This is a genomic window from Fulvivirga maritima (assembly GCF_021389955.1).
In the GTDB taxonomy this organism is placed as follows: Bacteria; Bacteroidota; Bacteroidia; order Cytophagales; family Cyclobacteriaceae; genus Fulvivirga; species Fulvivirga maritima.
Window position 1 is genome coordinate 5,451,708 of record NZ_CP089980.1, and the last position, 57,671, is coordinate 5,509,378.

The 57,671-nt window shown below is 37.3% G+C and carries 47 protein-coding genes and 3 pseudogenes (1 of these 50 only partly in view); 8 read left to right on the forward strand and 42 right to left on the reverse strand.

The genetic code is table 11. The features are described from left to right. From LVD15_RS22950 to LVD15_RS22975, 6 genes are all read right to left on the reverse strand, one after another. Nucleotides 1-82, reverse strand: the beginning of a protein-coding gene (locus tag LVD15_RS22950; protein WP_233777526.1) for a hypothetical protein. Its footprint begins 908 nt before the window's first position; only the first 82 of its 990 coding nucleotides appear in the window; its start codon is at nt 80-82; its stop codon lies off the left edge, out of view. A gap of 469 nt (nt 83-551) precedes the next feature. Further along, nucleotides 552-1,019, reverse strand: a complete 468-nt coding sequence (locus LVD15_RS22955) for a hypothetical protein (RefSeq protein WP_233777527.1) — start codon at nt 1,017-1,019, stop codon at nt 552-554. 118 nt (nt 1,020-1,137) lie between these two features. After that, the gene (locus LVD15_RS22960; protein ID WP_233777528.1) at nt 1,138-1,329 is read right to left on the reverse strand and encodes a hypothetical protein; all 192 of its coding nucleotides are present in this window, start codon (nt 1,327-1,329) and stop codon (nt 1,138-1,140) included. A gap of 213 nt (nt 1,330-1,542) precedes the next feature. Next, complete coding sequence (locus LVD15_RS22965; RefSeq protein ID WP_306416979.1) at nt 1,543-2,415, reverse strand: IS3 family transposase; 873 nt, start codon at nt 2,413-2,415, stop codon at nt 1,543-1,545. After that, nucleotides 2,400-2,714: a transposase gene (locus LVD15_RS22970; protein WP_233777529.1), complete on the reverse strand. Its 315-nt coding sequence runs from the start codon at nt 2,712-2,714 to the stop codon at nt 2,400-2,402. Before LVD15_RS22970 ends, LVD15_RS22965 begins: the two co-directional genes overlap by 16 nt. 393 nt (nt 2,715-3,107) lie before the next feature. Next, nucleotides 3,108-3,506, reverse strand: coding sequence for a hypothetical protein (locus LVD15_RS22975; protein WP_233777530.1), 399 nt, complete (start codon nt 3,504-3,506; stop codon nt 3,108-3,110). A gap of 156 nt (nt 3,507-3,662) precedes the next feature. Here LVD15_RS22975 and LVD15_RS22980 point away from each other — a divergent pair. Then, nucleotides 3,663-4,786, forward strand: a pseudogene (locus LVD15_RS22980) (IS3 family transposase). A 280-nt stretch (nt 4,787-5,066) separates the two neighbouring features. On the opposite strand, the gene LVD15_RS22985 reads toward LVD15_RS22980, so the two are convergent. Beyond that, nucleotides 5,067-5,534, reverse strand: a complete 468-nt coding sequence (locus tag LVD15_RS22985; RefSeq protein ID WP_233777531.1) for a DinB family protein — start codon at nt 5,532-5,534, stop codon at nt 5,067-5,069. Nucleotides 5,535-6,170: 636 nt separating this feature from the next. Here LVD15_RS22985 and LVD15_RS26955 point away from each other — a divergent pair. Both LVD15_RS26955 and LVD15_RS26960 read left to right on the forward strand, forming a co-directional pair. Beyond that, nucleotides 6,171-6,746, forward strand: a complete 576-nt coding sequence (locus LVD15_RS26955; protein ID WP_255763323.1) for a reverse transcriptase domain-containing protein — start codon at nt 6,171-6,173, stop codon at nt 6,744-6,746. A 35-nt stretch (nt 6,747-6,781) separates the two neighbouring features. Further along, the gene (locus LVD15_RS26960; RefSeq protein ID WP_255763324.1) at nt 6,782-7,504 is read left to right on the forward strand and encodes a reverse transcriptase domain-containing protein; all 723 of its coding nucleotides are present in this window, start codon (nt 6,782-6,784) and stop codon (nt 7,502-7,504) included. A 91-nt stretch (nt 7,505-7,595) separates the two neighbouring features. On the opposite strand, the gene LVD15_RS23000 is transcribed toward LVD15_RS26960, so the two are convergent. The 9 genes and pseudogenes from LVD15_RS23000 to LVD15_RS23035 all read right to left on the reverse strand — a co-directional run bounded on the left by LVD15_RS23000 (nt 7,596) and on the right by LVD15_RS23035 (nt 18,099). Then, nucleotides 7,596-10,019, reverse strand: coding sequence for an ABC transporter permease (locus LVD15_RS23000; protein ID WP_233777532.1), 2,424 nt, complete (start codon nt 10,017-10,019; stop codon nt 7,596-7,598). 328 nt (nt 10,020-10,347) lie between these two features. After that, nucleotides 10,348-10,605 (reverse strand): annotated as a pseudogene (locus LVD15_RS27350) (transposase); the annotation flags it as partial. A 420-nt stretch (nt 10,606-11,025) separates the two neighbouring features. Continuing rightward, entirely contained in the window at nt 11,026-11,247 is a 222-nt protein-coding gene (locus tag LVD15_RS23005) for a hypothetical protein (protein ID WP_233777533.1), read from the reverse strand. 2,002 nt (nt 11,248-13,249) lie between these two features. Next, complete coding sequence (locus LVD15_RS23010) at nt 13,250-13,981, reverse strand: hypothetical protein (RefSeq protein WP_233777534.1); 732 nt, start codon at nt 13,979-13,981, stop codon at nt 13,250-13,252. Beyond that, a complete protein-coding gene (locus LVD15_RS23015) occupies nt 13,968-14,552 on the reverse strand; it encodes a hypothetical protein (RefSeq protein WP_233777535.1) in 585 nt (194 codons plus the stop codon). Before LVD15_RS23015 ends, LVD15_RS23010 begins: the two co-directional genes overlap by 14 nt. Before the next feature lie 211 nt (nt 14,553-14,763). Then, complete coding sequence (locus tag LVD15_RS23020) at nt 14,764-15,339, reverse strand: hypothetical protein (protein WP_233777536.1); 576 nt, start codon at nt 15,337-15,339, stop codon at nt 14,764-14,766. Continuing rightward, nucleotides 15,336-15,830 (reverse strand): annotated as a pseudogene (locus LVD15_RS23025) (MepB family protein). Before LVD15_RS23025 ends, LVD15_RS23020 begins: the two are co-directional and overlap by 4 nt. After that, nucleotides 15,831-16,862, reverse strand: coding sequence for a serine hydrolase domain-containing protein (locus LVD15_RS23030; RefSeq protein ID WP_233777537.1), 1,032 nt, complete (start codon nt 16,860-16,862; stop codon nt 15,831-15,833). A 238-nt stretch (nt 16,863-17,100) separates the two neighbouring features. Next, nucleotides 17,101-18,099, reverse strand: a complete 999-nt coding sequence (locus LVD15_RS23035; protein ID WP_233777538.1) for a leucine-rich repeat domain-containing protein — start codon at nt 18,097-18,099, stop codon at nt 17,101-17,103. A 304-nt stretch (nt 18,100-18,403) separates the two neighbouring features. On the opposite strand from LVD15_RS23035, the gene LVD15_RS23040 reads away from it, so the two are divergent. Next, on the forward strand, nt 18,404-19,039 hold the full coding sequence (locus tag LVD15_RS23040; protein WP_233777539.1) for an NAD(P)-dependent oxidoreductase: 636 nt from the start codon (nt 18,404-18,406) through the stop codon (nt 19,037-19,039). A 101-nt stretch (nt 19,040-19,140) separates the two neighbouring features. Here the strand turns inward: LVD15_RS23040 and LVD15_RS23045 are convergent, their stop codons facing one another. The 5 genes from LVD15_RS23045 to LVD15_RS23065 are packed head-to-tail and all read right to left on the reverse strand — an operon-like array spanning nt 19,141 to nt 25,178. Beyond that, nucleotides 19,141-20,469 (reverse strand): DUF58 domain-containing protein, encoded by a 1,329-nt coding sequence (locus LVD15_RS23045; protein WP_233777540.1) that lies wholly within the window; start codon nt 20,467-20,469, stop codon nt 19,141-19,143. After that, nucleotides 20,466-21,458 carry an AAA family ATPase gene (locus LVD15_RS23050; RefSeq protein ID WP_233777541.1) on the reverse strand — a complete coding sequence of 331 codons (993 nt, stop codon included), beginning with the start codon at nt 21,456-21,458 and terminating at the stop codon, nt 20,466-20,468. Before LVD15_RS23050 ends, LVD15_RS23045 begins: the two co-directional genes overlap by 4 nt. Beyond that, nucleotides 21,458-22,654, reverse strand: a complete 1,197-nt coding sequence (locus LVD15_RS23055) for a DUF4350 domain-containing protein (RefSeq protein ID WP_233777542.1) — start codon at nt 22,652-22,654, stop codon at nt 21,458-21,460. Before LVD15_RS23055 ends, LVD15_RS23050 begins: the two co-directional genes overlap by 1 nt. Next, nucleotides 22,647-23,363: a hypothetical protein gene (locus tag LVD15_RS23060; protein WP_233777543.1), complete on the reverse strand. Its 717-nt coding sequence runs from the start codon at nt 23,361-23,363 to the stop codon at nt 22,647-22,649. The genes LVD15_RS23055 and LVD15_RS23060 overlap by 8 nt, the downstream gene beginning before the upstream one ends. Before the next feature lie 9 nt (nt 23,364-23,372). Next, nucleotides 23,373-25,178 carry a stage II sporulation protein M gene (locus tag LVD15_RS23065; protein ID WP_233777544.1) on the reverse strand — a complete coding sequence of 602 codons (1,806 nt, stop codon included), beginning with the start codon at nt 25,176-25,178 and terminating at the stop codon, nt 23,373-23,375. Between the two features lie 35 nt (nt 25,179-25,213). Between LVD15_RS23065 and LVD15_RS23070 the strand changes: the two genes are divergently transcribed. Next, nucleotides 25,214-25,942, forward strand: coding sequence for an RDD family protein (locus LVD15_RS23070; protein ID WP_233777545.1), 729 nt, complete (start codon nt 25,214-25,216; stop codon nt 25,940-25,942). A 115-nt stretch (nt 25,943-26,057) separates the two neighbouring features. Here the strand turns inward: LVD15_RS23070 and LVD15_RS23075 are convergent, their stop codons facing one another. The 3 genes from LVD15_RS23075 to LVD15_RS23085 all read right to left on the reverse strand — a co-directional run bounded on the left by LVD15_RS23075 (nt 26,058) and on the right by LVD15_RS23085 (nt 31,510). Continuing rightward, nucleotides 26,058-28,304 carry a S9 family peptidase gene (locus LVD15_RS23075; protein ID WP_233777546.1) on the reverse strand — a complete coding sequence of 749 codons (2,247 nt, stop codon included), beginning with the start codon at nt 28,302-28,304 and terminating at the stop codon, nt 26,058-26,060. A 137-nt stretch (nt 28,305-28,441) separates the two neighbouring features. After that, nucleotides 28,442-30,511, reverse strand: coding sequence for a carboxy terminal-processing peptidase (locus LVD15_RS23080; RefSeq protein ID WP_233777547.1), 2,070 nt, complete (start codon nt 30,509-30,511; stop codon nt 28,442-28,444). A 93-nt stretch (nt 30,512-30,604) separates the two neighbouring features. Next, on the reverse strand, nt 30,605-31,510 hold the full coding sequence (locus tag LVD15_RS23085; protein ID WP_233777548.1) for a hypothetical protein: 906 nt from the start codon (nt 31,508-31,510) through the stop codon (nt 30,605-30,607). 559 nt (nt 31,511-32,069) lie between these two features. Between LVD15_RS23085 and LVD15_RS23090 the strand changes: the two genes are divergently transcribed. Further along, complete coding sequence (locus LVD15_RS23090) at nt 32,070-32,312, forward strand: hypothetical protein (protein ID WP_233777549.1); 243 nt, start codon at nt 32,070-32,072, stop codon at nt 32,310-32,312. Between the two features lie 77 nt (nt 32,313-32,389). After that, nucleotides 32,390-32,992, forward strand: coding sequence for a hypothetical protein (locus LVD15_RS23095; RefSeq protein ID WP_233777550.1), 603 nt, complete (start codon nt 32,390-32,392; stop codon nt 32,990-32,992). Nucleotides 32,993-33,049: 57 nt separating this feature from the next. Here the strand turns inward: LVD15_RS23095 and LVD15_RS23100 are convergent, their stop codons facing one another. Further along, complete coding sequence (locus LVD15_RS23100) at nt 33,050-33,520, reverse strand: pyrophosphohydrolase domain-containing protein (RefSeq protein ID WP_233777551.1); 471 nt, start codon at nt 33,518-33,520, stop codon at nt 33,050-33,052. A 167-nt stretch (nt 33,521-33,687) separates the two neighbouring features. Between LVD15_RS23100 and tyrS the strand changes: the two genes are divergently transcribed. Next, nucleotides 33,688-34,971: a tyrosine--tRNA ligase gene (tyrS, locus tag LVD15_RS23105; protein ID WP_233777552.1), complete on the forward strand. Its 1,284-nt coding sequence runs from the start codon at nt 33,688-33,690 to the stop codon at nt 34,969-34,971. A gap of 60 nt (nt 34,972-35,031) precedes the next feature. On the opposite strand, the gene LVD15_RS23110 is transcribed toward tyrS, so the two are convergent. The 17 genes from LVD15_RS23110 to LVD15_RS23190 form a co-directional block, all read right to left on the reverse strand. Beyond that, complete coding sequence (locus LVD15_RS23110) at nt 35,032-35,568, reverse strand: porin family protein (protein WP_233777553.1); 537 nt, start codon at nt 35,566-35,568, stop codon at nt 35,032-35,034. 166 nt (nt 35,569-35,734) lie between these two features. Continuing rightward, nucleotides 35,735-37,642, reverse strand: coding sequence for a DUF4859 domain-containing protein (locus LVD15_RS23115; RefSeq protein ID WP_233777554.1), 1,908 nt, complete (start codon nt 37,640-37,642; stop codon nt 35,735-35,737). A 163-nt stretch (nt 37,643-37,805) separates the two neighbouring features. Further along, a complete protein-coding gene (locus LVD15_RS23120; RefSeq protein ID WP_233777555.1) occupies nt 37,806-39,401 on the reverse strand; it encodes a RagB/SusD family nutrient uptake outer membrane protein in 1,596 nt (531 codons plus the stop codon). 10 nt (nt 39,402-39,411) lie between these two features. Further along, nucleotides 39,412-42,471, reverse strand: coding sequence for a SusC/RagA family TonB-linked outer membrane protein (locus LVD15_RS23125; RefSeq protein ID WP_233777556.1), 3,060 nt, complete (start codon nt 42,469-42,471; stop codon nt 39,412-39,414). Between the two features lie 332 nt (nt 42,472-42,803). Further along, nucleotides 42,804-44,498: a DUF4859 domain-containing protein gene (locus LVD15_RS23130; protein ID WP_233777557.1), complete on the reverse strand. Its 1,695-nt coding sequence runs from the start codon at nt 44,496-44,498 to the stop codon at nt 42,804-42,806. Between the two features lie 24 nt (nt 44,499-44,522). After that, nucleotides 44,523-45,500, reverse strand: a complete 978-nt coding sequence (locus LVD15_RS23135; RefSeq protein WP_233777558.1) for a hypothetical protein — start codon at nt 45,498-45,500, stop codon at nt 44,523-44,525. Nucleotides 45,501-45,515: 15 nt separating this feature from the next. Continuing rightward, entirely contained in the window at nt 45,516-46,166 is a 651-nt protein-coding gene (locus tag LVD15_RS23140) for a fasciclin domain-containing protein (RefSeq protein WP_233777559.1), read from the reverse strand. Nucleotides 46,167-46,188: 22 nt separating this feature from the next. Continuing rightward, on the reverse strand, nt 46,189-47,691 hold the full coding sequence (locus LVD15_RS23145; RefSeq protein WP_233777560.1) for a RagB/SusD family nutrient uptake outer membrane protein: 1,503 nt from the start codon (nt 47,689-47,691) through the stop codon (nt 46,189-46,191). 19 nt (nt 47,692-47,710) lie between these two features. Then, a complete protein-coding gene (locus LVD15_RS23150; protein ID WP_233777561.1) occupies nt 47,711-50,923 on the reverse strand; it encodes a SusC/RagA family TonB-linked outer membrane protein in 3,213 nt (1,070 codons plus the stop codon). Between the two features lie 230 nt (nt 50,924-51,153). Then, complete coding sequence (locus tag LVD15_RS23155) at nt 51,154-52,218, reverse strand: hypothetical protein (RefSeq protein ID WP_233777562.1); 1,065 nt, start codon at nt 52,216-52,218, stop codon at nt 51,154-51,156. A gap of 166 nt (nt 52,219-52,384) precedes the next feature. Beyond that, nucleotides 52,385-52,741, reverse strand: a complete 357-nt coding sequence (locus LVD15_RS23160; protein ID WP_233777563.1) for a hypothetical protein — start codon at nt 52,739-52,741, stop codon at nt 52,385-52,387. 90 nt (nt 52,742-52,831) lie between these two features. Then, a complete protein-coding gene (locus LVD15_RS23165; protein WP_233777564.1) occupies nt 52,832-53,227 on the reverse strand; it encodes a hypothetical protein in 396 nt (131 codons plus the stop codon). Between the two features lie 194 nt (nt 53,228-53,421). Then, a complete protein-coding gene (locus LVD15_RS23170) occupies nt 53,422-53,649 on the reverse strand; it encodes a hypothetical protein (RefSeq protein WP_233777565.1) in 228 nt (75 codons plus the stop codon). An 806-nt stretch (nt 53,650-54,455) separates the two neighbouring features. Next, on the reverse strand, nt 54,456-55,013 hold the full coding sequence (locus LVD15_RS23175; RefSeq protein ID WP_233777566.1) for a hypothetical protein: 558 nt from the start codon (nt 55,011-55,013) through the stop codon (nt 54,456-54,458). Next, nucleotides 55,003-55,584: a hypothetical protein gene (locus tag LVD15_RS23180; RefSeq protein WP_233777567.1), complete on the reverse strand. Its 582-nt coding sequence runs from the start codon at nt 55,582-55,584 to the stop codon at nt 55,003-55,005. Before LVD15_RS23180 ends, LVD15_RS23175 begins: the two co-directional genes overlap by 11 nt. A 281-nt stretch (nt 55,585-55,865) precedes the next feature. After that, the gene (locus tag LVD15_RS23185; protein WP_233777568.1) at nt 55,866-56,198 is read right to left on the reverse strand and encodes a hypothetical protein; all 333 of its coding nucleotides are present in this window, start codon (nt 56,196-56,198) and stop codon (nt 55,866-55,868) included. 328 nt (nt 56,199-56,526) lie between these two features. Then, complete coding sequence (locus LVD15_RS23190) at nt 56,527-56,856, reverse strand: hypothetical protein (RefSeq protein WP_233777569.1); 330 nt, start codon at nt 56,854-56,856, stop codon at nt 56,527-56,529. Nucleotides 56,857-57,671 lie beyond the last annotated feature (815 nt).

Consider the following 57,671-nt stretch of genomic DNA (forward strand, 5'->3'; position numbering starts at 1 on the left):
CATCGGGCAGATTCAAACCTGGTCTAATGTTGTTGTTTTCAAGTCTGATAAATAGGTCGTCTAAATATTCTTCGTGAGTCATTGTTGATTGTGTAATTGCATAGAATATCCGTGTAAGGGAAACACATTCCCTTATTTTTATTATGGGGATCAATCTAAAGGATTTCTGATTAATTTCATAGAGGTGTTAGCTATATGTGTGTATACCTCTGTGGTCTTAGTGGAGTTGTGCCCAAGAAGCAACTGTATTTGACATAATCTTCCAATAAGTGAGTAACCAGTCTAATATAAACATATGCGGAACAACAAGGACTTTGATCATCAATAATTTTCATCATTCCTTCCCTGATTAGCCGACTAGATGGCACGCGCCATAAACAGCGCGCCAACGGCTCTGGACATACGCGGAACAACAGGGCACATACGCGGACGAACGGGAAGGTCGTAGGATCACTGCGCTTAACCTACGACCAGTTGGGGCCTGTTATTCATAGTAAATGGCATAAGTGGACACTTGCGCCAGGTTTAAAACCTTAGACCAGATTGAGGTTTTATTCCTTTAACTTTATTCTCAACTCCTTACCTACCCCTATATCAGTTATGGGAATAGATATTGAATAATGAAGAATAAGTTCATTAGTTAAGCTGTCAACTCTTCTAAAATGAGGTTTTTTAAGTACTCCATATTTTTTCAACTCCTCAGATAATTGAAAGTCCTGCTTAGAAGCAGTTTGTTTCACTAAAGTATCTAGCAGATTAGTAACTACAATATCAGTAACATAATTATGAGTGATAAATTGCTGAAGACTGTCACTACCCCATATGTACTTATTAGGTAACACCACTGCACTATCAAATAGACAGTAATGCTTAAGAGTAATCATTACTTCCTTTCCACTCACATTAGCAACGGTATCCGTTTCAATTGTATTAGAATAACTGGTAACGTAATCTTCTCTCATTCTTTCAAATGGATTATTATCCACAATTTCCTCCTTATTTGGTTCTATTTCTTTCATTTTTGAGGAAACAACCTCCGATTCACTTGATTTCAAAGCACTTATGTTTTTAACTCTGTTTCCTGGTTCACAGGCACAAAATGTTAAAGCAACCGCTATGACACACGTATAAAAATTATTACTGACCATTATTTTTCCTTTCATTTTCTTGATCCGATAACCCTAGATCATTTCCTGTAAATATAAAATATATATGAGCTCCTATTATATTATTTTTCGCCCAACCTGCTGCACTATATGTTGCAGGTTCAACCTCTTTTGCTTCAGTTTTTTTTTGCAATTTAGGTTTATCAGGTTTAGTATGCCACATATAAAAACCTTCTATTCTTGCGCCCCAGTAATCCTTTTCATAGATTGTAATCCCATCTTGATTTTGTCTAGGCCCTTCACTACCGCCAGAATCAATAAATTCAAGTTTTTTTATCTACATATTCTTTCGATTTAGCTAAAGCATTTGCTCGTTGTGTTGAGTCTGCTCCTAAAATATCAATATTGGATTTGCAACAAAAAACTGGACAATAAGTTAAGCGCATTTTGAATAGTTATGGTTATTAAATTGTTCAGGCGTCTTATATCCTAAGTACGAATGTTTTCTTTTTCTATTATACCATATTTCTATAAATTCGAACAGGTCATTCTTGGCCTGAAGAATACTATAGAAATTGGTATGTTTGACCAGTTCTGACTTCAGTATCTTAAAGAAGTTTTCTGCCACAGCATTATCCCAGCAATTACCTTTTCTACTCATGCTTTGTTGTATACCCTTACTTTTGAGGTGATCTGAAAAAGAATAGGTGGTATACTGCACTCCCCGGTCGGAATGAAATATTAATTGGTTTGTTATTGGCCTATTAATTAAAGCCATTCTCCAGGCTGGCCATATTGTATCATGGCACGCCATAGACCTGCTCAATGACCATCCTATAATCTTTCGATCGTACAAATCCATAATGATGGTTAAATACATCCAACCTTGACCAGTGGGGATGTATGTAATATCAGAGACCCATTTATGCCCCGGAAGGTTTGCCTGAAAATCTCTGTTTAATAGGTTTTTAGCTACTGGATAGTTGTGTCTTGATTGGGTGGTAGTTCCTCTGAACTTTCTGCAAATAATACTTCTAATGCCCTGGTTACGCATGATCCTGGCCACTCTGGGGCGAGAGATACGCCAACCCAGGTCTCGTAACTCCTCGGTGATCTTCGGGCTACCATACCTTCCTCTGCTATTGCTGTGTATAGTCCTGATATATGCGGATACCTTTTCATTCTCCAACTTTCTCATTGATGGCCTTCTGTTGCTCCAATTATAGAAACCACTTCTACTGACTTTAAGTACTTTACACATCCTCTCAACACCAAATCTGTGGTTGTATTCCTTTATGAACCGGAATATTTGTTGTCTCCCTTGGAGAAGATGCTTACTGCCTTTTTTAAAATATCCCTTTCTAGTTGGGCTTCACGCAGTTCTCGTTTTAAACGGGCTATCTCCTTTTGTTCTGAGGTTAAATTCTGATTACCATGACCTGAAAAACTACCTTCTTTGTACTCATTGTATTCACGTTTCCATCGGGTAACCAGCTCAGTCCTTAAACCAAGCTCATCAGCTACTTCTCTTGTACTTTTTCCTGACAGGCACAGGTTCACTGCCATCTGTTTAAACTCCTTGTCAAACTCTCTTCTTACTCTTTTCATATTTAGTAAATTTAACTCAAATGCGCTTAACTTACTGTCCAATCAAATGTAGCAGGTCCAATATAGAAAGGAAATTATTAGTATTCCACGCATATGGTGATTCATGATATTTAATTACCGGATCCGGACTTACCCCGCTGGCGCGCGTTTTCAAAACGCATGACCAGTTTGATATAAACATATGCGGAACAACAAGGACTTTGATCATCAATAATTTTCATCATTTCTTCCCTGATTAGCGCACTAGATGGCACGCCTTGAAAACAGCACACCAACGGCTCCGGACATACGCGGACGAACGGGAGAACCGTACGCCGGGTAGTGTGTGAGGCGCACCGAGAGCTTATCGCTCACGGCCATCTACACGATTATGCACCCTATATTAATAAGTATTTATAATTCTTTAGCTGTTTCATTTTTTTGCTGAATATTAAGGACCAATTCGGCATTCAAATTAGAAGCTAATTCCTTCGCATATTTGACTGCCTTATCCTCATTTGAAGATACAAATGAAAGCACAGCTACAGAGGGTTTTGAATAGATAAGTATTTTGAACTCCGTTACTTTTCCTGACAAAGTTGGGCTTATTCCATTTGGAGTATTACTGCTTATGTAGCTATTTGAAATTACTTTGACTTTTATAATTTCTGGGAGAGAAGTCCATTCACCAAATTTATAACCAACTACCGATTGATATTCTTTAAATCTATTTTGGGTAAAATCAATCAGAGTACCACCATAAGAAGTTATGATTAAAAGACCTATTATTATAGCACCTATTCCTACAGCCAAGACCCTTTCCATTGAACTTCCACTTTCTAAGAATGTTGGACTTACTAAAGCAAATAAACCTGCAATTATCAGGAGAGCGTTCCAAGTAGTGTAAGGCCCCCTAAAAATAGGACAGTTTAAAAGTAGAAAAATTTAATTAAATTTAAACTGTTCACTATGAAACGAAAGAAATTTTCACCCCAACAGATTGCCAGCATCTTGAAGGAATTTGATGCAGGTAAGACCGCGGCTGAGATCAGCCGTGAGCATGGTGTTAGTCAGGCAGCCTTCTACAAGTGGCGCCAGCGATTTGGAGGCATGGATGCTTCAGAGTTACGGAAGCTAAAAGAACTTGAAGAGGAAAATCGCAGGCTTAAACACATGTATGCGGAATTAGCCCTTGATCTTAAGCTTGCTAAAGAGATCATCGAAAAAAAGCTTTAAAGCCCTGCCAGAAAAAGCAGCTAGTTACGGAAATAAAAAGGGAATTTAATTACGCGATCAGCATCAGCAGGGCGTGCCGGGTTTTAAATCTTGCCAAATCCGTCTATTATTATTCATCTATTAAAAATGATGAGCCTATTATGGCTGCTTTAAAAGAAAAAGCAGAGCAGTTTCCCAGAGAAGGTTTTTGGAAAGCTTTCAGGCGACTTCGCAATTAGGGGCATCAATGGAATCATAAGAAAGTGCATAGAGTCTATAAATCCATGGGATTAAGTATGCGTAGAAAGACAAAAAAAAGACTGCCCGCAAGAGTGAAAGAGCCTTTGGAGATACCGCCTGTAATCAATCATACCTGGTCTATTGACTTTATGAGTGATGCTCTATTGAACGGCAGAAAGTTTCGATCTTTCAATGTAATGGATGATTTTAACAGGGAAGCGCTACATATAGAGATTGACTATTCTCTTAAGAGCAATAAAATAGTATGGGTTTTAAACCATTTAATTAAACGTCGAGGCAAACCTGAGCGGATCAGGATGGATAATGGCCCTGAATTTATTGCAACATTAACTAAGGAATGGAGCCAAATGCACGAAATCGACTTCATTTATATACAACCAGGTAAGCCCACTCAAAATGCCTACATAGAAAGGCTGAATGGCACCTTCAGAAGAAATGTATTGGATGTGTATCTTTTTGATGATATAAATGAAGTGCGTGAAGCTACTGAAAAGTGGATGAATGACTATAACTTTTTCAGGCCTCATGAAAGTCTGAATGACTTGAGTCCGGTGCTGTATGCACAGAGGGCGTTAACAGTGGATAACTCTATCGAGTTACCCACAATTAACACCTGATTTCAATAATAATAATTGTTAGAAATCTATACATTTACACAGTCCTAATTTTGGGGTGCTTACAGTAGGTGTGGCCCTGATGTGAAATTTCGATTTTTAAAGTTAAGACTATTCATAGGTTGTTCAGCTTATCTTGGTGCATAACGGTCTCGTATAACCGTCAGTTACGGATTAAAATTAATGATTTCGGCTAAGCACTGACGTTAGCAATTCCGAGTGGATTCGGACGTAGTCGAATCCGCCGTAATTGCGGTTATACATTGTAGGCTGTAGTGTTTTTTCAATCCCATATTTTTGGTCTATCAATTTTCATTGATCTTAAATACGACAAAAATTGTCCTGCGTGAACTGATTCGTGATATCCAATCCGCAATAAATATTTTTCAAGTATTTTCTTTTCTCCGTTCCCTGGATGAATGATTTCGGTTTCGTTTAATTCCGTATCTGAAAATTGCCGTACACTTTCTATAAATGTTTTTCTATAAGGTTCGGCAAATTCGAGTTCATCAGCGACGCTAATGAATGGTCGGTTTTCCCAAGGTGTTTTATAATTTGTCATATCTCCTTGATTAATAATAAGATTCCATCCATAATCAGCCTCCAAAACGTGTCTTATCATTTCTGATGCACTCATTGCTTTTTCATCAGGTTTCCAATTATAATATTTCTCAGGTAGTCCATTCCAAAGTTTTATACTTCTTCTCCTTATTTCTGTAAAATTTAAAATTATGATTTCAGATTGGGTCATTTCTTTGTTTTCGTGAATGTCGATTACATTACAGCCAACGACCAGCTAAAATCCGTAGGCTGTACATCTGTAAATATCGGTAAAGATTTTAACGTACAATTGCCTGAAAGTAACTCAGATAACCTATGGATTTTTAGCGTCTGTGTGTGCCCTGCATGGGCATCAGGTATCGAAGATACCAAATTATTCCAGAGGGTGAAAGTCCCTTATGCGCGGGAGTCGTGTCCCGAAGCATTAGCAAGTCGCAAGGTGGTTTGTCGTGAGGCATGCACTGAAGGAAGCGAGACTGCAAATCCCGGTTCCAACGAACAGGAACTGGATACTGAGGCTGCATGAGTCGGATGAGGTAGCACATCATACTGACGTCCAAAAGTGGTTATCCACTCAGCACCTATGCAGTAGATCCGGTGGATATTGGGAGAAGGAATATGCCCTTACCTGGGGAGGTCTTCCGCCATCGAGAATGATGGAAGAAGTCAGCAGAGGTCATAGTAGTTATTGGTAACGAGCCTTGAAAACAAGGAGGTCTCATCAGGTAATGAAGGACCAAACATTGAATCGTGTCCTAATTCGATTAGGAATACTGGGCTTTGAGCCAGTATAGCCTATTCTTAAGCAGACAGAAGGAAAAAGTAAATGATAGCAGAAATTCTACAACCCAAAAATCTCTACAAAGCACACCGAAAGGTGGTGCTTAATAAAGGAGCTGCAGGTGTGGATAACATGACTGTTAATGAACTGAAGAAATATCTTAAGGCTCACCAAACAGACATTCTCATGAGCATTCTACAGGGGAAATATGTACCTAATGCTATCAAAGGGGTAACAATACCCAAAGGAAATGGTAAAACCAGAATGCTGGGGATACCTACCGTAACAGACCGATGGCTGCAACAAGCAGTTAGCCAACAATTAGCCAAAAGGTTTGAACTTCAGTTTGAACCCTACAGCTATGGATTTAGGCCGAAGAAAAACCTGCAACAAGCCGTACTACAAGCCAGAAAATACATCAACCATGGATATCAGGATATTGTAGATATCGACTTGAAAGCATTTTTCGATGAAGTAAGCCATCATAAACTCTTACAACTTATCTACCACAAAGTTAAATGCCCTACTACCCTATGGCTGATCCGCAAATGGCTACGTGCACCGATCCTTATTAAGGGAAAGTTGTATAAGCGCAGAAATGGAGCGAAGCGGAATTCATGAACACCATATAAAATGAATACGTGTGAATAAAAGGAATGCCACAAGGTAGCCCTTTAAGTCCTCTACTGTCTAATATTATGTTGGATGTACTGGACAAATACCTGAAGAAAAGAGGACTGAAATACGTTCGATACGCCGATGACTTTAGTATTTATACCACGTCAAAAACGGAAGCTCGAAAAGCAGGTAATATAGTGTATATGTTCTTAAAATATAAGCTAGCATTACCTATAAACCGAGAAAAGAGTAGCATATGCAGGCCTCATAACTTCAAGATTTTAGGGTATGCCTTTGTGCCTACCTACAAAAAGGGAGAGAAAGGTAAGTACCAAATGGTAGTCAATAAGTCAGGGTGGGAAACCCTGAAACGTAAGCTCAAGGCTTGTTCCAAAAAGACCAAACCTTACAGCTTAGCTGAAAGATTAGTCCAAATAAAGCAAGTATTCACCGGATGGCTACAACACTACCGGTTGGCTAGTATACAAGCCAAGGTGAAGGAACTTGACGAATGGCTTCGCAACAGGCTGAGATACTGTATTTGGCACGACTGGAAAAAGCTGGAGCGGAAACGCAAAAACCTCATCCGATTAGGAGTGAAACAGGGACAAGCTTACGCTTGGAGTAGAACCAGAATGGGTGGATGGGCAGTAGCTCAAAGCCCCATATTGAGGACTACTATCACCATATCACGACTAAGAAAGAAAGGTTATGAAAGCATGCTGGATTATTACCTAAAACTTCAACCAGAGATTCAATGAACCGCCCGGTACGAGAACCGTACGCCGGGTGGTGTGTGAGGCGCACCGTGAGCTTATGGCTCACGGCCGTCTACACGATTATGTCCTTTCATCATTCTGTCCTTAGCATATCTGCTGGATTGACGTTATTACCTTTGATCAAACTTACACAGATGCCTGAAATTGTAACCAGGCCAACGATCAGTATTGACGTAGTAGAAATAAACCAACCAATATCAATTCTATATGCGAATTGATCTAGCCATACATTTCCCAACTGCCAAGCGAAAGGCGTAGCTACAGTAAACGATGCCAGCACTAGAAATAAGAATTCCTTACCAAGGAGTATTGTTATTGAACTTGTTCCAGCGCCAAGGATTTTTCTGATACCTATTTCTTTTGCTCTTTGTTCTAAAGTCAAGCTTGAGATAGAATATAGTCCAATACCAGCCAAAAGGACGGAAATCAAACAAAAAAGATTAGTCATCTTTCCAATCGTTCTTTCTTGATAAAAAAGTTGGGCGAACTGTTCGTCCATAAATTTGTAATCAAAACTAGTATTTGGATTCAAATCTGAAAATTGAGCTTGAACGGCAGCTAAGCCTTCGACTTCGTTCAATTTTACTAACACTCTTTTTGCATCATATCCGAATTGGCTATTATTAGAGATGACAAGCGGCTCAATACTCTTTTGTATTCCTGCAAAATGAAAATTCTTAACTATTCCTATTATCTCATACTTATCATCAAAAGCATATAATAATTTACCCAATGCCATTTGTGGAGATTTGAATCCAATACTATATATAAATGATTCATTTACCAGAACCTGTTCATTACCTTTAATTTTTTCGGTTGATTGGGCGAAATCAGTACCCTCCAAAAATTTAAGGTCGAGTAATGTGGCGAAGTCGTTGTCAGCTTCGAAAAAATTGAAATTCGCTTCAATTTTTTCAGCATTTTGAAAGACCCAACCCAACTGATAATTAGTATTCAGATTGCCAGGATCTGAATTTGCCGATGCAATAGAAACATTTTTGATTGAACTATTCTGCTCGAGTTGGTCTTTGAAAACGGTCATTTTGGAGTCGGCCATTGACCCTTCAGGAACATCGATCACCAATACTTTGCTGCTGTTAAAACCCAAATTTTTATTCTCTAGAAACTGTATTTGATAATACACTGTCAAAGAGAAAAACACTAATAGCGTGGTACATAAAAATTGAACCCCCAATAAACTCCTTCTGAATGTAGCACTCCCTTTAGGAGTAATTGTTCCAGTCATCATATGCAGTGTTTTATTGCCAACTAAAAAAGTGACTGGATATAAAATGGCAATTGATGTTGTGCCTAATATAATTACTGAAATGAACATCAATATTCGGGTGTTAAACAAAGAGGTTAACCCAATAGCATTATTTGTCAACTCATTTACAACGGGAACAAAGTAGGTAAATAGAACTATAGACATCATCAAAACGGCGAGTGATAAGAATAGCATTTCACTAACTATTTTTTTGAGAATCACTTTTTTACTTGCTCCGAAATGCTTTCTGATACTGATTTCTCTTATTCTTTCTGTATAATATGAGGCTGTATAATTCCCGTAATTAAAAACGACTATAAGGAAAATAATAACCCCTACAATTATCAAAATATTGATATAAACGATATTGCCTTTTGGTGTGTCTGAAAGTATAGGTTTCTCGAAATGAATACCAGATAACACTTGAGGGTACATGTGAACTTCACTTTTCAAATCGTAGTCGGACATCATAAAATTTTCCGTCTTAGCCTTCACGACCTTGTTTAGCTTAGATTGAAAATCTTTAATATCCGAATCTTCTCTTAGCAATACATATGTATAGGCCGCTGGATTTCCCCAATCTGAATTTCCATTGGAAAAGGAGAATCCTTCTGAAAAATCGAAAGAGGTCAATGCCTCATAATATAAGTCTGACTCCTTTGGTAGGTCTCTTATAACTCCTGTTACTTTGTAGGTTAGGTTATCAAGGATGAGCACTTTATTAAGAGGGAAGACATCACCAAAATACTTACGAGCCAATGATTCTGTAATGACAATTGATTGAGGGGTACTCAGAGCTTTTGATGGATTACCTTGAATGAAATGATGGTCGAAAACACTAAATATTTCTTGTTCTGTTCTAAATATATGGTTGCCTTTGTATTGCTTAATGTCTCCAGATTTGTATTTTACTCCTACATCCCCTTTGAATGGAAAAATCCTTGCCGCTTGCTCAACTTCAGGGAAATCATTTTTCAAAGTATGAGCTAAACCAATAAAGTTATCTGCAGTTCGCAAATCACTTCCTGAATTGGTTTTCACCTGCAAGATCATTCTGTAGGTTCTATCCTTGTTAGGTTGGTGTTGATCAAAACTTAATTCATGATTCAGATAGACAGCTATTAATAATATACAGGCGATTCCAGCACTTAATCCAGCCAAATTTATAGCACTATTGAACCCTCTTTTTTTTAAGCTTCGCAAGAAAATTTTAAAATCAATTTTCGACATAAGATTAGGTTTTATTGGACATAACAAAATAGTATTTTATATAATGTTTGCATAAAAATAATGAATGAATAAGTGACATCCTATCCGGCAAATATTATATAAAATTCAGTTGGACTACGCCTCCCCCTCAGGCTATGGGCATGCCAGTGCGCTTGGTTAGCTCTGGGAAGTGATTCTGGAGTTCGATAATAGGGTATTTGGGTTCTTTGAGATACATCATTCGATAATATTTATAATTTACAATGTAGACTAGACATAGTTTTCCCTGCCAATACATTAGCCATTAGCTCATAAAACAACAAGTCAAAGAACATGCACTATGCCCAGGCTATACAGGGTCCAGAATGGTTTTTGGCTCCATGATACCCTTTCTACATTCAGTACATTTATTGAGATCTTTCCCCTGTAATATTTCCCAAACTGTGCTGGCAGATAATCCCCTAAACAAAGCCGTATGTAATGACTTTCCGATCAGTGAATAGCATTTCTCCAGCTTCTCTTTATTCACCGAGGCCAACAAACCATAATATCGTATATTGTAAACCCCACTTGGTAACACATGATGCATAAACCTGTTAATAAAATCATCGGCTTCTAGTTATCCTTAGTCCTACCGAAGGGTGACTAAGGATTTATTAATGACAAGGAGTGTCTCTGAAACGGCAAATATGCCCTTTGCAAGTAATTATGTAAGCCGATTATTGGGCCTAGCCCCTGTTACCTTCTTTTACACTATGATATCTTAATCACAAATTTGTATTCATGAATACTACTTGTGCATTGTAGCCTCATACATCCACTTATTTTATTCCGAGCAAAAGCTCTTGCTCATGGTAGGTCGTAGGACCGCTGCGCTTAACCTACGACCAGAGGATTTTAGGACGTAGGATCGGTTCGCTTAACCTACGACCAGTGAGGTTATTCATGAGCATCTTTACCTAACCCGCCAGAGGCCTCGGAAATAGTCGTCACACGGCAAGAGCCGAGCGACTGTTGAGAGGCAAAATTAACCTGCTAACCGTTCAATTATATCCAATAAGAACATAATTAAGAACATGAGACCAAGACCACTCACTCCAATTATCCTGATTATGACACTTCTAAGGTGAATTTCATCTATCTTTTCTCCTTCATCAAAATTATTTTTATAATCCTCATAATGACGTAATAAACCAATTACACTAACAATAGTTATTATAACAGCTAAAAACGGAGCAATTACCCACATAAAATTACTTTTCTTCTATTGACCCTATTAATTCACCTGCTCCCTTGGAAACAGCGTGTCCAGTGACATTACTTCCTAAATCTGACAATTCTTCGCTTACCCACTGTGAAACTAATTTAGAGGATATTTTCGGTAAGGTAACAATAGTAATTGCAGAAGTTGAGACCTTCAACCCAGCCCGAACAAACTTTCAAACAATCGCTTGGCTCCAGCCGAGTGATTATTATGCTTTACGCCTTTGGCCGATATTGCACTGACCGTTCAAAACATAAGATGGAATGTGCAAAGTCTGACTTAACCTAATTGTTAGCCTTTATAATGCAAATGCATCTTTACCTAACCGGCCAGAGGCCTCAGTAATTGTCGTTACGTGGCTGAGGAGAGCGACAGTTGGAAAAGCTTCTACCAAATAAATACATCAATGTCTCCTTTCGTACCAATGACAGTATAAGCAAATAGTACATAATATGTAAAGGTCAAAACAATTGAGATCTATTTAAATCATGAATCCGTACCGATCGTCTACACTTCGACACGGCTCAGTGTGACTTTGTAGGTAGGGAGCCACACCTTCCCTATCTGGTAATTACGAGGAAGATATGACGAAGTAATCTTGAAGCTATGAAATACTTCATTTCGACTGACTGAAAAAGCAACTTCGAGATTGCTTCACTACACTTCGTTTCGATCGCTATGACCATTATAAGTACAATCATCATTTATCGTCATCCCGGCCGCAACGAAGTGAAGAGCCGGGATCTCGCTGTTCGGATAACACTATCTGATCAGTAAGATTCCTGATATCATTGCGCTATGCTCCATGATTCAGGAATGACGGCTTTTATTTGCTAATTCGCGTATCTGAAAGCCTGCTTTTCACAATTGGTCGTAGCATCCGTTACGATCCATATATTGCTTGAGCATCCGCTCCAATTCCTTTCTTTAAGCGGAAACTTCTATTCATGAAATACTGCCTGTGCATTGTAGCCTCATACATCCACTTATTTTATTCAAAGCCAATACTCTTGATTATGTTAGGTCGTAGGACCGCTGCGCTTAACCTACGACCAGAGGGATATGTAAAGGTCAAAACAATTGAGATCTATTTAAATCATGAATCAGTACCGATCGTCTACACTTCGACGCGGCTCAGTGTGACTTTGTAGGTGGGGAGCCACTCCTTCCCTATCTGGTAATTACGAGGAAGATATGAGGAAGTAATCTTGAAATTATAGAAGAAGGACTGCTCTGGTCTACAGAGGCAAGGTCGAGATTGCTTCACTACACTTCGTTTCGATCTCAATGACCATTATTAAGTACTATCATCATTTATCGTCATCCCGGCCGCAACGAAGTGAAGAGCCGGGATCTCGCTGTTCAGATAACACTATCTGATCAGTGAGATTCCTGATATCATTGCGCTATGCTCCATGATTCAGGAATGACGGCTTTTATTTGCTAATTCGCGTATCTGAAAGTCTGCTTTTCACAATTGGTCGTAGCATCCGTTACGATCCATATATTGCTTGAGCATCCGCTCAAATTCCTAAATGGCACAAGTGCACACTTGAGCCAGAGTTTTATAATCTTAGGCCAGAGTGAGATCGCTATGCTTAACCTACGACCAGTGGAAGAATTTCTCACAATCAGTTTAAGTACCATTTTACTTGTCTTCAATAAATAAATCAACTGTTATTCTTGTCATATCTACAGTTGTTCTTCCATCTCCAATTACCTCTACTGGCATAATTGCATAATCAAAGTATGGTCATAGCATTCGTAAAAACTTCCCCCACCCCTTTCACTAACATTTATGAAATCCTAATTCAGCATTGTCGGTTTAGACGCTCAATTATCTTATTCAGAGCAAATGCTCTTGTTCATAATAGATCGTGGTTCAGCTCCGCTTACCTAAGAATAGTTGAGGAAGGTTGAAAGCGATCGAATAAAATGAAGGACTTTTATAATGGATAAGACAAAAATTTACAGCTATTACATCCATTTAAGAGGTCAAGGATATTAATTTTTTTAGTGAACGCTTCACTCTGTCTGAGGCACTCTTTTCCAACATTAATTCCGCCTTTTGATGCATTCCTTTATAATTTGCATTAGGATGAGCTTCAATTAACTCAGGAAAATATATATCTATTCCTTCAGCCAACTTATCAAGGCCCTCTTTAGTAAATGCATTTTCATAATTTATGAGAGATAGATAAATGGTATAATTATTTACAAGGCTGCCTACATTCGTTTTTAGACTGTTCTTTACCTCTGCAGATGATGGATCGTCTGCGGTTTCCAATATGAGCTCATTACCTAAGTTAAAGTAACGGAGTTGGAGTCCTAATCCAAATTGATAAACTGCCAACATTTCCTCCTCATACATATAATGATCTTTCCTATCGAGTTGATCATAAATATCAGCCATATCTCTCCACTGATTGAAAAACTTCTCTCCTACTTCATTTCTGTGCTTGAGACCTAACTCTTCATCATCTAATATTACCTTGAAATTACCTTCATCAGTAAGCTTTTCAACAATAATCCTAGTATCCGGATCATCTAATGTAGGAAGCTTTTCATCTTCCTCATAGCCATAATTAAGGTCAAGTACCACCTTATTATAATCTTCTAAAGTCCAGTACCTTTTATCAAGGGGATAATCATGTTTTTCACTACAATTGGTGAGGGCAAAACAAATTGATATAAATAATAAGTACTTAATTTTTCTCATTAAAATAAATTTTAGGCTTCTTAAACTCGGCTAGCAAATCTAGTAAACTATCCACTCTTTCCTCATACCTCTTCTGCTCACTTAAAACATAACTATGAAAAGTTTCATAATCATATTCGTCTTGAAACTTTTGCTCATCAAGATCACATTCTCTTATGATTGATCTTATTTTATCAGATTCAATATCAAGAAGTTCAGACACTTTCTCCTTTGCTTTCCTTACAAATAATTCAGTTATTTTTATATGATATTTTTCATGAGTCAGCAACTCTTGGCTATTAGAATTCTTTTTATATACAAATGATCGAGACGGATGAAATAAAGATTGAATACGAACAAAGTTGTCCTGGATTTCATAATCTATTGAAGTATATACATAGGCAAACCTTTCGCTACCATATAAAGACTTTTTGAAAAATTCTAACCCTCTGAAGTTTTTAAATGTGATTTCATCATACTTGTCGAAGGTCATTGGCCCTTCATAATCCAAATAATTTGTATGACTCAAAATCCCTACTCCCGAAATCAAAATAACAGCAAATATCACATTATACTTTAAAAAACGTCTCAAACTCTTAAATGAGACTTTATGGCCTTTCCTATATTCTTTAATTAATATGACTATTAACTCAATAAGGGGAATGGAATACAGACATATTCCCAATAAAAAAATTAAACCAACATTCATAGAATCTAAAAAATCAAATAAAGCAGCACTATTTTAGTAAAACCACTTATAACCAGCCTCTAAACTACAATTCTTATTACTAGTATTAAATAAATCACTTCACCAAATCAACTATCAAAGCTATAGCAAAGAGCCAACCGGTGTATAATAAGGTATATCCCAAACTATTTAATACTGAGGCTGACAAGTCTCCTTTAGTAGCAACAGACTTTTTTACTGCCAATTTAAGGGCTCGAATAAATATCCAGTATAGGGAAGCAAATATGAGAAATAGAGATATCCAAAATATGGCTTCAAAAACAATGAGAAGGACTACCATTACTATAGACATAACAATCCAACTCAGGATGGAAAACAAGCATCCACCAATTCCTTCATCGATATCAATATCCCCTACTTCCGGAATATTTGAGTCGCTAAACCACATGCCTGGTTGAAAATTCTTAAACTTTGGGTAATCATTAACGAGTTGGGTGCCTTTATACAGTGCTATACTCAGAAAGGTAAATATGACTGCGGAAATCACACTCAGAGAAATATACAGATTAGCCGAAAGTGATCTATTATAGTTAATGCCAGAAGAATAAACCGTTAAAATGGTAAGCCCTATGATAACAAGGGTAGCTATAAAAACTGTTTTTCCTTTAAGCACTAACATGTCTTTATTCATTGATTTCCATATAAAAGCCGCACTTTTTCTAAGTCAGTGGACTCGGTGATCTCATAAAAGTAATTCAGCTGCCATTTTTGACTGCGTTCTGCTTGTTTATTCAATACCGTATCCCACACCGGATACACCCGAAAAGCTCTCTTACCCTCCTTTGACTCTGTAGAAATAATGCCTTTGTTCATTAACACTGAGCCAGGAAAAACGAACTGGCCCCGTTGTTTTCCATGAGTTACATTGACCACATAAAAGTCAATATCATCAGATTGGTTCAATGGCTCTATAATACCCTAACTATTTCGCTTCCAAAAAGTAACGAACTGTCCTGCCTTTTTGGGGGTAATTTTGGCCGCTCTACAAACTATATTATGATCATTTAACTTAAAACGGCAGGCTTCATAATCTTTACTCTCTAATTCTTCATTATAGTGGCTAATCTTATAATCAAGTTCATCATAAATTTCTGATTTAAAAAAAGAAATGGTCGGATACATCTAACGCTTACTAATAATTTTAACAATTCTATTGTACACTATCTCTGACAAATTCCAGGTGTAGCCATCAAAATTAGTAGTATTTACAAATTGAACCACCACCAAATCAAGGCCTTTATGATATTCTGCTATACTCTGATAGCCGGGTATCAAACCGGTGTGATTATACTTATATAATGAAGAGTAAATCTCCTGCTCTCCGTCCTTAAATACAGTACCATCATTTAAAGCCCTTAAGAACGTTCCTACATCCTCAGCAGTGGCCAGCATAGATCCATAATCAGTAGCCTTAATATCTTCTTCCACCCCTACATAATATCCACTCATTACCTCTTCCAGCTCAACCTGATGTATAGATTCATAAGTATTTTTCAACCCCAGTGGAGTTAAAATGGATTTCTTTATATATTGAAATTTACTAAGCCCCGTCACTTTTTCAATGAGCATGGTGAGCAACAAATAGTTGGTGTTGCAATACTCGTAATCAGTATTGGGTTCAAAATTGGCAGGCAAATCGAGTATTCTAGCTAATGTTTCCTCTTTGCTTTTAGGTGGGTTAACCCAAAAATCAGGAGTATTAGTATAGTTAGGTATTCCACTTCGGTGCTGTACCAACATGCTCAAAGTGATTTTATCGGCATACTCAATTCTATCAGCCAGGTCAGGAAAGTAGTCAGCTACAGTTTTATCTAAATCCAGAAGATCCTCATGCACCAATTTGGTGATAGACACGGCATCATATAGTTTGCCTATACTGGCCATTTTAAATAAAGCATCCGGGCGAGCGAGAATTTTTTCGGCTCGGTTATGCCAACCTGCGGCATAAAATTCAGGCTCCTTTCCTGTCTGGTCTACATAAACTATAATGCCGTCAAAACCATGATCAAGAGCCTCGTTTAATTGATCTGGAATAGTAGGAGGCAATGGTAATACCCATGCCCAAACCAGTGGCCAGGGTACAAAAAACAAAGAAATGACTGTTCCGACCGGTAAAATTATCCTTAGTAAGCGTTGTAACTGTTTTTTATTCATTAGAATTTAGAGTAGCATCGTTTCCACCTTCTAAAATCTATATAAAAAACATATAATCAAATAATTAAAACATCACATTATAGTTTCCTGGATTAAAAGGCTCTCTCCTCAAAGCATACAGTTTTTTGGGATATCTATATTAACTAATAAACAGATCCTTCCTTTCGTTCTATTGCCATTTCATTCTTATTTGTGCGATTGAAACATATTTTAGGTCTCACAATGAATACTTAGCTAATCAGATGTAATAATCACCAGCCAAACTTTCTTTCCAATTCGGGCCTCGGAAATCTTCAGATACCAATTCGGCAAGTGGTGCCAATTCAGTTAGTGCTATCCTTTTATTCCCACCTAAAAACAGTAGCTTAAGATTTTTCAATTGCTGAAGGTTAGATACACTTTCAATATCATTATCAGCCAGTCCCAATTCTTCAAGTTTACTCAAATTTTCCATTCCTGCTACAGATCGAAGCCCTACGTGCCATAGATACAGTATTCGTAGTTCTTTTAATGGTGTTATATTATGAATCCCTTCAATAGGATTTTCTGAAACTACAAGCGTTTTCAAATGTGGAGCGTCCTTCAAAAAACCAAGTTCCTGAAGTTGATTTCCGGTTAAAACCAAAGAACTTAAGTGAGGAAGCACTTTGTCTATTTGTATTTCATTAATACCATTTTTAGCAAGATTTAAGCTTCTTAGATGGGGCATAAAACTAATTTGCACCTTGCCTGCTATCTCATTATCAGACGCATCTACATTGCGTAAGCGGCTATGATTTGTCAGCTTGTTAAGTTCAGCAATACTATTTCCGCTAACATTGAGGTCTGTAAGGTAATCACAAAGTGCTATTTCACTGACATCATCAAGAGTATTAGAAGAGAGATTTAACCAGGTAATTTTATGATGACTGGTGAAAACACCTTTTATGGAGGAAATTCGATTAAAACTAAGGTCTAACGCAGGCAATTGTTTCAACTGATTTATAGCAGCGGCATCTTTTATCTGATTCCTTTCCAAAAATAAGCCTGTCAGTTTCTTCAGGGCAGCTAAAGGTGTAATATCTTCGATTTTGTTCCTACCCAAATGAAGCTTTCTTAGATTAGATAACTGCTCTATTCCTTTTAGAGACTTGATATTATTGTTTCTGGCGTTCAATTCAATGATATCCTTCAGATCATTTTTCTGTGTTTTTTCAATAGCATTACGTAAGTTTTCATCTTCTATATTTTGCAGCATAAGTAATTTCTTGTTTTAATCTTATCTAAAGTCATACAAACCAGCCGTCCATTTGTTTTTATGCCGGTGCTCAAAGAATCAAAACTTAAGGCGCACAAACAATCCGTTTCTTGCTCAGTTTGGCATAATACCTAAAACAGCATCATATATTTGCTCAATACAATCATTTCTCATATATTCAAACCATTAGAATCTCTCAATAAATATTGACTCCATAGCCAATCCTATATAGGTATTGGCCCTTTCAAAAAGACTCTTTATAAAGAGTCCCTCCTAATTATATGTCAAATTTTAATTGAGAATTATGAACAATCATAAAATAGCCATCCTCGGCGGAACCGGTAAATCAGGGAAATATCTAGTCAAAAAGCTCATCAGCGAAAATTACCATGTCAAATTATTGGTAAGAGCACATCATGATCGGTCAGAACTACCTTCAACTGCAGAGATCGTTTATGGTGATGCCCGTAATTATGCCACAGTCTTATCATGGGTTGCCGATTGCTCGGTTGTAATAAGCACCTTAGGTCAACCCAAAGGAGAAAGTCCTATATTCAGTCAAGCTACCGAAAACATCATTAAAGCCATTCAAGCTAGTGGCATCTCCAGGTATATAGTTACCACCGGTTTAAATGTGAATACGCCATACGATGACAAAAGTCCGAAAGTGAAAGCGGCTACTGAATGGATGTATGAGCATTATGGGGAAACCACCAGAGATAAGCAAAAGGAGTATGAACTATTGAGCTCCAGCAATATTGACTGGACTTTGGTGCGACTGCCTTTAATCATGCAGACTGACGAACGTTATACTACGGAAACCAGCCTAACCAATTGCGAAGGTGATAAAATAAGTGCTAATGATTTGGTTGAGTTTTTAATAACTCAAATAGATGATTCAGCATTTATCAAAAAAAGCCCTTTTATATATAATATATAAGCTGGCAGAGGCAGTCTCAAAAGTAACTTTTAAGTCTTACTGACCTATCAGTCCCCTACTTTTGAGATCGCCTCTTTTATACAAGAGCCTGATTTTTGAAATTAAATCATTCCCCTACTCTTGAGCTCCAGGTATTTATTAATAGCATTGATAGATAGGTTTTCTGGCCTGGTAAAGATGTGCTGAATACCGTAATGTCTCAGTTCACTCACTATCATTTCTCGCTCATTGGCTATTTTATGAGCTATGGTCTTATAATATACATCTTTCAGGTTCTCCTTATCCTGCTGATAGTAGTCTCTCAGCTCTTTATTTTCAAAAACAATCACCACCAAAAGATGTGATTTATTGAGTTTTCTAAGCACCGGCAAAACACGCTGTAGAGAATGTAAACTCTCAAAATTGGTAAACAAAAAGATGAGACTTCTACCCCGGATAGTCTTTTTCACAGAGCTATAGAGGTACTCATAGTTAGAGTCTAGCCTGCTTTCCTTTTCTTTATAGAGGGTTTCTAAAATCAATTTAAGCTGATTTCGGCTTCGGTCTGCCCTGATCACGCTCTCCACTTTATCAGAAAAAGTGATCAAGCCTGCCTTATCCTGCTTTTGTAAAGAGGTATTGGCAATAATAAGACTCGAATTAATAGAATAATCCAGCAAACTCAAGCCATTAAAAGGCATTTTCATATATCGGCCTTTATCAATCAGACAATACACTTGCTGTGACTTTTCATCAGTGTAATTATTGACCATAAGCTTATTACTTCTGGAAGTAGCCTTCCAGTTCATACTCTTATAATCATCACCAATGGTATATTCCTTTATTTGCTCAAACTCATAGCTATGACCTATCCGCCTGATCTTCTTAATGCCAAAGTTAATGGTTGTACTCATGGCTGATTTCAACTCATATTTCTTCATATCCATCACCGATGGATAAACGGCCACCTCTTCATTTACAGGAAAGCTCACCTTTCTCTGCACCAAGCCTAATTTTGAAGTAACGAATAAATGAATGGCACCGAAATCATACTTTCCACGCACCAAAGGCCTGACTTTATATACCAGCCTTTTCTTTTCCATTCCTTTTAAATGAAGGCTCTCACCAAAGTCTCTAATCTGCAACTGGTAAGGAAGTTCATCTATCAATAAAATATCAAAAGGTCTGGAAGACAGGTTGGCTACAGTGATTTTCACTTCATTTTCATTCCCTAAAGAAAGTAGCCGGGCGGTGCTTCTCACCACATTAAACCGTATTCCCTTATTGAAAAGCTGAATAAGATCTAGTGTAACTAACACCAAAAAGGCTACAAGCACAGTCTGTGCCAGTGGAAAGAAAAAGTAGAACGGAAACCCAAGGATAAAAAGGACAAAAATAACCCCAAGGCCTCCGAAAAATCGGAAAGGTAGATATAAGTTTTTAATTTTCAACGAGGTACTTCTGTTTTCTTGATTATTTCTTCTATCACGTCTTCAGGCTCCATTCCTTCCAGCTCTCTGTCAGGATTAAGTATAATTCTATGATTAAGCACTGGTTTAGCCACAAACTTCACATCGTCAGGAATAACAAAGTCTCTTCCGTTGATTACTGCCACTGCCTTAGCGGCTCTCATAAGTGCCAAAGAAGCCCTTGGAGAAGCTCCTAAAAACAGGTCGCCATTGTTTCTGGTATCATAGATAATGTTAGCGATATAATCGAGAATCTCATCTTTGATATGCACCTTCTCTACATAATCAGCTCCATCTTTAATATCACTGGCTGTGAGCACCGCATTTACCGTTTTCATCAGCTCTTGAGAAAAATCAGATCTGAATCTTCTCAAAATGATCTTTTCCTCTTCAAGGTTAGGGTAATCCAGCTTTATTTTAAACAAGAATCTATCGAGCTGCGCCTCAGGAAGCTTATAGGTTCCCTCCTGCTCTATAGGGTTTTGAGTAGCGATGATCATAAACGGATATTCCATAGGATAGGTTTTTCCATCTACTGTTACCTGCCTCTCTTCCATCACCTCAAATAAAGCGGCCTGTGTTTTTGCAGGAGCACGGTTAATCTCATCTATGAGCACTATATTAGAAAACACCGGCCCTGAGCTAAACCTAAATTCTGATTCCTTCATGTTGAATACCGAAGTACCCACCACATCAGAAGGCATGAGGTCAGGAGTGAATTGTATACGGCTATAATTTACAGAAAGTGATTTAGCAAAGAGCTTTGCTCCCATGGTTTTGGCTAAACCGGGTACACCTTCAAGCAATATATGTCCTTGAGTAAACAATGATACCATCATGAGGTCTATCAACTCATTTTGGCCTATCAACAGCTTTTTAATCTCCTGCCTAACAGCAGAAAGATTGTTTTTGAATTTCAATAAATTATCATCAGGCTGCTGGGGCTGATCCTGAAAAACGTTTTCTTCCATTATTTACTGTTTTTATAAAATAATTCTATCTGATTATGAAATGCCATAAGATCTTCGGCACTAATCTCAACTTTAAAATCAAGCCGATCATAGTGTTTGGCTATAGCTTCTATCTCTTGCACTGAAACCTGAGATTTAAGGCTTATTTTCTTTATGGTCTCTTCGTCTATTTTCTGTACTTGTATATAATACTTATTTCTGATGTAAGAAAGAAACAGCTGCCAGGCATGGTCTGCTATCCGCTTATGGTTTTGCTCTTCAAAATAAAGATAGCCCATGGTCTCAGCGAACTGTATAGTAGTGTTTTTATTCTCTTCCAGCACAGGTATAATCCTTTGCCTTCTCTTGGCATAGAATATAAAGTATATTATTACGGCTGCTAATAAAAGATACCAGGCCCACTGCAAAGGCGGCTGTGATAATATATATTTTAGCGGGCTTTCCTGATTATTATTTCTTCCGAAAGGAATTTTGCTATACTCATCCCAATATAAATACTTGCCCTCTGTATGCTCAAAAATCTCTTCTACATAAGTCAATAACTCTTCTCTTTTCAGATACAGGTTAGTAAACACTAGCGGCGAAGTATAGAAATATATCTTTCCTGAACCATGCTCTATCTCCAAAAAGTTAGGTTTATCTCCATTCAAATAGCCGAGAACTTTACCACCGGAACATTCTATGCTGTCCATGTACATCCAGTAATAATCAAAGAGCTCTTGATCCTGAATATATTCATAAGCAAACTGGCTCTCATTATCAGTCAGGCTCATGTTTATTTTAGAATCAGTATAGTACCTTTTAGAGCCACAGTCTTCATCTATTAGCATGTTAGCCAAATCAAATGGGAATGAAGAAGTAGAAATAAAAACTTCATTTCCTGCATTTACAAAAGCCAATAAACTGTCAACATCCTCAGAGGTATAATATGAGCCCTGGCCAACAAGCATGTAAAGTGCATCCTTATTCTCAGAGGTTATACTATCTCTGAGAGGGTTATTTAGCACTCTAAAATTATTACCATAAGTTCGTTTTAGCAGCTCATGGTAAATGTAAGTACCATAGGGCTGCTGACTCTCCACCTTATAATTTTCTGACCAGTTAAAGTGCTTTTTACGGTCATTAGTAAAATAGAAAAAAACAAAAACAACTATCAGGACTGCACCTATAATAATCAGGAAACTGTTTCTATTCATGTGCCTCCCCTTTGTTTAAATATTGAAAATAAGCTTTGAACTTATGACTCATTTTTATCAAATACTCATCGCCCACGTGCTTATCTCCATACCATACTAATTGATAAATACCTGTTAATTCTTCGAACTGGCTATGCGTGCTATGGTCCCGCATTTCCATCAGGTATTCTAAATTGGTCTTTTCCTTTTTCCAGCTGATAAGGCCATTTTGAGAAAGCTCCTTTATAATCATGAGATAATAGATACGAAGGGCGAGCTTATAATTCTTTTCACTTACCGCTTTTTTAAGCCATTTCATCAAGTCAGATTCCATTAGCTTCTCTTCCAAATCCTCGATAGTTACCGCCTCACCGTTACCCTTTTTATTTTTAGGATTGCTCAGGCCTAGCTGACTCCCCAACAGCTTGTATATGATAAAGGCTATTATAGCTACAAAGGCTATAATCATTATAAACTGAAATATTTGCCCTCCAAACGAGGGTAAACTCCAATTACTGGGAGCCGATTCTTGATATTCAGTGGCTCTTTCACGCTCCAAACCTTCATTACCTCTGCCTTTCTTAGTGCGAGTATTCTCGCTATCAGCATCAGTATAATCTATATCCTTGGTAATATCAGCCCACGTTTCACGATCGAAAGTGGCTGACTCCTGTGCATAAGTGCGAGGAGCAAAAAATATTATCGCTAGAAAAATATATAAATATTTCAAATTCATTATTTATTTGGCAAATGCCCTTATCTGTGCCAATAAATGATCAGCTGAGCTAATTTCCCTCAAAGTAAAGTATTGAAGATATACTCCTATAGCAAAAAGAGGAAATATCAGTCCTATTCCTACAATGAGCATGCAGAAATTTAAAGCCATAACAACATAATACGTCAGATCGCCTTCAAAACTAAAGTTTGATTCTACAAAATCAAGATAAAAACTCATAAAAGGAGAATCTATCAAAAACAAAAACACCACTGTAATAAAAGATAGCAGCGCTAATAGCCCTAAAATACGTCCTGCACATAAACTAAAAAACTTACGAAAAGATGACATGGCAGCCACGAAGCTTACCTCTTCGTGTAAGTAAATAATCATAGAATACAGTGCTAGCGGCACCATGATTAATAAAAATAGAAACGATAAAAACTCGTTTACGAAAAAAGATAAGTTAATCATGATAGCTCCTGTAATACTGGCTACTAATAGTCTTCTTCTATCTACTTTGTTATTGAAATACCTGCAAACATAAAACAGTATTAAAAAGGTAAGACCCGAAACAAATATTGAGTTGATGAAAAACAGCAACGGAAAATCCTGATAAGCCAGCAACTGACTTAGCTTATTAAAAACAAATGAATTTACCTGCACAAAACCCGCTTGCACCACAGATTTTAAAGTATAAGCATAGGCTGCCAAAATCACCAAAGTGATTCCCAATAATGGTAAAAAGTAGCTTTTAAATATTTTTAGGTAAACCACTACAGCATGACGAAACACCTCATTGACTTTATAAATCTCACCTTTCATGTCTGTAGGTGAATAATCATCAATCTTAGAACTGGTATCTCTTATAGGTTTAATAGTTCCATTTTTATACTTCTTATAAGGCAGCCATACAAAGTAGAAGAGCATAAAGGCTAATGAAGCCACAATCAATGCTAATTTTATAATAGCCGGAGCATCAGTATATCTAGTAAGAAATGATTCAATAATAGCCGCAGAAACAATGATAGGCACCACTCCTATCAGCAGCTTCAATCCAAGCCTGGCGGATTGCTGGAAAGCCCGTAATCTTGAATGTGTTCCCGGAAAAACAAAGCCTTTGCCTAACACTATGCCAGCACCGCCAGCAATTACAATGGAGGAGATCTCTAAGGTACCATGAAGCCAAATCGTGAGCATTGACTCGGCCACCAGTCCACGTTCTAAAAAGAAATACTGAAATGAGCCTACCATAATACCATTAAACATGAGGATTATAATGGAGCCCAATGAAAAGAATATACCTGTGATAAAGGTTCTGAAAGCCACCAACACATTATTAAAAGAAATACCAAGAAACATATCTACCTCATTGGCATTCTTATAAATGGCCATAGGGTCATCATTCTCGATATTGGTCAGTGTAGTTTCTACATATGAGTCACCCAGTATGGTTCTCACAAACTCAGCATCATTAGCTGAAGACACTACTCCTATAGCTAGAGACAGGAAAAACACTAAAAAAGCTAATAGCAACTCCCTCCGGCAGTGGTAGGTGATGCTCGGTAACTCTTCCGCCCAAAAGCGTACCAGTCTGTTTTTACCTTCTTTCTTATTCTTATATATATTATAAAACAGCTGCTGAGCCAGATTATTCAAATAAACCCTGATGGATCGGTTAGGGTAATTAGTTCTGGCATAAGACAAATCATCAGTAATTTGGATAAATAAATCACCTAATTGATCCGGGTCTCTTTTTTTCAAGCGTAGTAATTGCTCAAACTTCAACCATTTTTCCTTATTTTGCTCAATAAATTTTGTTTCCTTCATTACGAAAGGTAAAATAATACATTTGAGCTGGCAATATGCAAAAAATTGAAATTAACACCACACAAAATGTAAGCATTGAATTTGAAATTGCTTCGCTTAGGGAGAGGATTATTGGATTTGTTATAGACTTTCTAGTAATCGTAGTTAGTGACCTTATTATAATGTTTGGTGTAGCTATGCTTACCAATGGAGTTGGCATGCAGTACATTTATTATTTAGCCTTAGCTCCAGTCTTTCTATTTTACTCCATACTGATGGAGGTCTTAAACAACGGCCAGTCTTTAGGTAAAAAGGCTATGGATCTTAAGGTGGTGAAAATCAATGGTGGTGAGCCTCGCTCTAGTGACTATATACTCAGATGGGTATTTAGAATGATAGACATTTATTTTTCTCTTGGCGCACTCGCCTCAATATTTGTGAGCAGCTCTAATAAAGGTCAGCGCTTGGGTGATATGGCCGCAGAAACCACTGTAATTAAAATAAGGCCTTCTCAAAAACTTCAATTTAGTGATATCATAAGAATCAATTCCATTGATAACTATGAGCCCAAATTTCCTGATGTAAGGAGATTTTCTGAAGAGAACATGCTGCTGATTAAAAATGTAATAGACAGACATAAGAAGTTTCCTAACCCAGCTCACCGAAAGGCGCTGCAAGAAATGGCTAAAAGTGCTAAAGAAAGATTATATGTAGATCATGTGATGATGAGCGATGCGGAATTTCTCAAAACTCTGATCAATGATTATGTGGTGCTTACCAGATAAGCCTTGATTCTAATACTCAAAGACTTAACCCTTTTCAGCAAGTAAAAAAGGAAGACTGTCTCAAAAACAATAATGCGACTTAACAGTAGCTTTGAGACAGCCTCCATTTAGTAAATTAGTTTACTGAAGATCTCACCTCAGAGGTATCGAAATCTCCTTTTAAGTTCTCATTTAAATAATCTACATATTGAGAATATAGCAGTATATAGCTCATAGTATTATAAGCTACTCCGTGTGCTCCCGGAGGATAGATTCTTAAATCGGCATCTTTTCCATTGTCAATCAGTGCTTTCACTAACTGCATAGTGTTCTGAAAATGCACGTTCTCATCCATAGTAGAGTGAGCTATAAACATCTTGCCCTCTAACCCAGCCGCAGCGGCAGAAGACGCACTAGAGATATAACCGTCTTTGTTATCATTAAGTAAGTCCATATAACGCTCCGTGTAAATACTATCATATAGCCTCCAGTCAGTTACTGGTGCACCTACTAATGACACTTTGAATACACCAGGGTGATTCAACATAGTATAGCTAGACATATAACCTCCATAGCTGTGACCTCTTATGGCCATTTTGTCTCCGTCAACCCAAGGGTTGGTTGCTAAATATTTTACCGTAGCCACGAAATCGGCACTCTCCTGCTCTCCCAAATTACGGTAGACCACCTTTTCAAAAGCACTTCCATAACCACCAGAACCTCTATTATTAACACTTGCTATGATATAACCTTCCTGAGCCAGATACTGCTCCCAGGCGTTAGATGCATACTCATTATAAACAGACTGAGCTCCCGGTCCTCCATAAATATTAAGAAGCAGTGGATACTTTTTATTAGGATCAAAATCTTTGGGTTTGATAAGATAACCATCTAACTTCTGACCATCTTCCGTGGTGAAACTAAATAGTTCCTTGGGTGCATAAAAATGCTCTTTAGCATAAGCAGATACACTTTCATTTTTCTCAAAGCTCTCAATCAACTTACCTTTAGAAGACCATAGCTCTACCTGTTTGGGAGTGGATATATTGCTATAGTTATCAATGTAATACTTGCCGCTAGGAGCTACATTCAAATGATGGTGTCCTTCAGTACGAGTAAGCTTCTTTTTACTTTTACCATTAAATTTAACAGTATAAAGGTGTCTTTCTAAAGGAGAAGCCTCAGTGCTGGTATAATAAATAGTATTGCTTTTTGCATCTACAGCTTCTAGTCTTGTTACTTCCCAGTTGCCTTTTGTTACTTGATTAATGAGCTTACCACTATAGTCATAACGGTAAATATGACTCCAACCATCTCTGTCAGAAATCCAGAAGAACTCCTTTTCATCCTGTGGGAAGAAAAACAAATGATTGATGCCTGCAAAGAAATCAAACACGTCAATCCATTGCTCAGACTTCTCTTCCAGAATAACTTTTCCTTTGCCTGAGGTCACATCATTAAAATACAGTTTCAAATGATTTTGCTTTCTGTTCATTTGAACTACAGCCAGCTTGCCTGCTTCGGCAGTCCAGTATATTCTAGGTATATACCCACCTGCAAGCGGCACATCCATCCACACATTCTTCTTAGTGCTGATATCCAGCACTCCTATTTTAACATCAGGATTAGTGTCTCCTACTTTCGGGTAAGGTACATTCACATATTCTGAATGCTGACCAGCATAGTCAGTCATTTGAAATATAGGCACCTCTCTCTCATCAGATTGCCAGAAAGCGATATATTTACTATCTGGAGACCATGACCAAGCTTGAGCCAAGCCAAACTCCTCTTCATATACCCAACCAAATCGGCCATTGTAAAAATATTCTTCCGCATCAAAAGTAAGCTGTGTTTCCTTTTGGGTACTAAAATCAAACACGAAAAGGTTTCCTCCTCTTTCGAAACCTACTTTAGAGCCATCAGGAGATATCTCAGCAGTCTGCGCATCTTTAGCTACTAGTTTCAAGGATTTATCCGCTACCGAATAAAAGTAGAAATCTGAAATACCTGATCTTCTCCATACCGGACGAAAATTAGTCTGGAAAAGGATGTACTTTGAATCCTCAGACCATTGGAATGACTCATAAGAAAAGGCCTCTTCGCTTCCAGGAAATTTCACTCCTTCAGCTTTAAAGATCATTTCTTCTTTTCCTGTTTTAGGATCAAAAGATTTAATCTGGGGTTGCCCGTCGTCACTGGTATCAATAAAAGAAAAAAGGTCTCCTCCTTCTATCCAGTTTACACTTTGGGGTCCATTTCCGCCAGCAAGTCGGCCACCAGAAAATAAGGCATCTTTAAGATTGGAATACTCCTGCTGAGCCTCTGCTATAGAAGCGGCTAATAGCATGAACAACATGCATACAGAGTACTTATACTTTCTCATATAATACTGTTTTTATAATTAGATGAAAATTAAATAATTGCACAAAAAAAGTGGTTGTGCCAAGTTACCCGTATTTCTGCAAGTTTAATAGCAGAAGGATAAAATGATACAACCACTTGTTATATTCTAGAGTGATTTTAGCCTATGTCTGAAATAAGATCTGTAAGTATGATTACTCCTTCTTTTAGATATTGATCGTCTAAATCAATTTCATCTTCAGGAGTCTTCTTGCCTTCTTTATCAATTTTAGTTCCGTTCATAGATACTCGATTTGCTTTACGCTTTTCGGCCTCTTCCATTTCCTCTTTACGTTTCTCTTCATTAAGAGAAATTCTAGTACGAGCCAAGCTTTCTTTAAGCTCTTTGGTATCTTCAACAAGCTCTTTCAGATCCACGTCGGTTTTCATTCGCTTATTATAATCATTATTAAGCTTACTCACCATTTGAGATGACACCTTGTTGGTAGTGCTAAAGTTAGCACTGCTGATTTGATCCCAAGGTAGCGCACTTTTGTTAGCGCTTTCGCCAAACTCTTTAGCATCAAAAGCAGAAGGAAGGTTAACATCAGGACTCACCCCCATATGCTGGGTGCTGCTACCGGTTACTCTGTAAAACTTCTGCAACGTCAGTTTTAGTTGCCCCACTTTTTCACCATCAGGCACATTCATATACCTAGCTAAGTCAATCATGCTTTGTACAGTACCTTTACCAAAAGTCTGCTCACCTACTACCACGCCTCTGTGATAATCCTGAATGGCCGCAGCAAAAATTTCTGAGGCTGATGCACTGAATCTATTGATCATAACCGCCATTGGTCCATCATAGATTACATCAGGATCTTCATCTTCTCCTACTTCAATTTTATTAGAAGAGCTTCTCACCTGCACTACCGGACCATCTTTTATAAACAGACCTGTAAGATCAATAGCTTCTGCCAATGAACCTCCACCGTTATTTCTAAGGTCCATCATAAGTCCATCTATGCCTTTAGCTTCAAGCTCCTTAACCAGTCTTTTTACATCTCTGGTAGTACTGTTATAGTTAGGATCACCTTTTTGATAAGCCTCGAAATCCATATAGAAACTAGGCAGGGTTATAACTCCAATATTGTACTCCTTACCGTCTTTATTAAAAGGAACTACTTTGGCCTTAGCCTCCATATCTTCCAACTTAATCTTCTCTCTTACTAAAGTAATCTCTTTAGACGGGCCATTTACACCTGTTTCTGCAGGCAATAGTTCTAGTTTTACGGTAGTGCCTTTTGGTCCTTTTATAAGTTCTACTACGTCATCAATTCTCCAGCCTACTACATCTACTATCTCTCCTTCTTCTCCCTGACCTACTCCAATAATTCTATCATTCTCATGCACCAAGTTACTCTTAGCTGCAGGTCCTCCTGGTATCACTTGTATTACCTTAGTATAATCTGCTTCCGTTTGCAAGCGAGCGCCAATTCCTTCTAAAGACAAACTCATGTTTTGTTTAAATCTATCAGAAGTTCTAGGTGAGAAATAGTTAGTATGCGGGTCGAACGCTTCAGCTAAAGTATTCATGTAAAGTTCAAAAACGTCTTCACTTTTATATTGCTGAATGGCTTTATCAAAACGATCATACCTTTTGGTGATCATGTCGGTAATCTCCTCTTGCGTCTTTCCTGTTAGCTTAAGAGAAAGGGCCTGGCTTTTCACCATTTTTCTCCACAAGTTATTAAGCTCTTCAGTATTATTAGACCATCCTTCTTTTGAACGGTCAGTATCATAATATTCGTCTTTAGTATAATCAAACTCATATTTAAGCAAGTGATCTTTCACATAAGCCATTCTATTATCGAATCGCTCTTTAAAAACCTCGTAGATTTCATACGCTGGGCTAACATCTCCTGCTTTTGTAAGATCATCAAGCTGAGTTCTGTATTTTTCGAAACTATCTATATCTGATTGCAAGAAATAAGAATGATTATTATCTAATGTCTCAATATAATCATCTAACACAATCGAAGAGATCGAATCATTGAGTCTGATTTTTTTATAATGATATGTATCTAATATTTGAGTGATTAATTTGGCTTCGTCTCCGTAATAAGGCTTTGGCCGTAAAGTAGTACTGTCATTTGGGTCGTAGCTCAGGTGACTTAAAGAACCTGAACTGTAGGTTATAAAACTTAGCAAAACCAAAACTGGCGCTAATACAAATGTTATCTTCTTCATACGTCTTCTGCTTACTCTAATTATTTCTTCTACGTGTATTATAACGAAATGGGTGTTAGATGTTTTATTAAAGTGTTAAAATATTGTTTTTCATTAGCTCACTTCTTCAGCATTATATTCCCTCAAGAATTTCTGAGCCTGTATAACTGATTGGAAATTATAAGTCCTTTTATGTCCGTCAGCACTAATAATTTCTATGTTTACCAGTTCTACTTCTGCATTACTTCCTGTCTTAGTCAACATTTTCTGCAAGTCTTCTGTTCCTGAAGTAACCTTGGCAATGTTAAACTGAGTAGCTCTTACAGAACCACAATATTGACATTCATAATGCTTTATTAGTTCCCCCTCAGTCGTTTCTGTAGGGGGTATTACAATCTGCTCACGGATCACCTTCATGGTATAAAATCCGCAGTTGTTACACTGTAAAGCTACCAGATGTCCCGGATATTTCTCTATTTTTATCTCTTTAGTCTGATCATCTACCCACACATCATAATCAACTGAAAATACGTTCTCTTCAGCCTGCATACCTTCATCTAAGTGTACATCTTCCTCATCTTCAGAGAGTAACCTCATCTTATTACCTGTAGATGAGTTGATACGTGGCATATACCTCCACTTTCTAAGCTTTTTGTTCAATCTGGTTGGGTAATAGTACTTCAACACAAGCGCTATAACGTAACCAATTAACGTGCCACCAGCTATTCCCATAAACAGCCTTACGGAAAACCATATCCAATCGAAAGAGATAGAGCCTCTGCCATAAGTGTTAATAAGGCAGCCTACAGCAATTCCTAAACTAATAAAACAGAGCTGATAAGTACGTATTTCATACTTGCGCAAATAATCATATTTATCCTTAAACCCCTTTATTCCCGATACTCTTACCTTGTGATAAATATAGATGATTATGGCAATTACGGTGAAGAGAATAGTGCCTATAAACATGGCCTGATGCCATGTACTTAAAAAGGCTTCTCCAGTAGATGATTCTTGCATTACGATTTGTTCGGTTTAGTGGTTCAATCGTTAAATATAACCAAATTGTGTGTGAAATGATTGTTAATAAACAAATAAAATACCTTCAAAAAACGCTACTTGTTAGTCTTTTTTTACACTAAAGTTCACCAGCAGTTAATAACCTATATCTTACTGATTTACAACTACATATAAACTACTAAGAAAGGTTATAGTTTCAACAATATTGTGCAATATTACACAGTCAAACACGTGTAATAATTTGTATTTTTTAATTTATTGGTTATTATTGCATATATTCTTGTGCGGAATTACACAACCATGAATCTTTACCAACAAAAGAAAATTGATCAAGAGTTTATAGTTTTTACGAAAAGGCATTTTGTTAAACCCTCTAAATGTGGAAATCTGGAGCAGATACAATTTTACATCAGTGAACTTACATGTAAGATCGATGAGCTAAGAGCAAGCTTTAATTACGTGCCCGATCAGGCGCACAAGCTTTTATCTCAGTACCAAGAAGCTTTGGATCAAATATTATTATTGGATTTCAAGAATTCTTATTAAAATCAGACGCGATATGGCTTTAATGAACGGTATGCGTTTTATTCCCTCCCCTATTCCGCTTAGGTATAGCCTGGTATACACGGCTACCGCTAATGCGTCAGGAAGGATGCAATACCATAAAATTAAACCCGAAGAATATAAAGAAAGGATCAGCCGGACAGAATTTATAGAGGTATTTAACACAGCTGATATATTAGCCATGCGCCCTATACCGCAAAAATCATCTCCGGTTTTTCAATTGGAATTTTATATTTGAACGCCATCCTACTATTTCTATATAAGGAATTTTTATATATTCGCCTTTAAAATATAATTTTTAATTGAAATAGTAATATGAATTTCAAAATGGGCCTTTTGGGCATAATCACCTTAATCTCCACTCACCTTTCAGCCCAAACACTTAAAGTTGAAGGAGATTTAAGTAAAGTAAAAGGAGTTTCATCAATAGACATACAATTTGACTACTCAAATATGTCAGTGGGCAAATTTGACAAAGAAGAAGATTATCTCACCAAACGAGTAAATGAAAGAAATGAAAAGAAACCTGGTGATGGTGATCAATGGAGAGAAGCTTGGTTTGCTGATAGGGAAAATCGTTTCGAACCCAGCTTTGAGGAAGTTTTAGGTAACTCACTAAAAAAACATGACATTAAAGTAGCTAAAAACCTTAACGATGCGCCAGTAACCATTAAGGTTCATACTTATTTTACAGAGCCAGGCTTCAATGTTGGTGTATGGAAAAAACCTGCTTATATAAATGCAGATGTCATTTTTATAGATAACTCCGATGGCACAGTTTTAGGCACAATGAAGTTCACAAAAGTTAACAGTCGTAACACCAATGCGGATTATGATGCAGGCTTTAGAATAGAGCTCGCTTACATAACCTTATCCAAGCTGGTAGGAAGTCACCTAAGACGAAAAGTATTGAAATGACATAATAAAAATAGGCTGCTTTTAGACAGCCTATTTTTATTTGCTTTGAAATATATTTTACTTCTCTATTATATCCTTCAAACTAGCTGGCGAATAATTAATAGATTTAAGCGTTTTATCATCGGAAGTTCTAAACACTAAGAATTTACCATCTATTTCTTTATAGTAGCACTCTGTTTCTCGCTCCTTTGTGTAATACTCCACAGTAGCCTGAGCCTCCTCTTCCGTTTTACAAGCTTTACTCATGTTAGAGCGCTGTACTTCATCAAAAAGCTCCTTGAACTTATCTCCAAGTCCAAACTCCAGAATAGCTCCTGACAGCACGTATTGAATATCACATAAAGCGTCTGCTACCTCCACCAGATCATTATCTTTAATAGCATCTTCCAGCTCCTTCACCTCTTCTGCTAATAAAGAAACCCTTAAAGCGCACCTTTTTTCATCAGGAATAGTTGGCTCTGTAAGCACAGGGTGTTTAAATGTTTTATGGAATTCTGCTACCTGGTTAAGAGAATCTGGTTGTTTCATAATCTATCTTCAATGTTAAACTCAACCGCAATTTTAATCAATATGCGGTAGGCATGAAAGAATAAATGAATAAATGGTTTTACAGCTAGTAACGACTAAAAGATCTGTGGTGTTTTTCTATATTTGTACCTTATTGAAAAACATCATCAAACAAGACATAAGCGTTCATGATAGATTTTGTAGCTGAATTACAATGGAGAGGTATGATCCACGATATTATGCCTGGCACCGAAGAGCAGCTAAAAAAAGAAATGACTACTGGGTACATCGGTTTTGACCCTACAGCTGATTCTCTGCATATAGGCCACCTTACTCAGATAATGACTTTAGTTCACTTTCAGAAAGCAGGGCACAGACCTTTAGCTTTAGTGGGTGGCGCTACTGGCATGGTGGGTGACCCGTCAGGAAAATCTGCTGAAAGAAACTTATTATCAGAAGAAATTCTAAACCACAACCTGAGTTGTGTAAAAGGCCAACTGCAAAAGTTTTTAGACTTCGACTGTGGAGATAATTCTGCCGAAATGGTCAATAACTATGACTGGTTCAAAGAGTTCAGCTTCCTGGATTTTATTAGAGATGTAGGCAAGCACATTACCGTTAATTATATGATGGCCAAAGACTCTGTAAAGAAAAGGCTGGAAAGCGGAATGTCATTCACAGAGTTTAGCTACCAACTGGTACAAGGCTATGATTTCTATTGGTTAAACCAAAACAAAAACTGTAAGCTACAGCTTGGAGGCTCTGATCAGTGGGGTAATATTGTTACTGGTACAGAATTGATAAGAAGAAAGGCTCAGGGTGAAGCATTTGCCATGACCACTCCTCTTATTAAAAAGGCGGATGGTACTAAGTTTGGAAAAACAGAGGCCGGAGCTGTATGGTTAGATAGAAAGAAGACTTCTCCTTACAAATTTTACCAATACTGGTTAAATGCCTCTGATGAAGATGCAGCCAACTACATAAGAATTTTCACACTTCTAAGCAAAGAGGAAATTGAAAGCGTTGAAAAAGAGCATCTGGAAGCTCCTCATTTAAGAAAACTTCAGCAAGTATTGGCTAAAGACATCACTATAAGAGTGCACTCTGAAGAAGATTATGAAATGGCAGTAAAGGCCTCTCAGATCCTTTTCGGTAAGTCTACTACAGAAGATTTAGTTACTCTGGATGAAGATACATTGCTTTCTGTTTTTGAAGGAGTACCTCAAACACAAATAAGCAAAGCTACATTAGCAGAAACAGCTAATGTTACTGACTTACTCTCTGAAGTAACTGATGGCCTTGTGTTCCCTTCTAAAGGTGAAGCTCGTAAAATGATTAAAGGAGGTGGAGTAAGTATCAATAAAACTAAGATTGCAGATGCCAACCAGCCATGTGATTTTAAACTACTCCAAGATAAATACATATTGGCCCAAAAGGGTAAGAAAAATTACTACTTGATTATAGTAGAATAACAAAAAAGGCCTCAATTGAGGCCTTTTTTGTTATTATTTCTTATTCTTATGGAAGTTAGATTAGAATAATTTCCAACCTACATAAATTTGCATTACTCTGTTTTTAGTGTCGGCAGCATACACGCCATCATCAATGTCAGATACTCCCAGGTTATATCTTACACCACCTACAAGCCCAAGAGGGAGATCTACTCCTGCTCCTAGAGCTAAACTCACATCGGCAGATTTCAATCTATCCTTTACGTCTTCACCATCATCTTCTGCATTGGTTAAAATACCAAATTGAGGACCAGCATGAACGTTAAGAACTTTGAGGAATTTTAATTTTAAAAGTACAGGTATGGTTAAATAATCTAAATCAAAGTCATCAGCACCTTGAGCAGAATACAGCACTTCAGGTTGAATACTGATATTATCATTCAATCCTAAATCTAAAAAAGCTCCAAAGTGATAGCCTGTTTTATTATCGGTATCAATACTACCAACATCAACGTTTGCGAAGTTAGCTCCAGCTTTTATACCCAATCCGATACCTTGAGCATGCAAACCAACAACAGACATTAAGCAAAATAAGCCCAGTAAAGTAATTTTTTTCATGATTTTAAAAAATTTTGTTTTTCAACTTTTGATAAGTTTTTGACATTTAACGTCCACAAAATTTAAATTGTTATTACTTATAAAGCTTATTTTTCATTCTATAAAACAAAAAGGCCATTTCAAATGAAACGACCTCTTCGTAAACTTAAAAAAACAACTATCTTTATTACTCTACTGTCACATTAAACACAAAAGTAGCCTGCACCGTAGCTCCTCCTGAATAGTTATATACCAAAGCTTGTTTAATGGTATACTCATCACCAGAATTAGAATGACCGGGATACTGACCTATGGTAAATGAAAAACCAGATTCATTGAATTCAGAATACACTTTAGCATCTCCGCCCCAGCCTATTACATCGCCATCGGCATCAAACCAATTACCATAGCCGTTAGCTGTAGTCTGAGCATTTAGTGTTCCATTGCTTTCTACTCCATAAAAAGTAATATCACCACCTAAAGCAGCTGCAATATCACTTGGTTGTAATACAAAAGCATAAGCCAGATCTACAAGGTCATTACCCAAGCCTACCGTAGTAGAAGTATAATCACTGCTACTGTTAGGCACAGTAATATTATAAGTAAGCGTGATATCTTCTTCTGTTTCAGTTCCATCAAATGAAATATTTCCATATAAGTCAGTATTAGTAAACTTCACTTTATATGGCCATTGATCGTCATTAGACACATCTTCATCCCAAGGGTGGGGAGCATATGTGTTAGGAGCTCCTGTAACCACAAACCATAGATTTTCAGTATTTTCTGGTACTGTAAAAGTTACAGTGTTGGTAGTACCCTGATTCATGCTTCCGTACTGACGGGTTCCATCAGACAACAAAGCTACATAACCGTACCTCCATCCTGCTCTGGAAGGATTGGCCACCTGATTAAAACCAGATTCGTTAACCAAACCAGTGAACTCAGCAGACACTTGCGTACCTCCATCAGGTACATTTAGTGGAATTACGTTATACCCGGTAGTTCCAGGGCAACGATCATAACTTACTCGATAGCTACCATCATTAAGGGCGGTAGAATTGAAAGTTTGCTGACCGATATAGTCTTCACCTCTTTCTCGCAGAGAATCTAAATCCCAAGTAACGAATTTAGTAGCTGCATCATAGATCTCATCATTAAACTGCTCTGTAGTTATACCAGTTATCCTCATATAAGCCTGAGCCGGGTCTTCAGGATTTTGGGCTTCTCTCCATAATTTACCGATGAAGTCAATGCCATGCTTGTCAGTCCAATAATAATGGATAAAATAACTAGCATATCTATAATGCTCATGGCAAATATGTCTGTGATAATTTTCAGTATAAACCGAGAAGTTGTACGAAGTAAAAGGTTCGTCTGGGTAGCTTTGGAAAGACTGCCACTGAGCCGTCTGCTCCCAAAAAGTATTACCGCCATTACCACCGAATCCATACCTGAAACCTGCTCCTCCTCGTAAATCAGAGAACACCTGATACTGAAAGCTGTGTCCTATTTCATGACCTATAGTAGAGCCTACCGGGTGACAAGTGGCAGGGTTTATCCATAATGCACCAATGGTATCATCATAACCTGAGCCTGTAGCCATCCATTCATCTTGATAATATATGAATATCATCATTTTGTACTCATCCAGCTTAGACTCTCCTACCCCTTTTCGGGCAAACTTTAAAGTATTAATGTTTAATTCATAAAACTCTTCAGCTTTCTCTAATAGATCATCAATATCTACCCTCATGGCTGCGGGAATCGCTTGAGAATTAGGGTCATTATCTTCATACTCTGTATCCCAGAAAACAACAAAGTGCTCAGACTCTCTGCTTCTACCATAATACCATTGGCTGGAACTAGAGTTAAAATCATTATTTCTTAATTCATTAGGAATATATATTTCCAATGAATCTTGTTCTTGTAAGTCAGCCAACTGAGCGTCAGCAGACATCTTTCCTTTCTCATCTTGCGCCAGATCATCATCTGACTGACAGCCCATAGAGAAGAATGAAAAAATTGAAAAAAGCAAAACTATCATTTTTAGACTCAGCCGTTCTGGCTGATAATTTTTGTGATGTTTAAAATTCATAATTTGAGGTTTAGGTTTATAAAAATGAGTCAATCAAAAGTAAGTTACTATATTAATAAATGTCAGATTGAAGCCCTTGATATATCTTTCTATTATAAATAATAAAGATTTAAAGAGACCTCAATCTGACTTAAAAATTACTTTATAATTGCTATAACATGGATTAATTATACCCAGGGTTCTGTACTAAATTTGGATTAGAATTTCTTTGAACTTCTGGTATAGGAAATACGATACGAAATGGATCACTAGGCTTTTTCTGTAACCAGGATTTTGTAGTATATACTCCGAAGCGGATTAAATCCTGTTTTCTATGATGCTCACCTACAAATTCCCATGCTAACTCATCAAGAAATCTTCCATATTGAATATCGTCTCCTCCTTCATAATCAACAATTTGCCCTTCTATATACTCACCGTACTCATATGTACTACCTCCCTGAAGCTCTGCTCCGGTAACTGTAGCTTTTGCAGGGTTGCTTCTAAAATTTCTTTCTCTAATTTGAGTAACTATCTGAGCAGCTTCATCCGCATTACCTGTTCTAAGCAAGCATTCTGCTTTTATCATTAATGCATCCGCAAATCGGAAAAAAGGAATATCATTTCCAGGAGCAACAGTCCAACCTACAGGAATTTCATATTTCACAAACCTGTATCCTTCCCAGTAATAAGCAGAGTCTGCACTGGTAAGGTAATTAGTATATTCAAACTGATGATCACCATCCATCAGTGGTTCATCAGAAGAAGTATATTGTAGACCTCCCAACCATGAATCTTGCAAACGACTATCATCTTCATCATAGGTATCAATAAACTGCGGAATAGCACAACTCCCTCCCCAAGGCTCAGGCATATCATAAGTCTGGGCACTTAATTGATAAAGTGTTTTTTGAGGATAATGTGTATTTACACTAGAGTATTGACTATCAAACGGAATAGAGAAAATCTCCTCCTGATTATTTTCGTTCTCCACAGCAAAGTTCTCAGCATAAGTTCCTAGCAATGAAAAATTTCCGCTTTCAATAATATCATCCACCTGCTCCATGGCATCTCCCCATCTTTCTTGTCCTAAATAAATTTCTGAATTGAGGTATAATTTAGCCAAGGTCATTTTTGCTGCCCAAACAGTAAATCTGCCATAAGTTTCTATAGTATTCTCTTCTCTCAAATAAGGCATAGCTTCCAACAATTCCGTTTCTATAAATGTATACACAGCATCACCTTCTGCCTGCTCAGGCAAAAAGCCATCAGGAACATCATATTCTGTAACAATAGGCACATTTCTGAAATTGTCGTACAATAAGTAATAATAAAATGCCCGTAAAGCACGCAACTCATTTATTTCAGCATCTACATTACCTGCATCTTCTAAATTCTCTATAATGTAAATGGATTTATTACACTCATTTATACCTGCATAAACCCTCTGCCACAGATTATTTCCATGATTAATTGTAGGCCCATAAGTATGTTTGTGCATTGTTAAATATAAATCACCCCATCCTATTCCAACTCTAGCTGGCGTAACTATTAAGTCTGATGACTCCTCATATAAATCTAATATACCTTCCCATTGCCAATACACATTTCTCATCTGAATATATCCAGGGGCAATAATTGTTGGTAAATCATCTACAGTAAAGTGTGTATCATTTGCAGATACCTCATCATATATTTTTTCATCCATATCAGTACAGGATGAAAAAATTATGGTTAAGATGAGGGTAACCATCCAACCTTTTATTCTTATTAATTTCATGATTTTCATTTTAGAAGTTTACATTAACACCTAAAGTATAGGTTCTGACAGATGGGAACTTATCCCTATTATCTATACCTTGTATTAAAAGATCATTTCTAGGCACTTCAGGATCAGACCCTTTGTAATCTGTAATAATGGCTAAATTTGATCCTGATAAATAAAATCTTAGAGAATTGATAAATTTCACTTTGGACATATTCACTGAATACCCTAAGGTGGCATTTTCCACTTTTACATAGTCTGCATCTTCAATATAATAACTAACATAGGTCTGGCTTAAATACCCTAACCTTCTCTTTCCATAGACATCATCCATGGCCGATTTCAATACATTGTAATTAATGTTAGGGTTTTCATAGAACATCCTTTGCTGGTTCATAAGTTGGAATCCAAAAGCACCATTTAAAACCACACTTAAATCAAAATTTTTATACTTGAAAGCATTAGTCCACCCTGCTCTATATTTTGGAATACCATTTCCTAAGTACTGTTTATTTTCGTCTATAGAAAAGGCATTATCCTCCATTACTTGTCTTTCACCATTAGGCAATTCAATTACCCATAACCCATCTTCGTTAATATCTACAGACTTAAGCCCCCAGAAATTCCCCACGGCTTTACCTGGCTCCAACCTGTGTGAAGCCATTGAAATAGGATCTCCAATGCCATAAGTATTAACAAAGTCTCCTTCTATCTCATACAAATCATTAGACAAAGAAATTAGCTCATTTTTATTATGAGAAAAGGTGAGAGTAGTATTCCATTGAAAATCATTCGACCTAACAGGTATAGCTTCTAATAATATTTCTATCCCTTTATTTTGCATCTCGCCCACATTTGCTAATGTCTCAGAGTATACATTTGGTGGCTGGGGTACTGGGTACCTCCATAATAAGTCTTTAGTTTTCTTATTGTAGAAATCAATGCTACCACTAATTCTACCATCTAATAATCCAAAATCCACTCCTATATTAACCTCTCCTGATCGCTCCCACTTCAAATTTGGATTCGGATTGCTTATTGCCTCTAAGGCATTTATCCAAGTACCTCCATTAAAGAAATAATCCCCATAGTAAGAAAGTAATGGCTGAGACAAACCAGATTCTGATGGAATTACTCCAGTAACACCATAACCAGCTCGTAGCTTCAAAAAGCTAACTGAGCCAAGACCATCCATGAATGACTCATTACTTATGGTCCAACCTGCTGATACTGAAGGAAATGTTCCCCATTTATAATTATCACCAAATTTAGAAGAAGCCTCTCTCCTTACACTAGCTAACAAATCGAACCTGCCATCAAAACCGTATTTTACCCTTCCAAAAAATCCAACAAGGGTATTATCATTTTTATAACTATCCATTCTTGCCTCTCCACGTAATAGGGCTCTTCCTGCTGTTATATTATGATAACTATATGTATCTGTAGGGAAATCAAAGTTATTAACCCATCCGCCTTCGTTTATATTATATTGATAACTATACCCTGCTAGAAAACTAATATTATGTTTTCCAAAACTTTGAGAATATTTTGAAGTTAACTCCATATAATCTGTACGGAGTTGATCATCAGCTCTGGAGGCAAAGCCAGCCCTATTTGAACTAGTAACTGAATTATAGTGTTTGCTAGTCTCATAATAGCCCCTAAAATTGTTACTTCTGTCAGTAGACAACATTAAATTAGTTTCCCAATTATCAAGTAAAAACAGGGATATATTAGAGGTAAATCTTGTCCAATTGTTAGTGAGTTCCCCTTCAGTCTCTTCTAACATTCCTACCGGATTAATGTATTGCAGACGTGAGGTTTCTATCCAATCATCATTATCATCTTTAATTTTCAGTAATGGATTACGCATTAAAGCATTCCTATATATTAAAGAATTAAAAGATTGCCCATCACCTAAGGATCCTGTTTTTTGAGTTCCTCTTAAAAAATTGACACTTATTTTTAATTTATCATCAAAAAAGAATTGACTTAAATTCAAGTTAACTCTTAACTCCTCATTATCAGACCCTTTAAATACTCCATCCTGATCCATATAATTAACACTGGCAGAATAGGTAGAAGATTCAGTACCTCCTTGAATCATCAGGTTATGATTCTGAATATAGCCTGTTCTACTTATTTCATCAAGCCAATCTGTATCCGATATTTCACCACCATAAGTTTCTGCCTCCTCTATAAAGTTATTTCGGAAATTAAACTCTTCAGCGTACTCTAAATATTCACTAGCAGTCAAGAAATCAGGTTGATTAAATTGTTTCGAAATAGCTGAATAATGAGAGTAAGTAATAGTGGCAGGAGTATCTCTTTTTCCTCCTTTTGTAGTAATTAGAATTACCCCATTAGCACCTCTAGTACCATAAATAGCTGCGGCAGAAGCATCTTTAAGCACGTCAATAGAGACAATATCTGCCGGTGCAACTGTATTAAAGCTACCTGGCACACCGTCTATTAATACCAACGGAGCCGTAGAACCCTCAAGCGTAGACACACCACGTAGCGATATATTAGCCGAGGCTGATGGATCTCCTGATCCATTAGTAATGTTAAGCCCAGCCACTTTGCCTTTAATTAACTCTGAGGCATCCCTCATAGCTCCGGTAGTAAAATCTTCAGACTTTACACTAGCAACGGCACTGGTTACTTCAGACTTCTTCTGAGTACCATACCCCACCACTACTACTTCATCTAGCTGGTTGATGTCTTCTTCCAAGCTAATATCTATGGTGCTGCGGCCGTTTACTGTTACTTCTTGTGTTTTATAGCCTATAAAGGAGAATACCAAAACTGTATTCTCATTCTTTACATTTACAGAATACTTTCCGTCGCCATCTGTAATTACACCGGTACTAGTACCTTTTACTAATACCGAAACTCCCGGCATACCCATTTGATCTGTACCAGAAACTACAGTACCAGATACCACATTTTGTGCCTGAGAAACCTGCGCAAAAAACATCATTGTTAAAATGATCAGCAAAGGCTTAATCAAAGCTTGCACCTTACCATCATGGTAAGATGAAGCCTCCGTTGCCTTCACCGGTTTAAGTAAGTTTTGTTTCATTCTTGGTTTAATTTAATCGTTAAATTTTATTCATATAGCCTTAACAAAGGTTGCATATATGAGCCATTTGCTAGCGCACAAATGTTTAATCTCTCATCACTATTGTTTCAAAAACCTTTATTTATTTGGCTTTTTCAGCTAAAACAAGAATTTATTCCGTCAAAACACATAAAAACCATTATTTGAATTGCACCAACACTTCCGCCTCAAAATAATAGGAAAGTGATAGGTAGAAGAGCCAATGAAGCTGCCATTTTGCATAGGGTTAAAAGCAAAAACACCAGACCGAAATCGGCCTGGTGCAACATTTAAGAAAAACAACTAATTAATCTTTATTCTTCTATATTGAGGGTGAAGTTAAATCTTGCCATTTGCTGCTCATAGCGCAAGAGTATGGAGACATTAAATGAATCGCCAAGGTCATTACCCGACTCAAACTGTCCTATAGTAAACAAACCGTCTTCTCCGGTGGAATACTCCACAAACAATGAACAGCCTTCCGTTCCATAATTAACTACCTCACCATTGTCAGCATACCAAAAGCCATTATTAGCAGTCTGCACATCTGTAAAATATCCTGCTTCGCTTAAGCTATACAATGTATATCCAGCCCTGAGCTCATCTTCTGTAGTACCAAAGTGACTGGCCAATTCAGCAAAGTCAAAATTAATCGCCGTGGTCTCATAACCGGTTTGAACTGGCTGATCTACCGAAAAATCATAAGTTGCTACAAAATCAGGCAAAATGGTTAAATTGAAATTGTAGCGTACATATCGCCCCTCATAGCTAAGTGCCAAATAGGCATGGTATTCATCTAAATCACTAGCAGCATCAGGAAATTGGCCAATATTAAATACTTCATTATCCTCTATATACTCTACATACAACGCACTGCCCTCTTCTCCATAGCTTATTATCTCACCTTCACCGGTATACCAAAAACCATTACTTGCAGTATAATCACCAGAATACAACCCTCCTTCAGGAGTAATACCGACTACTGTTAAGTTTCCTTCTAAGTCATCTACAGATACTCCAAGGGCAGTAGCTACCTCTTCAATATTTAATTCTATTGGTAATGCTGTATATTCATTATCGGCTGGCTGAGCTACAGAAAATTCATAAGTCGCTACAAAATCAAGAGCAGACTGATTTATAGTAACCAGGAAATAAGTATAATCAGTATCCATATCAACTTCATACTCATCAGATGAAAAACTGACAGGTAATAAGTAGGTTCCAAGGCTTAAACCTGTTGCATTCAGATCAAAATCAAAACTTATAGACTGTTCTTCTTGATTTACAGATACTGAATTGAAGCTATAGTTAGCAACTGGTAATATAGGGTATTCGGTACCTTGAGCATTATTATAAACATCTACATTTTCTTCAGAAATTTCCCAGCTCATCTCTTCAACATCAATTTCTGACATATTATAATACCCCGTAATACTCATACTTGCCAGCTCAGTAGTATCATAAGCAGCTACTCGATACTCATAGGTAGTAAAGGACACCGTTGGCACTTCTAACCCAACATGAATCAATAATTGTGTCATCTGGTCATTTACTTGCAAGTCTCCATTATCCTGAGCTATGAGTTTTATGGGCAGTACCAAATTGCTCGCTTCTTCTATGCCTAAATCCTCCATAAGAGCAGAAGATTGAAAGACAATTTCCAAATCGGTTTCTTCTTGCTCAAGATTTACGGATGCTGGTAATGAATAATACTCAGGAGAGAGCACCTGATATTCAGTTCCGTATAAGGCATTATAACTATTTAACAGGGAACTGTCTACCGCTATCTGCACTGTTAGAGCTGATTCTTCTGCGTATTTAATGACTGTATTATAGCTTTGTGCCTCTTCAGTAGTTATTAACTTTGCCGTTTGAAAACCATAGTGGTCAAAGGCCAAATCAGTTTCCTCAGGCATTTCTGAAGCTGCTTCATCCACTTCTAGCTCTTCATTACAACTCGCCATAAACAGCACCAGAAGTGCTAAAAAGTAATATTTTATATTTTTCATTTCCATTCGTTTATGGTAGTACAATTAATTTGAGGCTCTGGTATACGTATGCATCTGGGTAGTGATGATAAATGTACCGGTAGCCAGATACTGAAATGAAATCAATCCACCCAGGTCTTGATCAAGCTCCTCGATATATTCTTCAGGAATCTTAAAATCATATCTGGCAGAAACATCAGACCACAGATCTCCTTCTATTACCAAATCATTGAAATAAGGAAATTCTATGCCTTGGTAGTGCGGCATTTGATGCACGAAGGCAGTATCAGTTCTTATGAGTGGATACCATGGTGCCCAATTATCAAAAAACGGATATGAAGATGATCGACGGCCTACCTCTCCTTCAGCAGGATTAAAGGCATCTCCATTTCTATCTAAAAAACGATATATACAAACCGTACTGTCACCACCACCTATATATTCAACATCTACCGTAATGTGTGCGTCATCAGTATAATTAACACCATCATCTATCAAGGTTACTCGCTTGTAATTCATTCGATAAGCCTCTTCTACTTCAGTCAATTGTATTTCACAGGCATTTTCAATTATATATTCACCTTTCTGGTTTCCTACTTTTACATCTATATAATAGGTACCTGTAGCCAAATAGCCAGTCGCGGCACTAAACTCCAGTCTACCTCCTATTGGGTTAACCGCAAAGGGCATTACCAAACTATCCTGTACCTTTGCGGCCAGCATTTCTACTGTACTATCCTGGTATGTGATAGTACCAGTGAAAGTGACAATATTGCCTGGTGTAGTGAATGATTCTGTAACATCATTACCATCGGCATCTCGCACGCTAACCAGCTCGGCTTGCAAAGGTGAAGTAGAGCCGTTAGCCACTATGGGTGAAGAAAAAGTGGTAACACCTACAGGAGCTTCAAAAGGATTTACATTATAAAATATATGATCACTGAGATAGCCTACCTCAGGTTTTTCGCAAGCAATAACACCGAGGATAATGATTGCTATAGATAGTATTATATTTCTATTCATATTACTTCCTTTATTTTAATCTTCAGACTCTTCTGAGAACAGCCCAAAGACATGTTGATAATTTAAAGTATGCAGTATAACTCCGTTACCATTTTGAGTCCTTACCCCTGTAGTCTGACAGCGCTCTTCTTCCATCCCCTCTTTACAGTAATACAAGAAATAAACAGGAGAATCTGAGTATACATAGTATTGATCCTCTGTGGTCATAATTCTTTTAATGGTAATCTCCGTGCCACCTTCTGTAGTATATAAATCACCAGAGGTGCTGGCTGCTTCTAACGTAATAGGTTCATTAAACACATACTGAAGAAGCTCTTCAGGCTGAATTTCATCCAGCATATTATTAAGTGTAAAAACGGTATCTTCTACATTAGTTTGGTCTCTTAAAGTATCCGTTCTGGAGGTAAGATACCGCTCTATACTATAGTCAGTAGGGGCGAAAAATGTCCCTGCATTATTTATTTCATCTTGCAGTTCTAACCGGTCAATGATTTGAATTAAAGTATCAAACATTTGATATTGATTCTGCTGCAAGCACTCATAGGCCGTAAGCTCGGTCTCTGCCGTAGCAGTGCCTCCATCTGTGAGGTAATCATCATAACAAGCCAGGAATGACATGCTAAAAAGCATCAAGACCAATAGATATAGTTTATTTGTTAATTTCATTTGTCTTAGTTAAAGGTTCATGTTATTCCATTTCTGATCTCCAGTACTCTGTTTGTACCAAGAGTGGATTCACCTCCATAATAGAAGGCTGTACAGGCCAGTAATACTTACCTTCCTGAAATTCTGCTTCACTAATTTTGTCAGAATCGCTAGAACCAAACTTAAAGATGTTCTTTTCTCGGGCTAGCCGCACCAGATCATAAAATCTATGACCTTCCATAAACAGCTCCCTACCTCGCTCATCTATTATGGCTTCAAACAGTTCACTATCAGGAGCTTCTGATGGCTCAATACCTGCCAGGCCTCGTATATAATCCAGCGTTTGACGTGCTTGTGCATATTTTTGCTGAGCAGCTTGTGCCTCTGCTTGCAATAGAGCTATACCCGCCAATCTGAAAATGACGATATTATTAAAACCCAAAGCATAGGTATCTGTAGAATAATCTATGTTAGCATATTTGAGAAGCACAGGATAGTCATCATCAAACTGCCAAAAGCCTTCCGTTCTGCGCAAGTCATTCTCATCATTAAACAAGGTCTGCCTAAGCGTAAGAGTATCAAATGGCCAAAGGGTAGCATCCGTAACTGTGGTAAGATAATCATCTCTCAGTAGGTAGTTACTTATTCCTCCTGCTGAGGCTGCATTAGCTTCATTGTCTGCATTTTGGGCTATTTCAAAAATTGATTCTGAAGATTGACCACTAAATATATCCAGATAATCATTTCTATCTACATAAGAGTAATTACCACTGCTAAGCACCATTTCAGCCGCTCTTTCGCAATTTTCATAGTCTCCTTGCCATGCATAGATATTAGCCAGTAGTGTCCAGGCCGCTCCTGCATTTGCTCTCACCGCCACATCTTCAGCATTTAAGTATTCCCAGCTCAGGTGAGTCAAGGCAGCCTGACAATCTTCAATAGCTTTGGCTATTACGCGTTCTTTATCATCACGGTAATAGTCATTCAGATCCACTACATCTACAGTGTTATCATTAATGATAGGTACATCACCCCAAACCCGAGCCATGTAGAAGTATGAAAATGCACGCACAAAATAGGCCTCACCCATAAACTGATTAAAGGCCGCATCATAATCAGCAAAATTATCTTCCGGAATAGTAGGTATACGCGCTAAACAAAGATTTGCCTGACGGATGGTAGCATAGAAATACTGAAAATTTCTTAGCCTGTACATAATGGCATTGGTTTCTGTAGCGGCTACAGCCAATCCCCAGTCTACTTCCTGCACATAGTTATAGTCTACTATATCTCTATCTGAAGCAAATACATCAGTAGGTAAGTCTCCATAAGCATAATATGCTAAAGCACTGTTGAGCGTTTTCCTGAGTTGAGAATAGCAACCTGCTACACCGGAGTTTGCCTCTTCTTCATTATTCCAAAAGGTTTGGTCTGCCACATCACTTATGGGGTCTTCATCCAAAAAATCTGAACATGAACCACTCACAATAAGCAGAAAGCAGATGACCAAGCGTTGCAACTTATATAATTTTCTATCTTTTTTCATTCTATTGTATTTAGGGAGATTAAAAACTGGCAGTTAGACCAAGTGTAAATTTCATGGCCAGTGGGTAAGTGCTACCATTGCTATATCCATCTGCTCCCACAGCCTCAGGATCAGGCAGTGTACTATCTGTAATAAGCAATACATTGTCTACCATACCATACACACGAAGGCCAGATAAGCCAATCTTATTACCAAAAGTATCTGGCAACTTATAGCCTAAGGAGATATTCTTTATGCGGAAAAAGCTACCGTTTTCTATAAAGTTCTCATTGGCAATATGAAATCTGTCTAAGCGCACGTTAGTTAATGATCCGTAGTCGGCCTCTTCATCTCCGGGGCCACGGTAGTAATCTATGTCACCCACTATACCTAAAGTAGCATATGGTCCCCAAGCAGTCCAGGGAGTATCACTTCGGCTACCATTAAGCCTGTCTGAGGTATAACCATTCCACACTTCTCTACCCAAAATAAATGAGCAAAGTATGCTTAATGACCAGTTTTTGTAAGTGAAGGTATTGGTTAAACCTCCTGTAATTTCAGAGTTAGGGTCTCCTCCATATATTTTGTCATTGGCATCTATGTTATAATCACCATTTTGATCTACATAAATAGGGTCTCCAGCTCTTATAGTGTTACCATAATAAGTCATCTTATCTCCGGTAAGTGGATCGGTAGGCACGGCCTCATCAGAGGTATAAACACCATCCATTTGCCACACTCTATATTGGAAAAGTGGCTGACCAACTGTGAGTGTATATTGCATCCAAGGCTGACCTACAGTAAGATCTTTTCCTCCATTAGGCAACTCGGTAATGTAATTTTCATTAATACCCAATACCAGCGTGGTATTCCATTGTAGCGGACCTTTGGGATTAAGGTTGGTAGTATTAAGCGTAAACTCCACACCAGTATTTCTCAGCCCCACGGCATTACCACTGTAATAATTATAACCAGAGGTAACAGGTGCAGTCATATTATTAAAGAATAAATCTTCAGAATCACGCGAATACCAATCTACCTGAAGGTTAACCCTATTATTTAACAAGGATAAATCAGCTCCAATATTTACCTGCGGATAACGCTCCCAGGTTACATTTCTATCGCTGGCAATATTCTCATAGTTAGGTGAAATAGCTGTAGTACCATTATAGGTAGTAGCAGTAGCACCATTATTAAAACCAAATGAAGAGGTATAATAAGTGGCATTACTACCCAATAAATTATAGCGAGCATAATAGTATGAAGGATCATTACCCGTGACTCCATAACTAGCTCTGATCTTAAAGCTATTAATGACATTAGTCAAAGGCATGAAAAACGGCTCTTCAGACACTATCCACCCGGCAGATACTGAATAGAAATCAGCCCAGCGCTTGGCTTCATTATACCTGGAAGAAGCATCTCTTCTGTAACTAGAGGAGAACAGATATTTGCCTTTGAAATCATAATTGGCTCTACCAAAAAATCCTAAACGACCTCTTTGCTCTGAGTAAGTCTCTGAATACAGGCCTATACCTGGAGATACACTATAGATAGTATTAGCGAGCACGCCATTTCCATAGGCATAAGTTCTTTTATTTTGCTGACGAGATGCTTGTTGACCTAAAATAAATGAGAAGTTATGATCTCCTATAAGTCGTGAATACGTAAAGTAATTCTCTACCTCCCATCGGCTGGTTTCATAATCCCAATTCTGAGCTATATCATAATCGTTACCATTAATCAAGTGACTATATAAATAATCTCTGCGGTTATTTCTATAAGTCTGCGAGAAAGAACTGGTAAACATTAAGCCTTCATATAAATCAATATTCAGCTTAGCATTTGACATGATGGTAGTAGTTTTATCATCATCCAAATTTCCGATCTGTCCTCTGTATGTATCTACCTCTTCATCAGTCAGATACCATAATGAAGAAGGGAAGTTCCAGGTCGAGAATGGGAAGTTGCTTCCATCTCCATAACCGTGTTTAATATCTACAAAAGAAGGAGCAATATCTACCGTAAAATTAATACGCTTTTTAGGGTTTAAAGACAAGTATACTCTTGGCGATACCCTCGTTAAAGAATAACCGATCATTACACCTTCCTCATTATAATAACCTAACGATACTCTGTATTGGTTATCTTTAAATGAACCACTAATACTAGCATCTCCATTATAGAGCATACTATTCTGCACAAAAATATCTTGCCAGTCTCTGTTATTATTAAAAGAGCCATTCAAGCTATCAGTGAGCATCATGTTAAAGTTTTCATGATCCATAGTACCGAAGTTATTATAGATCATATCTAACTTTAAATCACGCTCATCAGAGCCTGTAATTACATTTCTCAATGTGGGTTTTACGCCTACACCAGCATAAAAATTAACATTGATTTGAGGTTTGTCGCTTATAGTGCCACGCTTGGTTTTAATAATAATAACACCATTAGCTCCTCTGGAACCATAGATAGCAGCTGCAGAAGCATCTTTCAATACATCTATAGACTCAATATCATTTGGGTTAATGGCAGTAAGCGGGTTATTACCATAGGCACTGGGCATGTCATTAACATTATAAATCATACCGTCAATAACATACAGTGGGTAACTCACCCCTCCTAGCGAAACACTATTGGAGCCCCTGATATTTACAATGGTATTGGCTCCTGGCTCACCTGATGTACTCAGCGAAGTAAGTCCGGCCACCTTTCCACTAAGTATCTGATCTACTGAACTGTAAGGCACATTCTCAATCTGCTGAGATGATACACTGGTCATGGCCGCTGTTACTTTCTTACGATCCATATTCTGATAGCCGACAGCCACCACAGTAACCTCATCTAAATTTTTAACCTGCTCTTCAAGCGCCACATTAATTACAGACTGATTACCCACTACAATTTCCTGCCTCTTAAAACCAATAATGCTAAACACCAGAACATTTTCCGGTGAGCTCACTTTGATATTAAAATTACCGGATACATCAGTGATGGTACCTTTAGAGGTTCCCTTCACCAAAACGGTAACGCCAGGTAGTTCCTCACCATCGGCAGAAGTAACTTTTCCTGAAATTGCAGTTTGAGAATATGACAGGCTGTAGAATAATACGCCTATCAATAATAAAAAGACCCTGATTAAGTGTAAAGACTTCACATATTTGTAATAGCCATTTCCACCTACACTCTCTTCAGAAGAATGTTCCCTGGGTACTTTAACCCGGGACGGGCTTCGTAGAAGTTGTTTCATATTCGGCTTGCGGTTTAATTAGTTAAATTGTCTCCGCAATATTGTATTGTTAGCCTAAATCAGTTCGCACATATGTATTTAAAGGCTGAACTATTGTTTCAAAACATTACAAAATGCCGTATATAATCATTTTTAAAGAATTTTATTTCCTTTTATTAATTTTTTCGGTATTTAATTTTATATAACTGCATATCACAATCAAATTAAAAAGCCATTTGATTTTCAACGCTTTATAGTGATCTTTTTTGAAGAATAATTGATGCCGCCTCTATGGCTGGTGCAGCATATTTATCTGGTGCAGCAATCACTTCTTGAAGCTTTTCGGTAGGCCAGCTTTCATAGGTATTTAGTAACTCTTGTTTCCGTTTGGCAGCATGTGATTGTTCCCTTCTTTTTTCCTTATCTGTTAGTTCGTTAGACCTAAGACGAGGGATAGAGACTTCAATCTGCCGATGGTTAACAGCCAAGATTTCCAGCAACTCCACAGGATGGAAGGAAAAGCTAGTAACCATAAAAATTTTTTCGCCGGTAATAATCCTCAAATAGGCATATTTATTAAATGCACTATTAGCTCTATCACAATAAACCAGCTCATATTTAGGTTTGCTCTTATGTATTTGAAATAACTTACCTGCCTTATTAATCTTTAATATTTTATCCTCTTGTGAATATTCAATTGTTTGATCATGGTCATTCTTCCAATACCGATACCTTAATAACTCTTCAGGTAAAATTATAAAGCCAAGAATGGCTAGAAGCAATAAGGTTATAGGAATGACCATTATATCCATAACAAAGAAAGGAATAAGCAGAGGAAGAAATAAAATCCAAACTTTACGCCAAAGTTTGCTCTTGCTAAACTCATTTTTAATCTGGATACTTACTTTCTCATCATAATCATCGGGCAATTCATATAACTCTAATGTCTCCTCAATAGTACCATTATAAAAATCTGCCAGAAGTTGTTCTATAAACACTCCTTCTGGTCGCATTTCCGGATCATTACTCAAGAATAATTGACCACAACGATCTCCATTGCGATAAAACAGGCTGAAGCCATGACTATCTTTTGAATATATTGAAACACACAGATGCTCTGATTCGAAGAAATAAATTGCAGGAATGGTATATGTAAAATCATCCTCTTTAGCAGCACTAACTTTTGCATACTGCTCTTCCCACGGAAAATCATGAAACAATTTCAATGCCCCCTCCAGATCGACCTCAACATCAGTCATTTCTATAAAATCAGGATCAAAATCATGGTACTGATAGCCAAAAGTGGTCTTTTTCATGAAAGTTAAGTGAGTTGAATAGTATTGTTAAAACTTTAAATATCTTATTTTATAATTAATCCAGGCGACCTCTTTTTTGCCTCATAAGCATATTTACGCAGCACTGCAAAGATGCATTCGAACAGCAAACAAAACTTAGAAAGCTTCAAACAATAAGAAACATATCTTATTCTGAAATATTAAAATTGAAAGTTACATACTCAAACTGCGTAGAGGGACCAGAACCATCTGAGCCGGTTGCTAGTTGTATTTGGACATGGTCAATTCCTACATATCCAGCCTCAGGCTGATACCGGTAGATAATTTGCATAGCAGAGTCTCTATCTATTTCGCTAATAGAAAAATGACTGGCTTGGTTTATGATTTCACCCCCTTCTTCATCTCCCGAATTTCCTGAATTGAATACATAAACTTCATTCATAGTCAGATCGACATCAATAACTCTAGTCTGCAGATCAGCATCATCATCTCCACAAGAAATAAAGATTAAAGAAAGTATTATTAAAGCAAATGGAATTTTCATAAAAGAGAATTAAGTATACTGCCCCAAAGTATACATAAAAATGACATAGCCCAAGTTTATGGAGCTATTATTAAATTATTCAATGATTTTCTAATCCGCTATCTGGCCCACATTGGCATCTGTGCTTAGGTGCACAAGAGCCATCTTTAAAGCCTGACTGGCCATAGCACTTTCCTTTAAATGTAGAGAAGCCTTTAAATGAATCTGAGCATTATAACAGTCACCATTTTCTAACTCGGCAACACCCAAAAAGGCCAGACAAAGTGCCATATCATCTACCTCATGAGCCAGACCATGAGCATCTCTAAAGTAGCTAGTCGCCTTTTCAAACTGGTTTAGTTTAAAGTAAGACCAACCTGCATTCCAAAAAAGTCTCCAATCATCAGACTTTTTGAGTACTTCATAAGGTAATACCTTGATCACCTTTTTCCACTGCTGATTGCTCATCAGTTTCTTAGTACGTTCGTAAATATTTTCTATAGCCAACTTATTATGAGAGGGTTATGTTTTAAAGCATTTTATACCTATGACAACTTTAGATATGATACTATAACAATATCCTGTAAATAAAATTTAAGAAAATGCAGGTAAAATGAAAATTATTTTCAAATGCCATTTTAAAGTATCTAAATCAAAGAATTAGCTCATATCTATTGTAGATAGATATCTAAAAATCTGCCTTAGCACTTATTAATATAAATATGATTAGATATGTAACAGGCTACCAAATATTGAGCTGACTTCGCAAAACCGGCTCCGCTCCATAGTCTATATTGAAACCTTTCATCATATTGAAACTCAGATGGTGAGTGCACCTCATTAATCTCACCATTTTTCTTATTGATTTCTGCTAAAAAATACTGTCCATCATCATTTTTGGCTAGGACTAAAAGGTCCTCATCAACCATTATTAGCTGATCGATATGATAAGGTTGTGTCCTGCCCCAACTGGTTCAGGGTAATAAAAAAACTTAGCGCATACGTTCGCTTGTGCCACTAAATTATAAATTTGACTAAAAACAAACCTCAAACCGCCATCCCGGCGGTAACGAAGTGGAGAGCCGGGACCTCACTGATCAGTACTACTGACTGAGCAGTTAGATTCCTGATATCATTCCGCTATGCTGCATGATTCAGGAATGACGCCCTACCCTATCTGGTAATTACGAGGAAGGTATGAGGAAGTAATCTCGGGACTATGGAATACAGGCTGCAATGGACTGTAGTAGTAACTTAGAGATGGCTTCGCTGGATTCGCAATAACCAGTATAATTATACGTAACACAATCATTATCGTCATCCCGGCCGTAACGGAGTGAAGAGCCGGGATCTCTCTGATCAAGTACTGCTAACTGAGCAGTGAAGTGGTTTTAATACCGTGTCGGAGAAACTAGTGATTCTTAGAAAGTTCTTAGGAGCAGACTTCACACAACTAGATAACTGAAATCAAAAATAGGCACAAGTGGACACTTGCGCCAGTTTGAGGATGAATAAGCGCAAAGCTAGATCACTGATGATGAACTGCTGACCATGTTCTCTAAAACTGAAACACTCAATGAAGCTGACCGTAATTGTGTAAAGTCTCTCATTAAATCTTTCCTCTTTCAAAAGGACATGCAGCAACAATTGGCACAATAAAAAAAAACCTACATCTCTGCAAGGCTTATCTATTTCTTATGTCATTTCACGAAAGTAACTTCCTCGCTTGTAGGTATTATAATCCTCTAAAGCTATAATCAAACGCATCAGTCATACATACACTTTCTAATTTTAAATGGCCTTCTTTTAGTATCATATTGTAGCACTGCGCTTGTTTATCAGGTTGTTTTGAATAAAGATTAAGTGTAACATAAGCTCTCCTATCATCCAAAATTGATCTTTTGATTTCTATTAGATATGATGAAGTATCTTGCAAGCTAACAAACTCTTCCAGTGATATCTTTTCAAGATCATAAAGCTCCTTATTCTCTAAAGGATAGCATGAGAACGGCTTTAATAATGGCCTATCCGTATCTGAAGTTAAATTACTCCAAGAACATATTGAGTCTAGGATATAGAATTTTTGATTATCAAAATCAGAAACAGCAAACACATCAATTAGAAATGGATCTTTCTGAAAAGGCTTATGCTCCGAGGGGTTTAGCAAAACCTCATCTATCAAGAAGTTTACTGCCTCAATTTCCAATTTATGAGTCTCGACTTTAGATTCAGGAGTACAGGCTTGAATCATAAAAAGAAACATTGCCACTGATAAAAGACGCTTAGTTACCATATACATAATTCTTAAAGCGTACTGCTTGGTTGTAAAGTTTTTCTCTTGAGGAATTACTGGATCCAAAAGGAAAGTAAAAATCGAAATTAATTAAATTTGCCCCCGTCCCTGCAGAATTAAATGTAACCCTAACAAAACTATCCATAGTCATCACTGTCATACCACTGAATTTATTTTCAGCGTCTTTGTAGGAGTAAACCCAATCAGACCCACTTTTTTCATACCTTAATTGATATCCTGCATTTACCTTAACCCCTATTTCAAACTTCCTATTCTGAGTTGTAAGTCCAAGAAATCTATCAGCAATGTTATTACTAATTGTATTAGGTAAGAAAACATCCTCAAAATAAAGGGTTTTTTTGTTTTCTTTCATCCATAATGATGCATCTCTCAACTGATTTGCAATTTCTGAAAATGATGCCGTACTAAAATCAATAGGACCATGACCCCCCCCATTCTGAGCAACACCACTTCCTAAATCACCCCACCAATCAGGAAATTCTCCATTTCTAGCGGCCTCAATGGTTATGGAAGGTGCTAGTAAAGTTTCTATGCCGTAAGCTGAATACATAAATAAGGCATTCTCAATATTGGTTGTTCCTGTATAAGAGTAACAAAATCAAGCCATTCTACTACAGAAAAGGATACAAAATGAATATCTGATGATTTCTGATTTTATAACCACCGGAACCGGTTTGAATCTAAACAATAATTGCTTAAATCGATAAAGATTTGTGGTTTAATACTGTCTCAAAGACTCAGAGACACACGTTGGCATTGGAAACTGGGTAGGCAGAGACCGCGAGCAATTGTATCCTCCTAATAGAACTATCTTTTGATCTCTATATTATCTTAAGACGGCTCAACCATCTCTAAATTGATTAAAGCCAGAATAATTGAAATATATAATAAACCTATTATTGTATTAATTAATGCTTTGTACTTTTTGGCAATTAAATCACCTCCTGTATTCGTCATTACAAACCATGGAAAAAAGACTTCTAATTCTGTTAAATGAAAATCCCAAAATGCTTCTGAATTAAACTTATCGACTTTGCTAAAATGGATTTTATCTTGAGACTTAAATTTATTTAATCTTATAAGCAACTTTCTATGGAGGATTTTCTTGAGGTATGCTAGGGTTGAGCACCACAAAATAAATAACAACGCCTTTTCTAAAAACATAAATAATTGAACTATAATACCCTAACCTCAATATAATCAGCCCCAATGCCGAATAAATCAGAGGCTATTTTTATATAATTCAGGGTGCGAATTGCTTTAATTATAGATGTAAATATAGATAAATTATACCGCTTCCAAATAGCGACAACATGCTACAAAACGGACTTGAATATTAACCTGGCTCCGCCCGCTATAACCAGTTGTTGAAAGTATAAACTAACATCATACCATCATCCCGGCCGGAGCGAAGTGGAGAGCCGGGATCTTACTGGTCAGGTAGTGCTAGCTGAACAGTAGGATATAAAGAATCAGTTTGAGTCAAGGCCAATTATAAACGAGATCTATAAGGAGGCTTAGCCCAACCCTTTTCAGGAATTTTTAAATGCTCAGGTAACTCATAATCTAAATAAATTTGACTATTATTTGGCCTTTCATATGAAAACTTCACCAAATATCTACCTCCAGGAACCTTGGCCTCGTAAGCGTAAGAAGTACTACTTTTATATTCTACTCCATTAACGACATAAGTATAGGCTACGCTTCTTCCTCCCTTGGCTGTAAGATAGAGTCTTGGAGTAATTCCAATTGTATATGCTGGGTAACTCCTAATAGACTTTCTCTTTACATAACCTTTGTACCATCCAAATAAAAGCATCAAGAATACTAGAATAATAAATCCGTATTTCCTCAAAACATTAATATATTTTCTCTGTAAAATTAGAACTTATTGATACATATGCATCAGTATAAACACCAGATCCAAAAAGAGCTTCGTAAATAAGATTTCACTTAAGAGATACCACTAATACATCCTGCGTTCGGACTAGTTACGGCTTCGCTCACGCACTCCCGTATCACCTCCCCCTTGATGCAATAATTAGCAAAAACACTCTTATTTCCAACATCAGATACTGCTAATAATTGACTGTTGAGAGACTTGGGAGGCAATTAGTCCCGATCGTCTACATTTCGACACGGCTCAATGTGACTCGACTGTGGTTTCATCTTGCTGTACTGTCGTGAGGTGAAAGAAGTTTGAAAAATAGGCCTTTCTCAAGTCCTTAGTGGCGGTTTATAACTATGAAATGCTTCAGTGAGCGGAAGACCTCACAGCAAGAAAGAGTTTTTTGTTACTTTTTTGATCGATTGTAAAAAAGTAAGAAACCTCAGCTATGAAATGCAGACAGTGGATTAACCAAGCAAACAGCTGTATGAAAAGCTTTACTTAAACCAATAAATAGATCTCTCCTGCCGTCGAGATGACCCTGATTTTTAGGAAGTAGATCATGAATCAGTACCGATCGTCTACACTTCGACGCGGCTCAATGTGACTCGATTGTGGTTTCATCTTGCTGTACTGTCGTGAGGTGAAAGAAGTTTGAAAAATAGGCCTTTCTCAAGTACTTAGTGGCAGTTCATAACCATGAAATGCTTCAGTGAGTGGAAGACCTCACAGCAAGAAAGAGTTTTTTG

What these genes read in the sequence shown, in the direction of transcription:
- LVD15_RS23115 (WP_233777554.1), bottom strand. Translation starts at nt 37,642, where the DNA reads ATGAATTTTAAACATCACAAAAATTATCAGCCAGAACGGCTGAGTCTA.
- LVD15_RS23080 (WP_233777547.1), bottom strand. Translation starts at nt 30,511, where the DNA reads ATGAAGAAGATAACATTTGTATTAGCGCCAGTTTTGGTTTTGCTAAGT.
- LVD15_RS23135 (WP_233777558.1), bottom strand. Translation starts at nt 45,500, where the DNA reads ATGAATAGAAATATAATACTATCTATAGCAATCATTATCCTCGGTGTT.
- LVD15_RS23050 (WP_233777541.1), bottom strand. Translation starts at nt 21,458, where the DNA reads ATGGAAGAAAACGTTTTTCAGGATCAGCCCCAGCAGCCTGATGATAAT.
- LVD15_RS23005 (WP_233777533.1), bottom strand. Translation starts at nt 11,247, where the DNA reads ATGTGGGTAATTGCTCCGTTTTTAGCTGTTATAATAACTATTGTTAGT.
- LVD15_RS23010 (WP_233777534.1), bottom strand. Translation starts at nt 13,981, where the DNA reads ATGAGAAAAATTAAGTACTTATTATTTATATCAATTTGTTTTGCCCTC.
- LVD15_RS23140 (WP_233777559.1), bottom strand. Translation starts at nt 46,166, where the DNA reads ATGAAATTAACAAATAAACTATATCTATTGGTCTTGATGCTTTTTAGC.
- LVD15_RS23110 (WP_233777553.1), bottom strand. Translation starts at nt 35,568, where the DNA reads ATGAAAAAAATTACTTTACTGGGCTTATTTTGCTTAATGTCTGTTGTT.
- LVD15_RS22970 (WP_233777529.1), bottom strand. Translation starts at nt 2,714, where the DNA reads ATGAAAAGAGTAAGAAGAGAGTTTGACAAGGAGTTTAAACAGATGGCA.
- LVD15_RS23030 (WP_233777537.1), bottom strand. Translation starts at nt 16,862, where the DNA reads ATGAATAAAAAACAGTTACAACGCTTACTAAGGATAATTTTACCGGTC.
- LVD15_RS23085 (WP_233777548.1), bottom strand. Translation starts at nt 31,510, where the DNA reads ATGCAAGAATCATCTACTGGAGAAGCCTTTTTAAGTACATGGCATCAG.
- LVD15_RS23150 (WP_233777561.1), bottom strand. Translation starts at nt 50,923, where the DNA reads ATGAAACAACTTCTACGAAGCCCGTCCCGGGTTAAAGTACCCAGGGAA.
- LVD15_RS23130 (WP_233777557.1), bottom strand. Translation starts at nt 44,498, where the DNA reads ATGAAAAATATAAAATATTACTTTTTAGCACTTCTGGTGCTGTTTATG.
- LVD15_RS23160 (WP_233777563.1), bottom strand. Translation starts at nt 52,741, where the DNA reads ATGAAAATTCCATTTGCTTTAATAATACTTTCTTTAATCTTTATTTCT.
- LVD15_RS23100 (WP_233777551.1), bottom strand. Translation starts at nt 33,520, where the DNA reads ATGAAACAACCAGATTCTCTTAACCAGGTAGCAGAATTCCATAAAACA.
- LVD15_RS23145 (WP_233777560.1), bottom strand. Translation starts at nt 47,691, where the DNA reads ATGAAAAAAGATAGAAAATTATATAAGTTGCAACGCTTGGTCATCTGC.
- LVD15_RS23170 (WP_233777565.1), bottom strand. Translation starts at nt 53,649, where the DNA reads ATGGTTGATGAGGACCTTTTAGTCCTAGCCAAAAATGATGATGGACAG.
- LVD15_RS23065 (WP_233777544.1), bottom strand. Translation starts at nt 25,178, where the DNA reads ATGAAGGAAACAAAATTTATTGAGCAAAATAAGGAAAAATGGTTGAAG.
- LVD15_RS22985 (WP_233777531.1), bottom strand. Translation starts at nt 5,534, where the DNA reads ATGACCCAATCTGAAATCATAATTTTAAATTTTACAGAAATAAGGAGA.
- LVD15_RS23070 (WP_233777545.1), top strand. Translation starts at nt 25,214, where the DNA reads ATGCAAAAAATTGAAATTAACACCACACAAAATGTAAGCATTGAATTT.
- LVD15_RS26955 (WP_255763323.1), top strand. Translation starts at nt 6,171, where the DNA reads ATGATAGCAGAAATTCTACAACCCAAAAATCTCTACAAAGCACACCGA.
- LVD15_RS22960 (WP_233777528.1), bottom strand. Translation starts at nt 1,329, where the DNA reads ATGTGGCATACTAAACCTGATAAACCTAAATTGCAAAAAAAAACTGAA.
- LVD15_RS23055 (WP_233777542.1), bottom strand. Translation starts at nt 22,654, where the DNA reads ATGAATAGAAACAGTTTCCTGATTATTATAGGTGCAGTCCTGATAGTT.
- LVD15_RS23175 (WP_233777566.1), bottom strand. Translation starts at nt 55,013, where the DNA reads ATGGTAACTAAGCGTCTTTTATCAGTGGCAATGTTTCTTTTTATGATT.
- LVD15_RS23125 (WP_233777556.1), bottom strand. Translation starts at nt 42,471, where the DNA reads ATGAAACAAAACTTACTTAAACCGGTGAAGGCAACGGAGGCTTCATCT.
- LVD15_RS23185 (WP_233777568.1), bottom strand. Translation starts at nt 56,198, where the DNA reads ATGTTTTTAGAAAAGGCGTTGTTATTTATTTTGTGGTGCTCAACCCTA.
- LVD15_RS23020 (WP_233777536.1), bottom strand. Translation starts at nt 15,339, where the DNA reads ATGAATAAAGACATGTTAGTGCTTAAAGGAAAAACAGTTTTTATAGCT.
- LVD15_RS23035 (WP_233777538.1), bottom strand. Translation starts at nt 18,099, where the DNA reads ATGCTGCAAAATATAGAAGATGAAAACTTACGTAATGCTATTGAAAAA.
- LVD15_RS23120 (WP_233777555.1), bottom strand. Translation starts at nt 39,401, where the DNA reads ATGAAATTAATAAGAATAAAAGGTTGGATGGTTACCCTCATCTTAACC.
- LVD15_RS23180 (WP_233777567.1), bottom strand. Translation starts at nt 55,584, where the DNA reads ATGTATTCAGCTTACGGCATAGAAACTTTACTAGCACCTTCCATAACC.
- LVD15_RS23075 (WP_233777546.1), bottom strand. Translation starts at nt 28,304, where the DNA reads ATGAGAAAGTATAAGTACTCTGTATGCATGTTGTTCATGCTATTAGCC.
- LVD15_RS23000 (WP_233777532.1), bottom strand. Translation starts at nt 10,019, where the DNA reads ATGTCGAAAATTGATTTTAAAATTTTCTTGCGAAGCTTAAAAAAAAGA.
- tyrS (WP_233777552.1), top strand. Translation starts at nt 33,688, where the DNA reads ATGATAGATTTTGTAGCTGAATTACAATGGAGAGGTATGATCCACGAT.
- LVD15_RS23095 (WP_233777550.1), top strand. Translation starts at nt 32,390, where the DNA reads ATGAATTTCAAAATGGGCCTTTTGGGCATAATCACCTTAATCTCCACT.
- LVD15_RS23155 (WP_233777562.1), bottom strand. Translation starts at nt 52,218, where the DNA reads ATGAAAAAGACCACTTTTGGCTATCAGTACCATGATTTTGATCCTGAT.
- LVD15_RS23090 (WP_233777549.1), top strand. Translation starts at nt 32,070, where the DNA reads ATGGCTTTAATGAACGGTATGCGTTTTATTCCCTCCCCTATTCCGCTT.
- LVD15_RS22955 (WP_233777527.1), bottom strand. Translation starts at nt 1,019, where the DNA reads ATGAAAGAAATAGAACCAAATAAGGAGGAAATTGTGGATAATAATCCA.
- LVD15_RS23040 (WP_233777539.1), top strand. Translation starts at nt 18,404, where the DNA reads ATGAACAATCATAAAATAGCCATCCTCGGCGGAACCGGTAAATCAGGG.
- LVD15_RS26960 (WP_255763324.1), top strand. Translation starts at nt 6,782, where the DNA reads ATGCCACAAGGTAGCCCTTTAAGTCCTCTACTGTCTAATATTATGTTG.